The 42,276-nt window shown below is 67.4% G+C and carries 26 protein-coding genes and 3 tRNA genes; 15 read left to right on the forward strand and 14 right to left on the reverse strand.

Features of this window, described 5'->3' with window-relative positions; translation table 11 throughout:
• The coding region (locus O3669_RS07795; protein ID WP_371524279.1) for an IS3 family transposase at positions 1–674 on the forward strand (674 nt) is incomplete at its 5' end.
• Between the two features lie 568 nt (positions 675–1,242).
• Here the strand turns inward: O3669_RS07795 and O3669_RS07800 are convergent.
• The 3 genes from O3669_RS07800 to O3669_RS07810 all read right to left on the reverse strand — a co-directional run bounded on the left by O3669_RS07800 (position 1,243) and on the right by O3669_RS07810 (position 4,021).
• A complete protein-coding gene (locus O3669_RS07800) occupies positions 1,243–3,087 on the reverse strand; it encodes a cell wall protein (RefSeq protein ID WP_371524280.1) in 1,845 nt (614 codons plus the stop codon).
• Between the two features lie 755 nt (positions 3,088–3,842).
• A tRNA-Lys gene (locus tag O3669_RS07805) sits at positions 3,843–3,915 on the reverse strand.
• A gap of 33 nt (positions 3,916–3,948) precedes the next feature.
• A tRNA-Lys gene (locus O3669_RS07810) sits at positions 3,949–4,021 on the reverse strand.
• 193 nt (positions 4,022–4,214) lie between these two features.
• Between O3669_RS07810 and O3669_RS07815 the strand changes: the two genes are divergently transcribed.
• Positions 4,215–4,883: a metal-dependent transcriptional regulator gene (locus O3669_RS07815; RefSeq protein WP_371524281.1), complete on the forward strand. Its 669-nt coding sequence runs from the start codon at positions 4,215–4,217 to the stop codon at positions 4,881–4,883.
• Positions 4,884–4,991: 108 nt separating this feature from the next.
• Here the strand turns inward: O3669_RS07815 and O3669_RS07820 are convergent, their stop codons facing one another.
• The gene (locus O3669_RS07820; protein ID WP_295969551.1) at positions 4,992–5,438 is read right to left on the reverse strand and encodes an HIT family protein; all 447 of its coding nucleotides are present in this window, start codon (positions 5,436–5,438) and stop codon (positions 4,992–4,994) included.
• A 124-nt stretch (positions 5,439–5,562) separates the two neighbouring features.
• On the opposite strand from O3669_RS07820, the gene O3669_RS07825 reads away from it, so the two are divergent.
• Positions 5,563–8,493 carry a leucine--tRNA ligase gene (locus tag O3669_RS07825; protein ID WP_371524282.1) on the forward strand — a complete coding sequence of 977 codons (2,931 nt, stop codon included), beginning with the start codon at positions 5,563–5,565 and terminating at the stop codon, positions 8,491–8,493.
• A gap of 6 nt (positions 8,494–8,499) precedes the next feature.
• Entirely contained in the window at positions 8,500–9,537 is a 1,038-nt protein-coding gene (locus O3669_RS07830) for an Fpg/Nei family DNA glycosylase (protein WP_371524283.1), read from the forward strand.
• 61 nt (positions 9,538–9,598) lie between these two features.
• On the opposite strand, the gene O3669_RS07835 is transcribed toward O3669_RS07830, so the two are convergent.
• From O3669_RS07835 to O3669_RS07850, 4 genes are all read right to left on the reverse strand, one after another.
• Positions 9,599–10,090 carry a GNAT family N-acetyltransferase gene (locus tag O3669_RS07835; RefSeq protein WP_295921017.1) on the reverse strand — a complete coding sequence of 164 codons (492 nt, stop codon included), beginning with the start codon at positions 10,088–10,090 and terminating at the stop codon, positions 9,599–9,601.
• Positions 10,091–10,175: 85 nt separating this feature from the next.
• A complete protein-coding gene (gene cysE, locus O3669_RS07840; protein ID WP_371524284.1) occupies positions 10,176–10,820 on the reverse strand; it encodes a serine O-acetyltransferase in 645 nt (214 codons plus the stop codon).
• A gap of 91 nt (positions 10,821–10,911) precedes the next feature.
• Positions 10,912–11,844, reverse strand: coding sequence for a cysteine synthase A (cysK, locus tag O3669_RS07845; RefSeq protein ID WP_315281705.1), 933 nt, complete (start codon positions 11,842–11,844; stop codon positions 10,912–10,914).
• 37 nt (positions 11,845–11,881) lie between these two features.
• Positions 11,882–12,538, reverse strand: coding sequence for a YigZ family protein (locus O3669_RS07850; RefSeq protein ID WP_295921011.1), 657 nt, complete (start codon positions 12,536–12,538; stop codon positions 11,882–11,884).
• Positions 12,539–12,713: 175 nt separating this feature from the next.
• Between O3669_RS07850 and rpmF the strand changes: the two genes are divergently transcribed.
• The 6 genes from rpmF (at position 12,714) to O3669_RS07880 (ending at position 20,265) form a co-directional block, all read left to right on the forward strand.
• Complete coding sequence (gene rpmF, locus O3669_RS07855) at positions 12,714–12,884, forward strand: 50S ribosomal protein L32 (protein WP_003792889.1); 171 nt, start codon at positions 12,714–12,716, stop codon at positions 12,882–12,884.
• Between the two features lie 131 nt (positions 12,885–13,015).
• Entirely contained in the window at positions 13,016–14,287 is a 1,272-nt protein-coding gene (locus O3669_RS07860; protein ID WP_371524285.1) for a cation:proton antiporter, read from the forward strand.
• Positions 14,288–14,323: 36 nt separating this feature from the next.
• Positions 14,324–14,399 (forward strand) — tRNA-Arg (locus tag O3669_RS07865).
• 1,272 nt (positions 14,400–15,671) lie between these two features.
• Positions 15,672–16,655, forward strand: a complete 984-nt coding sequence (locus O3669_RS07870; protein ID WP_295968949.1) for a methylenetetrahydrofolate reductase — start codon at positions 15,672–15,674, stop codon at positions 16,653–16,655.
• Positions 16,656–16,733: 78 nt separating this feature from the next.
• Positions 16,734–19,055: a 5-methyltetrahydropteroyltriglutamate--homocysteine S-methyltransferase gene (gene metE, locus O3669_RS07875; RefSeq protein ID WP_371524286.1), complete on the forward strand. Its 2,322-nt coding sequence runs from the start codon at positions 16,734–16,736 to the stop codon at positions 19,053–19,055.
• Between the two features lie 778 nt (positions 19,056–19,833).
• Positions 19,834–20,265, forward strand: a complete 432-nt coding sequence (locus O3669_RS07880; RefSeq protein ID WP_295921680.1) for a winged helix-turn-helix domain-containing protein — start codon at positions 19,834–19,836, stop codon at positions 20,263–20,265.
• Positions 20,266–20,435: 170 nt separating this feature from the next.
• On the opposite strand, the gene ilvA is transcribed toward O3669_RS07880, so the two are convergent.
• Positions 20,436–21,722, reverse strand: coding sequence for a threonine ammonia-lyase IlvA (ilvA, locus tag O3669_RS07885; protein WP_295921682.1), 1,287 nt, complete (start codon positions 21,720–21,722; stop codon positions 20,436–20,438).
• A gap of 85 nt (positions 21,723–21,807) precedes the next feature.
• Between ilvA and orn the strand changes: the two genes are divergently transcribed.
• On the forward strand, positions 21,808–22,455 hold the full coding sequence (gene orn, locus O3669_RS07890) for an oligoribonuclease (RefSeq protein WP_295969099.1): 648 nt from the start codon (positions 21,808–21,810) through the stop codon (positions 22,453–22,455).
• Between the two features lie 222 nt (positions 22,456–22,677).
• A complete protein-coding gene (locus O3669_RS07895) occupies positions 22,678–23,508 on the forward strand; it encodes a single-stranded DNA-binding protein (protein WP_371524287.1) in 831 nt (276 codons plus the stop codon).
• Here O3669_RS07895 and O3669_RS07900 read toward each other — a convergent pair.
• From O3669_RS07900 to O3669_RS07920, 5 genes are read right to left on the reverse strand one after another with little or no spacing between them, the layout of a single operon-like run.
• Positions 23,505–23,969, reverse strand: a complete 465-nt coding sequence (locus O3669_RS07900) for a holo-ACP synthase (RefSeq protein WP_371524288.1) — start codon at positions 23,967–23,969, stop codon at positions 23,505–23,507. The two genes, O3669_RS07895 and O3669_RS07900, sit on opposite strands and share 4 nt — an antisense overlap.
• Positions 23,970–23,972: 3 nt before the next feature.
• Positions 23,973–33,200: a fatty acid synthase subunit beta domain-containing protein gene (locus O3669_RS07905; RefSeq protein ID WP_371524292.1), complete on the reverse strand. Its 9,228-nt coding sequence runs from the start codon at positions 33,198–33,200 to the stop codon at positions 23,973–23,975.
• Between the two features lie 44 nt (positions 33,201–33,244).
• The gene (locus O3669_RS07910) at positions 33,245–34,801 is read right to left on the reverse strand and encodes an acyl-CoA carboxylase subunit beta (RefSeq protein ID WP_314768198.1); all 1,557 of its coding nucleotides are present in this window, start codon (positions 34,799–34,801) and stop codon (positions 33,245–33,247) included.
• Positions 34,798–36,591: a biotin carboxylase N-terminal domain-containing protein gene (locus O3669_RS07915; RefSeq protein WP_314768197.1), complete on the reverse strand. Its 1,794-nt coding sequence runs from the start codon at positions 36,589–36,591 to the stop codon at positions 34,798–34,800. Before O3669_RS07915 ends, O3669_RS07910 begins: the two co-directional genes overlap by 4 nt.
• The gene (locus tag O3669_RS07920) at positions 36,578–37,462 is read right to left on the reverse strand and encodes a biotin--[acetyl-CoA-carboxylase] ligase (protein ID WP_371524289.1); all 885 of its coding nucleotides are present in this window, start codon (positions 37,460–37,462) and stop codon (positions 36,578–36,580) included. Before O3669_RS07920 ends, O3669_RS07915 begins: the two co-directional genes overlap by 14 nt.
• A gap of 318 nt (positions 37,463–37,780) precedes the next feature.
• Between O3669_RS07920 and ettA the strand changes: the two genes are divergently transcribed.
• The 3 genes from ettA (at position 37,781) to malQ (ending at position 42,241) form a co-directional block, all read left to right on the forward strand.
• Positions 37,781–39,463: an energy-dependent translational throttle protein EttA gene (ettA, locus tag O3669_RS07925; RefSeq protein WP_371524290.1), complete on the forward strand. Its 1,683-nt coding sequence runs from the start codon at positions 37,781–37,783 to the stop codon at positions 39,461–39,463.
• Positions 39,464–39,764: 301 nt separating this feature from the next.
• Entirely contained in the window at positions 39,765–40,049 is a 285-nt protein-coding gene (locus O3669_RS07930; protein ID WP_295969011.1) for a PTS transporter subunit EIIB, read from the forward strand.
• Between the two features lie 41 nt (positions 40,050–40,090).
• Positions 40,091–42,241: a 4-alpha-glucanotransferase gene (gene malQ, locus O3669_RS07935; protein ID WP_371524291.1), complete on the forward strand. Its 2,151-nt coding sequence runs from the start codon at positions 40,091–40,093 to the stop codon at positions 42,239–42,241.
• The last annotated feature ends 35 nt before the right edge of the window (positions 42,242–42,276 follow it).

Here is a 42,276-nt window from a genome sequence, read left to right on the forward strand (position 1 = left end):
TGTGCCTGCGCGCTGAGGACGGGGAGCGCATCGCCGATAAGACGGTCTTGAAGATGATGCGTGAGATGGGGCTGCGCTGCGGCATACGCCGCGAGACGAACTACCACAGGTACAACTCCTACAAGGGGGACGTGGGGCAAAGCTTCGCAAACATCATCGGCCGCGACTTCACAGCCGATGGGCCCTGGCAGAAAATGGGTACCGATGTCACCGAGTTCAAGCTCTCCTTCGGTAAGGCCTACCTCGCTCCGGTCTACGATTTTGCCAGCAAAGAGATCGTGGCCCACTCCATCTCGATGTGCCCCAACCTCGCCCAGCAACAAGAGATGCTCCAGATGCTCATGGACGCCAAACCAGCAGGGGTCGAGCCGATCTTGCACTCGGACATGGGATGGCAGTACCAGCACAAGGCCTACATCAGAACGCTCGCCGAGAACGGTTTCATCCAGAGCATGTCACGCAAAGGCAACTGCATCGACAACGGTGCCACCGAGCAGGTCTTCGGGCACCTCAAGGACGAGTTCTTTCGCGGCCAGGACTGGCAGACCTTCGAGAGCTTCAAAGCCGACCTCGACGCCTACATCACACACTGGAACACAACAAGACGCCAAGTAAAGCTCAAGGGCCTGACCCCGGCAGAATACCGGGATCAGGCCCTACGGGAAGCCGCATAACGGCTACCATTAAAAGCGTCCAAGTTTCGGGGCGCAGTTCAAAACTGAACTGCGGGGCGTCTTGTCTCGTGGCACCTCGATGCGGGGCGTGTGGCTGCGTCGTTCATCGATGCGTGGCGTCTCGGTGCGTGGCCTGTGGCTGCGTCGCTCGTCGGTGCGTGGCGTCTCGATGTGTCGCGTATTGTCGTTGCCCCTAGCTCAGGGCATCGTGCGGATCACGTTTGCCCGGTGCTCAATGGGGGGTTTTGCGACCATAGGCCCCCGACACGCCGGCGACACGCCGACAAAAGCCTCCTATGGTAGCAAAACCCCCACGATGCCTGCGGCGTGAGGGTGGCGGCACGGAAGTGAGCGCACGAGTGCAACGGGCATGTGGCGCAGGGGTTAGTTCCAGGTGTGGCGTACAGGGATGGGCGGCTCGGGGGCGTACAGGGATGGGCGGCTCGGGGTGGCGTCATTGGGCAGACGTGTGGATGTCTGAGCCCCTTTGCTGCCCAGGGTAACCCGACAGGCAGGCGGGGGTGCCGGTGATTCACCGGCACCCCCGCCTATGGCGATGAAACGCGAACTAAGAGCGTTTCTTCCGCGTTGCCGCGACGCCGATAGTGCCTGTCACGGCAGCGAGCAGCAGCACATCGCCGGTGAGAGCACCGGTCTTGGCGAGCTGTGTTGCAGGCTTAGGAGGAACCGAGGGCGTAGGCGTCGTTGGCGTAGGCATAGGCGTTGTCGGCGTAGGCGTAGGCGTTGTCGGCGTCGTTGGCGTAGGCGTTGTCGGCGTTGGCGTTGGCGTAGGCGTAGGCGTTGTCGGCGTTGGCGTTGGCGTAGGCGTTGTCGGCGTAGGCGTCGGCGTTGTTGGCGTAGGCGTCGGACCCGGCTTGAAGGACAGTCGTGTCACGTAGGGATGCGACTCGCTGGTCGTGTACTTCAGGGGGTGCTTCATGAGCGGAGCTTCATCCCACCCGGCAGAAGGGCCGATCGCGGGGGGCCTCCATCCGGCGCTCAGACGCATGTCCGAAGGAGGGCAAGCAGGTGACGGCGGATCAAATAGTGTCCCAAGAACAGGGCGAGGTTCGGCCGGTTCGACAGTATCGTCGTCGCCCATAGTCGGAGGGCATGCGGGTGACGGCCACCCGGGCTTGACCATGGCACCGAGTTGTTTCTCGACATTAACAGAGATGATTCCCTGCGTGTGGTGATCGATCTGGTAGTCCGTATCGGCAGTTGCGGATTCAGTGAAGGCAATCTTCTGAATGGTGATCACCGCTTCGCCGTGAAGCGCAGCCATCGCGTCCTTGAGGTCTTCGATGGTGGTGATCTGACCGGGGTTATCGACGTCAACGGTAACCGTTGCGGTATGTCCGTTAACTTCCACTGTCTTCGCTGAGAAGCCCTGGGGAAGCCCAGTCACCGAGATGGCCGAGGGGTCGGAAAACTTCAGCTGCGCAGGAAGAGTGATCTGGGTTGTGAAACCCACGTGAACCTTCTTCAGGTCAAAATCGTCGAATGCGTTGGGCGTCTTCTCGTATTTCTGGAGGAGATCCGCAATGCGTCCACCTTGAAGGTCGTCCAAGTGGACGACGTTCTCGATGGTCAGAAGCGAGTTCTTACTCTCGGCGTGGATCTCTTCCTTCTGAGTTGGGGGATTCTCATCGGTACCGATCTTAAAATCGGTACCGATTATCGGGTCATCACCGTTGACCGGAAGGGAGCCGAAAACATTCTTGTACTTGTAAATTCCGGTCAAGCCATCCTCAGACAACTCCCGAGTGGAGAATTCGTAGTCGGGAATTCCTGCGGCTTGGAAGAAGTTGGGCCCGGTTTTCGGGGGCTGTAAGTCGTGGCCGTCCTCTTCATCAACCCAGCGCGTTGTCCTGGTCGGTGCGGACGTGAAGCAATCGCTAGGCGACTGTGCGACTGCCAGGGTCTTCGTGTCGAAGTTAAAGACCTGAGCGGGAGTGGTCGGAGATGCGAAGAAGTTGAACGTACCTGTCGCGGTAATCTGTTCGCTGGCCAGTTGAGTCGCTTCCGCAGGGTCAGTTGTGCCAACGGCATAGGGGACCTGGACCTTGATCGTGTGCTGGCCGGGGTTGGCTTTCTCCGCATCGTAGATATCGAGCAGCTGCTGCCAGCTCAGATCCTTGAGCTGGATGTTCGCAGTGACCTGTGTGCGCTCAGCGTTGGGGGAGAACGACGTGTAGGCGAGCATTGACGAGGTAGATTTCGCGCGAGACGTCCCCAACGTGACCGCCTCAGGGACACTCACGGTCAGTGTGATATCGGCGTTGTCGTTGCTGCCGGAGTCATGAGGGGAGAGCCCCTGTGCAGCCGCAGCGCGGATTTCTGCCTCGTGGCCTGCCAGAAGCGTAGTGACCGGAATGTCCAGCACGACGGTACCGTGATAGGTCGTGATCACAGGGGTCGTATTGCACACCGTCGTGCTTGTTGATGAGACGTATTGTGAGAGGGTGAAGGGCTCGGCATCGGCTTGTGCGCTGCGTGGCGCAAACATTGATACCGTACCTGCAGCGACAAGAGCCAAACCAGCACCCGTCGCCAGAACTCTCCGGCTTTTCCTCATGATGTTCCCCAGTCGTAGGTGTGCGTACTAAACGCTATGAGCCATGATTGTTCAGTATACACATTGTTGACGACGTGCATCGTCTATTGCGGGCTGAGCTCTGGATTGGGTGCTCTATCAGGCGCGGGCACGTAGCATGCAGGTGATTCCCATGTGCTTCGCTGTGCACTCAAGGCCGTCGCTGCGACCGCTCGTGAAATATGGCTGACTTACGGGTGTTGTGCGCGTACTGGGCGAGTTTTGTGTCGCATGTGGTGCCAATGCCTGGCTAGGCAATGGAAAGGCATGCCACGAGCCGCCCGATCGGAGGCCGATGCGAGGCCTGCGGGGCCTGGCCGGGCTTCGAGCCGACGCGCCGAGCGAAGCTCGCGGCGCGGGCGGCGAGCGGGCGGGCAGGTCTTGCGGCGGCCGGAGATCTGGCGGGGCAGCGGCGGCGGCCGGAGATCTGGCGGGGCAGCGGCGGTGGTCGCAGATCTGGCGGGGCTGTGGCAGGCCGCAGATCTGGCGGGGCTACGGTCAACACTGGAAAACAAAGGGGAAGTGGGGCACGGATACGAAAAACCGGCGACCTGTCGGCCACCGGCTTTCTGTGCGTCATGGGGGACTTGAACCCTCAACCCGCTGATTAAGAGTCAGCTGCTCTGCCAATTGAGCTAATGACGCGGGAACTCTCACCGGCCGGAGCCGGGAAAGCTGTGCGTCATGGGGGACTTGAACCCTCAACCCGCTGATTAAGAGTCAGCTGCTCTGCCAATTGAGCTAATGACGCGGGGGTTTTGCAACCGAGAGATAAATATACACATCTTCGGGTGTGCGGACAAGTCAATGTTGCCCTCAGTGTCCTATCTCGCATCCGTGTGGCATGGGGTACTGGGAGGCGGCGTTCGGATGCGGTGCGCGGAACCGGGCGCTCGCGCGGCGGGGCTTTGCCTACAATGGAGGCCCGGACGAAAGGGGATGCTGTGTCGGAGGCATCGAGCGAATACTCAACGGTCGTCGAGGACATTCTCAAGCTCGTGTGGAGCGCTGAGGAGGCCGGGCGTGACGGTGTCAAGCCCAAAGACATCGGCGAGCACATGGGCGTGGTGCCGTCGACGACGACGGAGAATGTTCAGCGCCTTGTTCGCCAGGGGTTGGTCACTCACGAGCGTTACGGGCGTGTGCGCCTGACCGGCCAGGGGCGTGCCGTCGCCCTCGGTATGGTGCGTCGGCATCGGCTGCTGGAGACCTACCTCCACGAGGCCCTGGGTTTCTCCTGGGATGAGGTGCACGAGGAAGCTGAAATCCTCGAGCATGCCGTGTCCGAGCGGCTATTGAACCGCCTCGACAAGGTCCTGGGCTACCCGACGCGCGATCCGCATGGGGATCCGATCCCGCGCGCGGACGGCTCGAGCGACGAGGTTCTCGGCGCGCCCCTCGATACGCTCGCGGTGGGGGATGGGGGCGTGGTGGATCGGCTGCCCGATCGTGACCCGCAGGCCCTGCGCGCATGGGAGGAGGCTGGTCTTGTGCCCGGTGCTCGCGTTGTCATCCTCGCCAGCGGACCGAGCTCGATGACGGTTTCCCTCGATGACGGAGAGATGGTGCAGCTCGACGCGGCCCTGGCCTCGGGCATCATCGTGCGCGCCTGAGCCACCCTATCGACGAGGCCCGGGCGCGCATCAGACCACCTGACCGAGGTGGTCGGGCGGGCTGGGAGCGCCCTCGCGGGGTGCGCAGAAAGAGAGGAGCGGAGTCGGTTAGGAGAGCGCCGCGGATCCCATCGACGGGGGTACGTGGGCGCCGTGGCCGGCGGCGAGGAGGGCCTCGCGCAGCGTGGTGATCGCGTTATCGAGTTCCTCGTCGGTCGCCGGAGCGGCCTTCGACAGGAGGATGTCGGTCTCGTCGCGCAGGGGGATGACGTGCAGGTGGGTGTGGGGCACCTCGAAGCCGGCAATGGCCAGGCCAGCGCGCGGCACGCCGAAGGCCGCCTTCTGGGCGACGCCGATGGCACGCGCGACCTTCATCAGGTGCGCGGCCACGTCCGAAGGGGCGTCGGTCCACGCCTCGTAGGGGCAGCGCGGGACGACGAGGACGTGCCCGGGGGAAGTGGGCTCGATCGTTGCGAAGGCGACGCACAGGTCGTCGGCCCACACGAAGCGGCCGGACCACTCGCCGGAGATGATCTTTTCGAAGACGGTACTCATGCGACTATTGTCACCTATTTGCGCGCGCTTCGGTAGATGAGCGTATCCGGCGGGGTGGGCGGGCGTGAACTACCCTGGTGGGGAGTATTGTTACGTGACCCATCGTTAAGCGAGGAACGCACAGATGAGCGAAAATCCGCAGAGTGCCCCGGCCCAGCGCTACACCGCTGAGCTCGCCGGTCAGATCGAAACGAAGTGGCAGGACCGTTGGGAGGAGCTGGGCACGTTCCACGCGGACAACCCCACGGGTGACCTGGCAGGCCCGCTGGCATCCCGCAACCCCTTCTTCATCCTCGACATGTTCCCCTACCCCTCGGGTAAGGGCCTGCACGTGGGTCACCCGCTGGGTTACATCGCGACCGACACGCTGGCGCGCTACCGCCGCATGAAGGGTGACAACGTCCTGTACACGATGGGCTACGACGCCTTCGGCTTGCCCGCCGAGCAGTACGCCGTCCAGACCGGCCAGCACCCGGCCATCACGACGAACCAGAACATCGCGAACATGCGCCGCCAGCTGCGCCGCATGGGCCTGTCCCACGATTCGCGCCGCTCCTTTGCCACGACGGATATTGAGTACGTGCACTGGACGCAGTGGATCTTCCTGCAGGTCTTCAACTCCTGGTTTGATCCGCAGGCCACGGCCCCCGACGGCTCGCAGGGCGCTGCCCGCCCGATCAGCGAGCTGATCGCCAAGCTCGAGTCCGGCGAGATTCGCCCCGAGGACGGCTCCGATTACAACTCGCTCGACCGCGCCGCCCAGGCGAAGGTCGTCGACTCCTACCGCCTCGCCTACGTCTCCGAGGCCCCCGTCAACTGGTGCCCCGGCCTGGGCACGGTCCTGGCCAACGAAGAGGTCACCGCGGACGGCCGCTCAGAGCGCGGCAACTTCCCGGTCTTCAAGCGCAACCTGCGCCAGTGGATGATGCGCATCACCGCTTACGGCAAGCGCCTGGCCGACGACCTCGACACGATCAACTGGCCCGAGAAGGTGCGCACCATGCAGCGCAACTGGATCGGCCGCTCCGAGGGTGCCACCGTGCGCTTCGACGTGCCCGGAGCGCGCGAGGTCGGCGCCTCCCTCGACTCCCTGGACGTCTACACGACGCGCCCCGACACGCTGTTCGGCGCGACCTTCATGGTCGTGGCCCCCGAGCACCCGATCCTCGGTGGGACCGCCGGCGGCGACGCCGGCGACGAGGCAGCCCTGACCCTGCCCGCGTCCTGGCCTAAGGGCACGAAGGACGCGTGGACGGGCGGTGCCGCCACCCCGAAGGAGGCCGTTGCCGCCTACCGCGCCCAGGCCTCGGCCAAGTCGGAAGCCGAGCGTGCCGACGAGGAACGCACCAAGACCGGCGTGTTCACCGGCCTGCTGGGCATCGACCCCGTCAACGGCCGCGAGGTCCCGATCTTCGTCGCCGACTACGTCCTGTGGGGCTACGGCACCGGCGCCATCATGGCCGTGCCCGCCCACGACGACCGCGACTGGGCGTTCGCCCGCGCCTACGACCTTGACGTCGTGCGTACGATTGGCCCCGCCGACGACCCCTACGGCCCCGACCTCGAGGTCGGCGCGTACACGGGTGACGGCGTGGCCGTCGACTCCGCGAACGAGGAGATCGACCTGAACGGCCTGGCCAAGGACGAGGCCAAGGCCGCGATGACCGCCTGGCTCGAGGCCAAGGGCCTGGGCAAGCGCACCATCACCTACCGCCTGCGCGACTGGCTCTTCAGCCGCCAGCGCTACTGGGGTGAGCCCTTCCCGATCGTGTGGGACGAGGACGGCGTCGCCCACGCCCTGCCCGAGGACATGCTCCCCGTCGAGCTGCCCGAGGTCAGCGACTACAGCCCGCGCACCTTCGACGCGGAGGACGCCGACTCCTTGCCCGAGGCCCCGCTGGGCCGCGCCGAGGAATGGGTCAACGTCACCCTTGACCTGGGCGACGGCCCCAAGAAGTACCGCCGCGAGACCAACACGATGCCTCAGTGGGCGGGCTCGTGCTGGTACGAGATGCGCTACACCGACCCGACGAACTCCGAGCGTTTCGCCGGCGAGGAGAACCTGGCCTACTGGATGGGCCCGCGCGAGGGCAAGGTCAGCGGCGGCACCGACATGTACGTCGGCGGCGTCGAGCACGCGGTCCTGCACCTGCTCTACGCCCGCTTCTGGCAGAAGGTCCTCTTCGATCTGGGTCACGTGCCGGATGCCGAGCCCTACCACACGCTCTTCAACCAGGGCTACGTCCAGGCATACGCCTACACCGACGAGCGCGGCCAGTACGTGCCCGCCGACGAGGTCGAGGGCGACGAGACGACCGGCTTCACCTACCAGGGCGAGCCTGTCAAGCGCGAGTACGGCAAGATGGGCAAGTCCCTGAAGAACATTGTTACGCCCGACGAGATGTACGACGCCTACGGCGCCGACGTCTTCCGCGTGTACGAGATGAGTATGGGCCCCCTCGACCTGTCGCGCCCGTGGGAGACGCGCGCGGTCGTCGGCTCCCAGCGTTTCCTGCAGCGCCTGTGGCGTAACGCCATCGACGAGGAGACCGGCGAGCTCACGGTCACTGACGAGCCTGCGGATGAGAAGACGCGTCGCCTCGTGGCCCGCACGATCGCCGAGGTCACCGATGAGTACGAGAACCTGCGCATCAACACCGCGATCTCCAAGCTCATCGTCCTCAACAACCACCTGACGAGCCTGGACGCCGTGCCGCGCGACGCCATCGAGGCCCTGATCCTCATGCTCGCCCCGGTTGCCCCGCACCTGTGCGAAGAGCTGTGGGCGCGCCTGGGTCACGAGGCCTCCCTGGCCCGCGAGCCCTTCCCGGTCGTCGAGGATTCCTCGCTGCTGGTCGAGGACACGGTCACGGCGATCGTCCAGGTCAACGGCAAGGTCAAGGCCCGCATCGAGGTCGCACCCTCCATCTCCGAGGAAGACCTGATCGCCGCGGCCCTGGAGCAGGCGCCGATCGTCAAGGCACTGGATGGCTCCGATCCGCTCAAGGTCATCGCGCGTGCGCCCAAGCTGGTCAACGTCGTCGTCAAGAAGTGAGGTCGCATGCCTGAAGGCGATGCAGTCCGTCGCCTAGCCGGTACCCTCGACGAGCTTTTCGTCGGGGGTATCGTCTCGGCGTCGTCCCCGCAGGGACGCTTCGCGTCCTCCGCCGCCCTCCTGGATGGGTGGGTCATGCAGCGGGTGCGCGTGCACGGCAAACACATGTTCATCGGTTTCGTCCCGCCCACCCCGGGCGAGACGTACGAGGCCGGGGTGTCCCTCCTCGAGGGCGCCGCGGCCGGCAGCGGGGAGCCGATCCTCGGTGAGGACGCCCCCTGGCCCGACCGCTGGGTGCACATCCACCTGGGCCTGTACGGCTGGTGGCGATTCAACGGCGACGAGACCGTCGTCGACGAGGGCCACGGGGTCGCCCACCGCATCCCCAACGTCGCCAAGGGGGAGTGGAACGGTCACTCCGAGACCCGCTGGGGCGAGGGCTTCGGCGAGGCCAAGGCGGGGGAATGGGAGCCTCCCGAGCCCGTGGGGGCAGTGCGCCTGCGCCTGTTCAACGACCACGCCGTCGCCGACCTGGTGGGCCCCAACCGCTGCGACCTCATCACCGATGAGGAACGCATCACAGCGGAGGCGAAGCTGGGGCCCGACCCCCTGGACGCCGGGGCACGCTCCGACGCCGAGGCCATGGAGCGTTTCGCTCAGGTTGCCCACTCCAAGAAGCGCGCGATCGGCGAGATCGTCATGGACCAGTCGATCATCGCGGGCGTGGGAAACATCTACCGGGCCGACGCCCTGTTCCTCGCGGGCATCTCACCGCACCGTAAGGGTGCCAACATCTCCCTCAAGCGCCTGCGGGAGCTGTGGGTCCTCATCTGCGACCTCATGAACCGCGGCCTGGCCGCCGGGCGCCTGGACACCATGGACCCGGACGAGGCCCCCAACCCTCCGATCGAGGGGGACGAGGAGGCCTCGCGCTGGTACGTGTACCACCGCACCGACCGGCCGTGCCTGCGTTGCAGCACGCCGATCCGCGAGGCGCTCATGCAGAACCGACGCCTGTTCTGGTGTCCGTCCTGCCAGCGTTGAGCGCGCGACAAACCGCGAGGGGAGCGCGAGCCTTCGGGCTTGCGCTCCCGGCGCATTGGGCCTAGGCGATCTCCTCGAAACCGAGCATCGAGTACAACTCGCGGGCACCGCCGTGGCGCGCATCCAGGCGCAGGGCCAGGGTGTCGAAACCCCAGTTCGTGCACCTGGTGGCCACCTCCGAGACGAGCGCGGTCGCGATGCCCCGTCTGCGGTAGTCCGGCGCGACGATCAGGTCCACGACGAATGGACCGTCGGGCGCGTCGTCCCAGGGGGATTCGCGCACCACGAGGATCGCGCCGATGAGGGTGCCGCCGTCCCAGGCCCCCACGAAGGAGTCTTCGGTAGTAGCGCCAAAAGCACCTTCGAAGGTGAGACGGAGTTCCTCGGACGTTTCCAGGAGCGCCTCGGGCGTGACAGCGTCGTCGTACGCCTCGAGGGTGAGCACCGCGAGAGCGGGGATGTCGAATGTTGTGAGCGTGGCGATCTCAATACCCTGGGGCCGATTCGCCGCTGACAACGCGTCCAGTGGGGCATGTAGAGTTCGAGCTTCCATAAACCAACTATAGGTGAGGGCGCTCACTTTGTCACGGCGCCTGAATGGATTCTCAGAGACTGAGTCTGACGAGGGTAAACACCCCTCAGATGTAGAGGGCGGGCTCCTCGAAGAAGTAGGCGGGATCGACGATCAGATCGCGGTCGCGCGTGTCCTTTTCGGGCTTGGGCAGCAGGCGTGCGGGCACGCCGATCGCGACGTTACCGCAGGGCACGTCCTTGACGACGACGGCGTTTGCGCCGATCTTGACACCGGTGCCGATGTTGATGGGGCCGAGCACCTTCGCGCCCGCGCCAATCATGACGTGATCGCCGACAGTGGGGTGGCGCTTGCCCGGCGTCATGGCGACGCCGCCCAGGGTGACGCCGTGGAAGATGACGACGTCGTTGCCGACCTCGGCCGTCTGGCCGATGACGACGCCCGTCGCGTGGTCGATGAAGACGCGGCGGCCGATCGTGGCCTCGGGGTGAATGTCCACGCCGGTGACCGCGCGGGCCGCCGAGGACAGGGCGCGTGCGGGGGTGCGTGCGCCTCGGCTCCACAGGGCGTGAGAGACGCGGTGGGCCCACAGGGCGTGCACGCCCGGGTACGTCAGTGCGATCTCCAGGGCGGAGGTGGCCGCGGGGTCGCGGCGCTGCGCCGTCACGAGGTCCTCGTGGAAGAGTCCGAGCGCCTTGGTGGGCAGGGCGCGCGACAGGGTCTTCGACAGGGCGCGTACGGTGAGCTTCACGAGTTCCTCCTGGATGGTCGACTCAGACGGAAACGCACAGGTGGCCCCGGATATTCCGCCGGGGCCACCTTAGCGCGTTGAGCGTGAAAGATCAGTCCTCGAGGCCCGCGAAAAGCGCGGTCGAGAGGTAACGCTCACCCGTGTCGGGCAGCAGCGTGACAATCTTCTTGCCGGCCAGCTCGGGACGGGCCGCGACCACGGCCGTTCCGGCCAGGGCTGCGCCCGAGGAGATGCCCACGAGCAGGCCTTCCTCGGCGGCGGCGCGGCGCGCGAACTCGAGCGCGGTCGCGGTCTCGACGGAGACAACCTCGTCGACGATGTCGGCGTCGAAGGTGTCGGGCACGAAGTTGGGCATCAGGCCCTGGATGCCGTGCGGGGCAGGGGACCCACCCGTGAGCAGCGGGGACTCGGCGGGCTGAACGGCGACGATGTGTACGTTCGGGTTCTTATCCTTCAGGACTCGCGCGACGCCCGAGATGGTGCCACCGGTGCCCACGCCGGCGACGAATACGTCGACCTGGCCCTCGGTGTCCGCCCAGATCTCCTCGCCCGTGTGGGCGATGTGGGCGGCCGGGTTGGCGGGGTTGGTGAACTGGGAGGCGATGATCGCGCCGGGACGCTCGGAGGCGATACGCTCGGCCTCTGCGACGGCGGCGGAGACACCGCCCTTCGGGTCGGTCAGGACCAGCTCGGCGCCGAAGGCGCGCACGATCGCGCGACGCTCGACAGACATCGAGGCGGGCATGACGATGACGACCTTGTAGCCGCGAGCCGCGCCCACCATCGACAGGGCGATACCCGTGTTACCCGAGGTGGCCTCGACAATCGTGCCGCCGGGAGCGAGAGCGCCCGAGGCCTCCGCCGCGTCGATGATCGAGCGGGCGATGCGGTCCTTGACCGAGGAGGCGGGGTTGAAGGCCTCGACCTTCGCGACCACGTCGACGCCGTCGCCGGCGACGTGGTTAATACGAACGAGGGGAGTGTTGCCGATCAGATCGGCGACGGTGGAGGCGATGCGAGCCATGAGTGGTCCTTCCAGGAGCAGTAGTACCCCTGAATTGTCAGCCCGCGTTCGGCGCCTCGTCTAGTTCAACACGACGCGTTTCCACGTAGCGAAACTTTGCAACACCCGACGAGGCCTGGGCCAGGCAGGCGTCGATCGACTCTCGGGCGGTGGGGTCGATTGCGACGCGCACGGTCACATCCGTGCCCCAGATCGTGTCCAGGATCGTCGCGCCGCGCCCACGTAGCTCAGCCTCGATACGCCCCGCGTCGCCAGGAGATAGGCTCGTCTCCAAAACGTCGCGCCCCACGAGGTAGGCGATGGGCGCGCGGGCGACGGCCTCGGACACGGAAGTGGAGTAGGCCCGCACGAGGCCGCCCCCACCCAGGAGGATTCCACCGAAGTAGCGGGTGACGACCGCCGTCGCGTTCCACGTGTCAGAAGCGCGCAGCGCCTCCAGCATTGGGGTGCCCGCCGTCCCCGAGGGCTCCCCGTCGTCCGACGAATGCTGCAGGGGCGCTGCATCCGGCGGATCAATCAGATACGCCGAGCAATTGTGGCGCGCCTGCGGATGCTCCGACTTCACCGCGTCGATGAGCTCGCGGGCCTCCTCAGGGCTATCCGTCCTGGCCAGCGTCGTAATAAAGCGCGAACGCTTAATCTCGATCTCGTGGGTCAGGAGCGTACCTGCGGCGAGCGTGCGAAGAACGGACATGAGCCCAGTTTAGGCGAGCTGGCGCCCCTCGGTCTGTAACCAGAATCGCAGGCACGCATGCTCACGCGATAAGCCACATGCGCAAGGTCCGTGGTAGTCTAGTCGGGTTGTCGCCGTGCGCCCGCGTGGCGCACCGATCAGAATAGTCGTCGAGAAAGAAGAGGAGCGGTAAGACATGGCAGTTCCCAAGCGCAAGATGTCCCGTGCGAACACCCGCACCCGCCGGTCTACCTGGAAGGCTGATCTTACCGAGCTGAACACCGTCAAGGTCGCCGGCCGTGAGATCCGCGTGCCCCGCCGCCTGGCCAAGGCATACAAGAACGGCCTCCTGGACGTCGAGGGCTGACCTCGCATCCGCGCACGGGCCCGGGACTTGTCGTCCCGGGCCTTTGTCATGCCCGCACTTCCTGAATCCGCGCCCTCGGCCCCATCGGTCGTTCGCGCGCGCCTGATTCCAGTACCCGAAAAGGAACGCACATGAGCTTGCCACTGTCCCTGCCCGCCGCGAGCGGGGGAGTAGGCCACGGCCTCGTCGCCGCGTCGAGCACGAGCGACACCGAGGGAGCCATCGTCTCCCTCTTCCTGATCGCCGCCGCTGCGGCCGTCGCACCCCTGCTGTCCTCGCTCACGCGCAAGCGCGTGCCCGACGTCGTCTGGCTGCTGATCCTTGGCGTCATCATCGGGCCGAATGGTGCGGGCCTCGCATCCCTCACTGAGCCGATCTCCTTGTTCCGCGAGGTCGGCATGGGCATGCTCTTCCTCATCGCGGGCACCGAGATCAATGTCGAAGAGGTGCATGGGCGGGCGGGCAGGCTCTCGCTGCTGACGTGGCTGGCGTGCTTCGGCATCGGCCTGGCCGTCTCCTGGGCGGCGGTCGCCGCATCTGGAACGACCGGGGTTGCCGCCGCGACGTACATTGCGCTGGCCATCGCGTTGACGTCGACGGCGATGGGTACCCTGCTGCCCATCCTCATGGAGGCCGGCGTCATGGGCACCACGATCGGCAAGGCCGTCCTCGTCCACGGAGCCGTCGGCGAGCTCGCGCCCATCATCGCCATGTCGCTGCTGCTGTCCGCCCGCAGCCCGTGGGCCTCCGCGATTATTCTGCTCGTTTTCGCAGTAGCGTCGGTCGTCGCCGTCGCCATCCCGACGCGATTCATCCTCAAGCATCCGGCGATCGGCCGAACGATCCTGCACGGGGCGCAGACCTCGCAAAAGACGCTCATGCGCGTCGTCATGCTGGTCCTCACCGGCCTCATGGCGCTGTCCGCGGTCATGGAACTGGACATGGTGCTCGGTGCGTTCGCGGCCGGCATCATCGTGCGCGCGCTGGCACCCGGCAACTTCACGATGGTCGAAGGCGAGCTGCGAACCCTCGGATTCTCCTTCCTCATCCCGCTGTTCTTCGTCACCTCGGGCATGAACATCTCGCTCAGCGCCGTCGCGGGCTACCCCTTCCTGCTCGTCGCCTTCGTCGGCGCGATCCTCGTGGTGCGCGGCGTGCCCATCGTCCTCATGGAACGCTTCCACGGATCGATCGAGCGCGTCGGCTGGATGGACGCGACGCGCATCGGCCTGTACGGCGCGACCGGCCTGCCCATCATCGTCGCCGTCACTGAGCTCGGCGTCACGACGGGTGTCTTGCCCTCGTGGCTCGCCTCCCTGCTTGTCGTCGCCGGCGCGATGTCCGTGCTGCTCTTCCCACTGCTGGCCTTACTGATGGGCCGCGCCGTTGGAAAGCACGCCTAAGGTCCGCTAGTCTTACAGGCGGCGCACCCGCGCCACGCCTCCGTAGCTCAATGGATAGAGCAAGGGCCTTCTAATCCCGAGGTTGCAGGTTCGAGTCCTGTCGGAGGCGCCAGCTTGTGATGCGGGTGCTCGCCACGAATCGTTGTTGTTGGTCGTTATGTGGCCGCCCGAACCGGGGAAGCGTGGCATAATGGGGGGAGCCGAACAGTTGCAGCTGTTCGACTCCCCGGTTTCCGGGATGGTCTTAGCTACCCATCAGGGTGCTCAGCAGGAATGCAATCGCCCAGATCAGCTGCGGCAGTGTCGTGATCACTGCTACAGCGATCTGGGCTTTCTGCTTCCTGTCAAGGCCTCGCCGCCGTCGAGGCTGACGATGGTCTTTAGCCATTGCCCAGTCACCTCCTCTCAACGGAACCGCTCCCCGGCAGGAATACAGGTGTCCCGGGGTGGCGCCGTGGAGGCAGCCCTATCGTCCCACTGGGCACAGTCATTTCCAGTAGAGGCGTGAGGTCGCGCGATAGAGACATATGCGTGCAAAGGGCATAGTGCAAACAACGACGGTGACTGCTACTGGACTACGCCAATCGACGCTGTCCGAGAGCGTGGGGCGGGGGATCGTATCGGGTGTGGAGACGTCGTTGTTGCTCATGACGGGAGTATCGATGCGGGCATACTCATCTGAGTGCCGCGCGGCGCGGTGTTGAACATGTCCTGGACGTGTCCCGGTTCATGGTTTGACCGTACTCCTACATAAAGGAAACGCTAACAGTTGGTTCCCCGCGTTTGGAACCTGTACAATTCGTTTGGCAGACAGGGTTGGACCGCATCGCATCTCCTTGAGGACGCGACGAGCGCCTCCTGATCGGCGGGAGCCCAAGAATGAATAGCCTTCGTGGCGGCTCACCAATGATCGGTCTACAGCACGCACCCCGCTTCGGCGGGGTTTCGTGTATCGCCGTGCCTTCGTTGACATCCCTCGCGACATGTGGGGTGGAGAGGTCTGGGTTTTTGATTGCTTGTCGTGAGAGGGTTCTGAGTAGTCCTGGCCGTGGCCGGGGCTGGACTTGCCGCTTGGGAGAACCCGTCGCCGGGGGAGCGTGAGCGAACCAACTAGTGGCAGGAGTCCATCTCGGGTCACGTGAGATCGCGCTGTCACAAACTCCCGTTACGTGGACCGCCCCTGCGTGACCTGCGCGAAGGTGGAGATACTGGGGTCATGAACGCACGAACGAACATCACCCGTCGCATGTGCGGGTCTATTCGTGCCCGAATGTGCAGCTGACGCAGACGACCGCCACTCACTAGGCCAGGATCCGCCGCCAGCATCAGACACCGCGCATGAGCGCCCAGGCGGGGAGAAAGCCGCAACACCGAGAGTCCCACTGTGCCATTCTCTGACGCCGACTACGCCCATCCTTGTACCCACGACCACGAGCCCACGCTCCTATCCTTCGAGGTCATGCCCCCGCGCAAGCCCTCCCTGGAAGCCCCCTTCTGGGATACGGTCGATCGCCTCCTCCAGGTTCGCCCGGACTTCATGTCCGTGACCTATGGGGCGGGCGGCAAGGACCGTCACAATGCCCGCTCAACGGTCCAGCGCCTCGTGCGTGACACCCCGATTCAGCCGATCGCCCACCTGACCTGCGTGGGCAACTCGACGGCCGAGGTCGTCTCGACCGTGCACGACTACCTGGAGTCGGGCGTGCGCACCTTCCTGGCACTGCGCGGAGACCCGCCGGTGGGACAGGAGGACTGGGAGCCCGGACCCGGCGGCGTCGGAAGCGCCACCGAACTGATCCACCTGATCCGCACCGTCGAAAAGCGCCGCTGCGATGCTCACCCGGGCGAGGCCCTGCGCTCGGCCTTCAAACCCCTGACGATTGCGGTCGCCGCGTTCCCCGCCGGCAACCCTGCCGCGGGCACGACGCCTCAGCAGGAAGTCGAACGCCTCCTCGTCAAGCAGGCCGCTGGCGCGTCCTTCGCGATCACGCAGCTCTTCTGGGACGCCGAAGTCTACGCCTCCTTTGTCGAGCGTGCCCGCCGCGTCGGCGTCACCATCCCGATCGTGCCCGGCCTGCTGCCGGCCACCGACCCGGCGCGCCTGCGCCGCGTCCAGGACCTCACCGGCATCGAGGTCCCCGAATACCTGCTGACCACGCTGGCCGACTACCCTCACCAGGACGCGCGCGACGAATTCGGCGCTGTGTTCGGCTCGCGCCTCATCCACTCCGTATTGGATGCGGGTGCCCCCGGCGTCCACCTCTACACCTTCAACAGGGCCAAGCCCGTCTTGGACATCCTGGCCCTCATGGGAGTGACGCCCGACCCCCAGTGGTCCCCGGCCTCGCACCCCTTCACGCAACACTGAATCCCCACGAACCACCCCGCGGCCGGGTGCGGGCAACGCCCGCGTACGCCGCACGAGTAGCACACCAAGGAGAACACCATGTCCGCTGCCCCCGCGCAGTTCCCCACCGCCACGATCCTGGCCTATCCGCGTATCGGCCGCCAGCGTCAGCTCAAGCGCGCCCTCGAAGCGCGCTGGGCCGGGCGCACCACCGACGCCGAACTGCTTGACGCAGCAGCCGACCTGCGCAAGGAGAACCTGGCGCGCCTGGTCGAGCTGGGCCTGGACGCATCCGACGCGTCCTTGGCCGACGCGCCCTCCCTGTACGATCATGTTCTGGACGCCACGATCCTCCTGGGTGCCATCCCGCCGCGCTTCGCAGGCCGCGAGGGCCTCGACCTCTACTTTGCGCTCGCCCGCGGCGACGACAAGGTCGGCCCCGAAGAGATGACGAAGTGGTTCGACACAAACTACCACTACCTCGTCCCCGAGATCGGCCCCGACACTCCGCTGCGTTTCGCCGACGACACGGTTGTGCGCCGCTTCACCGACGCCCGCGAGTGGGGCTACGTGACCCGACCCGTCCTCGTCGGCCCCGTCACCTACCTGGCGCTGGCCAAGGCCGACCCGGCCACCCCCGACTTTGATCCGCTTACCCGCATCGACGAGGCCGTGGCCGCGTACGAGGAGGCGCTGGCCGCCCTGCACGCCGCGGGTGCCCCGTGGGTTCAGCTCGATGAGCCGGCCCTGACCTCGGACAATCTCTCGCGCACCCGCGTCGAGCTGGGCGAGCTGGCTGCCCGCGTCTACGAGCGCCTGGCCGCCGCCACCGAGCGTCCCCAGATCCTGCTCACCACCCCCTACGGCGATGCCTCCCACGCGGTGGGCGCCCTCGCCAAGACCGGCGTCGAGGCCCTGCACGTCGACACGCTGCGCGGCTCCCTGCCCGAAGGCGCGGACCTGTCCGGCGTCACCCTCGTCGTCGGCGCGGTCGATGGCCGCTACATCTGGCGCGCCGACCTGGCGCAGCTGCGCGAGACCCTGAAGGCCGCGCAGGGCCTGGGCGCCGCCCGCGTCACCGTCGCCACCTCGAACTCTCTCCAGCACGTGCCTCATGACACCGCGTTGGAGACCTGGGACGACGCGACCCTCAACGAGAACCTGCACGCCTGGCTCGCTTTCGCCGACCAGAAGGTCGTCGAGGTCGTCACTCTGGCCCGCGGCCTGGACGAGGGCTGGGAAGCCATCGACGCCGAGGTTACCGAGGCCACCCGTGTCCTCGAGCAGCGCGCCGCCGCCCCCGGCGTCGTGCGCCCCGAGGTCCGCAGCCGCACCGCGGCCCTGACCGAGGCCGACCGCACCCGCGAGCCCTACCCGGAGCGTGAGGCCGCCCAGACGCAGCGCCTGCACCTGCCCCCGCTGCCCACCACGACGATCGGCTCGTTCCCGCAGACCACCGAGATCCGCAAGGCCCGCGCCGCCAACGCCCGCGGCGAACTGTCCGACGCGGACTACGAGGCTCGCATGCGCGAGGAGATCGCCTCGGTCATCACCCTCCAGGAGGAGCTGGGCCTGGACATGCTCGTCCACGGCGAGGCCGAGCGTAACGACATGGTTCAGTACTTCGCCGAGCTGCTCGACGGCTTCGCGGCCACGCGCAACGGCTGGGTGCAGTCCTACGGCTCGCGCTGCACGCGCCCGTCCGTCCTGTGGGGCGACGTTTCGCGTCCCGCGCCCATGACCGTCGGCTGGACCAGCTACGCCCAGTCCCTGTCCGACAAGCCCGTCAAGGGAATGCTCACCGGCCCCGTCACGATCATCGCGTGGTCCTTCCCGCGCAACGACCTGCCGCTCGGCGAGATTGCCGACCAGATCGGCCTGGCGCTGCGCGACGAGGTCTCCGACCTTGAGGCCGCCGGCATCGCCGCCATCCAGGTCGACGAGCCCGCCCTGCGTGAGCTCCTGCCCCTGGACGCCGACCGCCACGCCGACTACCTGGACTGGTCCGTGGGATCCTTCCGCCTGGCCACCTCCTCGGTGCGTCCCGACACCCAGATCCACACGCACCTGTGCTACTCCGAATTCGGCCAGATCATCGACGCCATCAAGGGCCTCGACGCGGACGTCACCTCGATCGAGGCGGCGCGCTCCAAGATGGAGGTCGTCCCTGAGCTCGCCGAGGCCGGCTTCGACCACGGCATCGGCCCCGGCGTGTGGGACATCCACGCCCCCCGCGTCCCCAGCACCGAGGAGCTCGCCGAGCTCATCGGCCTGGCAGCCGACGCTGTCCCGGTCTCGCGCCTGTGGGTCAATCCCGACTGTGGCCTGAAGACCCGCGGCTACGAGGAAACGAAGGCGTCGCTGGACAACCTTGTCTCCGCTACTCGGCAAGTGCGTTCCCAGCGCGGCCTGGAGGGCTGAGAAGTCCTCGAGGCACTAGGGCAGGGGCGGGACCGCATGGTCCCGCCCCTTTCCGTATCCGCTGGCAGCGTGCGCTCCGCGAGGAGTCACAAAGAAAGGACACCTTATGGACCCGCTAGCCGCTGGCCTCGGGGCGCTGCAAGGGGAACGAGGCTGTAGTGGGCTGCGCGTGCAGGTGCGTGCTTCTCGGTGCGTGCATGCTGGCTGTGCCCATGCCAGCCCACGCCTTCTGCTGTTTGCTTGCTGTGCTCGTGGCCTCGGCCCCTCTATTCTATTGGTGGCCGTCACCCGTTCATGCGCAGCTGGGCTCGACCGCTGCCTGTTGCGCATCTGCGTGCAGCTGGGCCCGACGAGTGGCTGCATTAACCCCTTCATGCGCAGCTGGACCCCATGGGTGGCAGTGTGGGCGTGGTTGCCCATGCTCCACCTGTCGGGTTAACGTGCGCATCGAAGGGCCCAGGTACCCACCCGTCGGGTCCGAATGAACCCCTGCAACGCGACGAGCACTCTCACCCGCACGCGAGAAGGCGGTCAGTGTCCGGCGCGCGGACACTGCTGTTACACAATCTCACCTAGTGAACGTCCTGTTGCCGTCTCAGGCGGCCTCCGACAGACTTAAGGCATGACGACCTTCGCGAACCCCATGTGCTGCCCCTCCGGCGGCATGATGTCGCGAATGTGTATGTGATTGACGCCCCAGATACCCCTGTCAATCATCGCCGCAGTGATATACCCACGCCGATAGTGGGAGTGCGGCCCCGAAGAATCGGATACACCCATGGCTCTCGTCAACACCCCCTCCCGTCACCTGCGCGCCGCCGACGACCGTCCCACCTCCTACGAGGAATTCCTTGACGTCCTGGCCGGCCTGCGCCTGAGCTCCTCGCGCATCGACATTGACATCGACCGCGGGCTCGTCACCCTGGATGGCCGCGACGCTGGTCTGTCCGCTAAAGAACACGACCTCCTGGCCCACCTGGCCGCCAACGCCGACCGCGCCGTCACCCGCGAAGAACTCTTCGCCTCGGTGTGGGCCGACGCCGAGCTGGGCTCCGAATCGCGCACCGTGGACGCCCACATTCGCCGCCTGCGCAAGAAGCTTGAAATCTTGCCCGATCTGATCTCGACGGTTCGCGGCGAGGGCTACCGCTTCAACTCCACGCCCGCCGTTCGCGTGCGCCTCACCCGCCCCGTCGCGCTGGCCGCCTGATCACCCAGCGGCGGCCCCACCGAGCCCCGCCACCGCGCACCGTCGGCGCTCCCAGGTGCGGCGGTGCCCATGCTCGCCCAGCACCTTCCCGCAGCCGCAAGGGGAGAGGGGCCACGGCCTCGTCCAGTGGACGACACCGAGCCCCTCAGCCAGCGACGAGTGTGGCGCGATCAGATCACGAGACGCGTCAGCTCCGAATCCAGCGGCAGCTCCTCCACGTGCAGCGGGGAGGAATCCATCCGACGACGCAGCCCGTCGATATCATCCGGGTTCGACAGATCAATGCCCACCAGGGCCGGGCCCAGCTCGCGGTTGTTCTTCTTCGTGTACTCGAAGTGCACGATATCGTCCGCATCGCCCAGCACGTCCTCCAGGAACATGCGCAGCATGCCCGGCTGCTGCGGGAAGGTCACGAGGAAGTAGTGGCGCAGGCCCTCGTGGCGCAGCGAGCGCTCCATGACCTCCGCGTAGCGCGTCAGGTCGTTGTTGCCACCCGACACGACGCACACGATCGCGCCGCCGCTGCGACCCAGCAGCGCCTTACGATCCGCCGGATCCGTCAGGTACACGTGCGCGGCCGTCGAAGCGAGCGCGCCCGCAGGCTCCGCGATCACGCCGTCGGACTGATACAGCTCCAGCATCTCTGTGCACACCGCGCCCTCGGGCACGACCAACACGCAGTCGACGAACTGCGAAGCGATATGGAAGGGCAGCGAGCCCGCGCGGCCCACGGCGGTACCGTCCACGAAGGGATCGACCTTGGCCAGCGACATCGGCTGCCCCGCCTCCAGGGCCGCGTGCATGGACGCGGCACCCGCGGGTTCCACGCCGATGATCTTTACCTCGGGGCGATTGGCGCGCAGCCACGTCGCGATGCCGGCCACGAGGCCGCCGCCGCCCACGGGAATCAGCACGGCCGCCGTATCCTCGGGCATCTGCTCCTCGAGTTCCACGCCGATCGTTCCTTGGCCGGCGATCGTGAACGGATCGTCGTAGGGGTGCACGTACGTGCGGCCCGTCGCGCGCGCCGCCTCCTGAGCCAGCGCGTTCGCCCGGTCGAACGTGCCATCGACGATGACCTGCTCGACCCACTTGCCGCCGATCGTCGCGATGCGGCGACGCTTCTGGCGCGGCGTGTTCGAGGGCAGGTAAATCGTGCCACGCACGCCCAGGTGGGCGCAGGCGTAGGCCAGGCCCTGGGCGTGATTACCGGCCGACGCGCACACGACGCCGCGCTCGCGCTCGGCGGGGGACAGGAGCGACATGCGCGCATACGCGCCGCGCACCTTGAAGGAGCGGCATTTTTGCTGGTCCTCACGCTTGAGTAAAATATTGACGCCGGCCTCGGCGGACAGGCGCTCGGAGCGCTCCAGGTTCGTGCGAACGGCCACCCCCTCCAGGGCGGTCGCCGCTTGACGGATGTCCTGTGGCGTGGTCACGTGAGAACTAGCGGGCATGAAAACTCCTTCCAATACCCTTCTAGTGTAGTAGTGGCCACCGCCCGCGCGACCCACCCAACCGTATGACGCATCGCGCACTAACATAGAGTGCGTGAAAACTCTGAAAGATCCCCTGGTCTGGATCGACTGCGAAATGACCGGCCTGGACGTCGAGCGTGACGCCCTCATCGAAGTTGCGGTCGTCGTCACCGACGGCGACCTGCGAATCGTCGATCCCGGCATGGATGTTCTCATTACCCCACCTGCGGGTGCACTAGAGAACATGAACGACTTTGTGCGCAACATGCACACCTCTTCCGGGCTGCTGGAGGACCTGGAGACATCCGCCGTCTCGATGGAGGAAGCCACCGAGCAGGTCCTGTCCTACATCAAGCGCTTCGTGCCCCAGGAGGGCAAGGCACTGCTCGCCGGCAACTCGGTGGGAACCGACAAGATGTTCCTGGAAGCCAACATGCCCTCCGTCGTCGAGCATCTGCACTACCGCCTCGTGGACGTGTCCTCCATCAAGGAGCTGGCCAAGCGCTGGTATCGTGCGGCCTTCACCGAGTCCCCCGACAAGCACGGTGGGCACCGCGCGCTGGCCGACATCCTGGAGTCCATTCAGGAGCTGGAGTACTATCGCCGCGTGCTGTTCCCGGCTGAGCCGGTCACGACGGAGCGCGCACGCGAGGTGGCTCGCGAGGTCGTTGCCCTGGGCATCCCGGCCATCGGCGCCGAGCCCGAGGCCTGACCCCTTCGCGAAAGGCGGCATCCCCGGTGGGGTGCCGCCTTTGGCGTGCCCAGCGGGGGAGTCGCCGTCCACAGGGGGGCGTTCGCGTCGGGGCCTATCCACAGGGCAGTGTTCGTGTCCTCCGCTGTCCACAGGAGTGCTTCTCGCGCTTGAAGGTCGGGGGAGTGAGGGCGTTTCCTGGGTGCATCCGGCACGTGCCGGGCACTATCGGAAAGGAATGCAATGATGCAGGACATCTCGACGACCCTCAAAGGACGCATCGGCTCTGATCCGTCGATGAAGAAAGTCAGGGGCGACACGTGCGTGACAACCTTCCGCCTCGCGATTCCCCGCTGGCGTTTCGCGACCGATGCGCGCACGGGTAACGCCTCCTACGTCGAGGACGGGGCCTACTGGTACACGATTGAGACGTGGGAGACGCTGGCCAAAAATGTCTTTGAGTGCTGCCACAAGGGCGAACCGGTCATCGTGGTCGCCCGGCCGGTGCCCAACGCGTGGGTGGATGGCAATGGGCAGATCCGCTCCTCGATTGTGTTTCGGGCCAGCGCGGTCGGCCACGACATCGCTCGGGGACGCTCCGAGTTCACGAAGAACGGCGCGCAGTCGAGTGAGGAGCCTCCCGGCGGGCACCCGGATGATCCTTTCTCGACGAGGCCGGCCCAGCCCGCGTGCGATTCACACCCGGTGGGGGTGGCGGGGTTCGACGCCCCCTCTGCCCTGGCCGAAGCTGGCGCGCAGGGTGCGCAGGGTGCGGGCTCGCAGCTGCGGTGCCCCGACGGGGATGCGACGCACGACGGCTGTGGGGATGTGGCTCGCCAGGTTGAGCCCGCGGTCGCCGCCGAGCCGTCGGATCGGCAGTGCCCGCAGATACACGACGGGGCCGAGGAACATTCCTCGGACCCGCGAGTCCAGGCGCCGTCGCGCTTTGATTATTCGGCTGTTGGTCTCTCCCGGCGCTCACCGGACGAGACCGCGCAACCGATCGTGCCCGATGGGCAGGCTCCGTCCCCGGAGACTGACGCGCCGGAGCTCGACGAATCGAACGACTGTTAGGCCGTCACGTCCACGATCGCGACCTGCGCGATGGCGCATGCCCCGTCGTGGCTGATCGACACGAGGACCTTCCACGATGAGGAAGGGCCGAGCGATTCCTCGCAGGCGGCGGCCACGCGGCCGTGCAGCGCGATCGCGGGGCGGTTCCACTCGTCGTGGATCACCTCGATCTCGCGCCAGTCGACCTCGTCGCCGCCGATGAAGGGAGGGTGTCCGAAGAGGGCGCACGACCAGGCCTTAATGAAGGCCTCCTTCGCGGCCCACGACCCGCCCGCGTGACGGGCCACGGCCTCGTCATAGCGGGCGGAACCCGGCTGCGCGCCACTCGTGGCGGCGGCGCGGGCGCGGACCCGGCGGGCCTCCCTGGGCGTGAGCACGCCTGTCAGGAAGGCCGACCCCGGCTCCCTCACCTGAGCGGCAAACTCAGGGAGGGACACCAGGTCAACGCCGAGCCCGCGCATCGCTCACTTGCCTTCCGGCAGGTGGTAGAAGCCGTCCTCGCCCAGGCGAGCGTTCGGATCCAGCAGGATCGCGGCCTCGACCTCGTGTGCGTCACCTGCGACGCCGGCAGCCGGGTCGTCGGGCAGGCGGCGGCCCTCCACCGAGGTGAACAGCGGGGCGTGGCCCAGCATGCCCATCTCGATGTGACGCTGGCCGCTGCGCAGGCGACGGTCAGAGGCGGCGCGCCATGCGTCCAGCGCCTCGCGGCCGACCTCGCGCTCCACGATCGCCTCGAAGGCGGCCGGGTTGACCAGGGCCAGGAAGCCGGAGACGTGGCCGAAGCCAAGCGACGTCGCGAAGGCCGCGCGCACCGGTCCGCGAGAGGACAGGTTGAGCGGGGAGCGCAGCCACACGAGCGGGGCGTACTTCCCCATCGCGTCGTCGACGCAGTCCAGCGCCACGTTGGCAGGGATGAGGCCCGTGCGGAACACGTCGATGATGCCACCGACCTGGAACACGCAGGCACCGCCCTTCGCGTGACCCGTGAGGGTCTTCTGCGAGATGACGAGCAGCGGGTTACCGGGCGTGCGGCCCAGCGCCATGCCGACGCGCGTGTGCAGGTCGGACTCGTTGGGGTCGTTGGCGTTTGTGGACGTGTCGTGCTTGGACACGAAGGCCACGTCGTCGATGCCCACGCCGAGCTCGGCGAGGTTGCGGGCGATGACCGAGTCGGCTCCGCCGCGCGCCACCGCGAGGGCACCCAGGCCGGGGGCCGGGATCGAGGTGTGCGCGCCGTCGCTGAAGGTCTGCGCGTGTGCCACGACAGCCAGGACCGGCAGACCCATCTCCAGGGCGATCGAGCCGCGGGTCAGCAGCACGGTGCCGCCACCCTGCGCCTCGACGAAGCCGCCGCGGCGACGGTCGTTGGCGCGCGAGACGAAGCGCGAGGAGATGCCGCGAGCGAGCAGCTCGTTCGAGTTCGCCGTCGCGTTCATCGCGCCGAAGCCCACGATGGACTCGACCTGGATGTCGTCGATGGCGCCGGCCACGACGAAGTCGGCCTTTCCGGCCTTGATCTTGTCCAGGCCCTCCTCGATGGACACAGCCGCGGTCGCGCAGGCGCCGACCGGGTTGATCATCGAGCCGTAGCCGCCCACGTAGGACTGCATGGTGTGGGCCGCGACCACGTTGGGCAGGGTCTCCTGCAGGATGTCCTGCGGGTATTCCTCGCCCAGGAAGCGGTCGACGAACAGCTTGTGCATCGAGCGCATGCCGCCGAAGCCGGTGCCCTGCGTGGAGGCGACGGTCGCCGGGTGGACGACGCGCAGCAGCTCGGCCGGGCTAAAGCCGGCGGAGACAAAGGCATCGACAGCGGAGACCAGGTTCCACGCGGCGATCGGGTCGATCGAGTCCAGCATGGAGGCCGGGATACCCCAGCGCGCCGGGTCGAAGTCCGTCGGGAACAGGCCGCCGATGCGGCGGTTGAGGGTCGCGCGACGCGGCACGCGCACCTGGGCGCCGGACTTGCGGGTCACCTGCCACTCACCGAACGCGGTCTGCTCGACCACGGTGAACTGCGGGTCGGCCTCGGCGTAGGAGCGGGCCTCGGCCTCGTCCTCGACCGTGAACGTGATGTCGCGGTCCAGGAAGACCATCGCGGACTCGGGCGTGTAGCCGTCGTGCAGCGGGCCGTCGTCGTGGAAGAAGCGCACGCCGGAGCGGGCCACGACCTCGTCGCGGTAGCGATCGAAGATCTCCGACTCGGGAACCAGCTGGTCGTCCTTGTCGTACCAGCCGCCCACCGGGGTGTCCGACCAGGTGAGCAGGCCGGTCATCCACGCCAGCTCGAGCACGCCCGCGGGGGTGAGCTCGACGCTTCCGTCGGTGTGGATACCGAGCTCGGCCTGGACGCGGGTACGAGCGCTGCCCCACGGGCCGACCTCGCCGTGACCGACGATGACGACCGTGTCGGCCAGCGACGCGGTGGTGTTGCCCCACTGCGAGGGCTCGACGTGGGGGACGGCAACCTGCGAGGGCGAGGGCAGCGCGGAGACGGTCGCGACCGGCTCGGTGGATTCGGCCTCGGGGGCGTTAATCTCCACCTGGGCGCGCAGCGCGCGCAGGTCGATGGAGGAGTCCAGGCCACCGGTCAGGTCGGCGTCCACAGGAGCGGTGGCAGCCTGAGCGCGAACCCCGGCGCTCGACAGCTTCAGCAGCTGCTCGGCCATCTCCTCGGTCGACCAGGTACGAACGCCCGCGGCCTCGACGGCGGCGACCATCGGGTCGTTGCCGCCCATGAGGCCGGTGCCGCGCACCCAACCGATACGCGGGTGAGCGATCGACACGCGCGAACCCCAGATCGGCTCGGCCGCCCAGCGGGTTGCGATGGCGTCGAAGGAGGCCTTGGCCTCGGCGTATGCGCCGTCGCCACCGAAGATGCCGCGGTTGGGGGAGCCGGGCAGCACGACGTGCAGGCGGTGGTCGGCGTGCGTGTCGGAACCGATCGCGCACAGGCCGGCGATGGAACGCTCGACGCTCCACAGCAGCAGGCGCATCTGGTTCTCCGAGACCGGGCCAGCGTCAGCCATCGTGCCGGAGACGCGCGGAGCCGCGAAGGGGTAGAACAGCGTGGGGACCAGGGCTTCCTTGGTCACCTTGACGTCGGCGCCCACGGACTTGGTCTGCTCGGTACCGATCCACTCCACGAGCGCGTCCACGTCGCGGTAGGAGGCCAGGTTCGCGGGAACCAGCCACAGCTTCGCGCCGCCCGCGGCGTGCGTGCGGTACAGCTCCTTGGCGAAGGCCAGGCGGGAGGCCGAGATCGACGAGGAGGTCGCGATGACGGTCGCGCCACCGGCGAGCAGGCCGCCCACGACCGCGCCACCGATGGAGGCGGGGGTCATGCCGGTGACCACGGCGACGTCGTTCGCGTAGGGCAGCTCCTCGGAGGAGGAGAGGGCGTCGGCAGCAATCTGCTCGAGGCGAGCGGCGCGATCCGCGTCGCCCTCGGTGCGCAGGCGGTTCGCCCAGTACGAGGCCTGGTCGGCCACGGCGCGGCCGGTGCCCACGAAGGACGCGCCCTCGGCGAGCGTGCCTTCGGCGACGTAGCGGGCGACGTCCTCACGGGCGGAGGCCCAGCGGTCGTCGAGGAGGACCGCGCGGGCGGCGTCGAAGCGAGGCTCGACCAGGTCAACCCAGCCCGAACCGAGCTCGGCGGCGACGGCGTCGATGACGCGCGCGTCGTCGTTGCTCTCTTCATCCTCGGAGGCAGGAGCGTTCAGGCCCAGGTCGGACAGGATCGTACGAGCAATCTTGGCCAGGACGCCGTCCTCGCCCGTTACGGAGGAGGCGTAAGCGTCGAGAGCGGCCGAGTCGACCACGCCGCCGCCAGCGGAACCGCCGGCGCTGGGCAGGGACACGGCGATACCTTCGCGGGCCGCGACGGCGGCCACGGCCGCGTCGATGAGGGCATCGACGCCTGCGGCGTTCGTCGGGGCGTCCATGGGCAGGGTCGCCAGGTCACCGTCGCGGGTCGAGGCGCCCTCGCGGGTGCCCAGGACGATCTCGGCGGTGACGTGCTGGGCCCAACCGGCGCCCAGCTGCCACGTGCCCGTGACGCGCTCGGAGATACGATTCGCCTTGACGCCAGCGGCGCCGAACAGCTTGCGGGTGCGCTCCTTGACGGCCTCGGCCAGGACCGGACCGAAGGGCTTGTAGCCCTTGGCGGCCTTGTCAACCGTGGCGGACAGCGTGGCCACGTCGGCCTCGCCGGCGCCGTCGATGGAGTTCAGGCCCAGCTCGGAGGACATGTCCATGAGCAGCTGGTTGCGACGCGAGGACACGCCGTTGGTCAGCGATTCGGTCGTGTCGGTTGCGCCGACCTCGTCGATGCGGATCTTGGCGGACAGGGCCAGCAGGGCCACAATCGCGGAGGACGCCGTGAAGGGCAGGTCCGCGACGTCGGCACCCGAAGGACCGCCGGTCGGAGCTGCGGGGGCGGGAGCCGGAGCTGTCTCGGCCGCAGGAGCCGCGGGGGCGGGGGCGGGAGTAGCCTCGGCGGCGGGGGCTGCCGGGGTGATCTCCTCGTCCTCATCGTCCTCGATCACGGCGACGTCGGTCGCGTAGACGCGGGGCTCGTCGCGCTGGACGTTGAACACGTCGACGCGGGAGAGTGCGAACTCGGGGGCGAGCAGGGTGCGGGAAGCCAGGTTGGCCAGGGTCGGGGCGGCACCCAGGCCGACCTCGATGACCTGGTCGACGCCCAGGCCGGCAACGCCGGGGGCAGCCTCTTGCGTCGAGAGCAGCACGCGCTGCGTCTCGATCCAACGCACCGGGGAAGCGAACTGCCAGCACAGCAGCTCGATGAGCAGCGTGCGGGTGAGAACGCCCGGGTTGGCCAGCGCCGCGTCCCACGCACCCTCTGCCTCGAGCAGCTCGCGCACCGTGTCGGAGGGAACCACGTCGAGGATGGACTGGACGAACTCGCGGGTCAGCTCGAAGGGACGCGCCACCAGGTTGGGGATGTAGCGGCCGACGAGCTTGGCGGGGTCGATCTCGGCGGGGATACGCTCGTCGAGCTTCGTGCGGAAGTCCGCCACGCCGCCGCGCAGGACGGTGGAGTGGAAGGGCACGTCGATGCCGGGAACGTACATGAAGGGACGCTTGCCGCCGCGCTCGGCGGCGCGCTTGGTGGCGTCCTCCTCGAGGGCCTTCAGGCCCGCGACCGTGCCGGCGACCGCGTACTGCTGGCCCGCCAGGTTGAAGTTCACGATCTGGAGGAACTCACCCGACGCCTCAGCGATCGAGGCGACGTACTCCACGACGTGGGCATCGTCGACGCCGAACTGGTTCGGGCGCAGCGCACCCATGCGGTAGTTCGAACGGCCCTTCTCGTCGCGGGGCACGAGCGAGTGCATCGTGGAGCCGCGCTGGAAGACCAGGTCGAGGACGATTTCGAGCGGGAAGACCTCGGCGTATGCCGCCAGAGCGTCGTACTCGCCCAGCGAGTGACCGGCGAAGGCAGCACCCGGAACCAGGACGCCCTCTTCGCGCATGCGGGCCGTCTGGCCAATCGCCAGGGTCGCGAGCGCGACCTGCGTGAACTGCGTGAGGTTCAAGACGCCCTCGGGGTGACGGTAGGTCACACCGCGCGCCACGATCTCGGTCGGGTTGTCGCGCACGATCGCCAGGATGGAGAAGCCCATCGCGGAGCGGGTGTGCGCGTCGGCGCGGCGCCAGACCTCGTCCACGGCCTTGGACTTGGTGCGCTCGTCCAGGCCCATGCCGGCGCTCTGGATGCCCTGGCCGGGGTAGACGTAGGCGACCTTCGGGGCGAAGGTGTAGGCCGATGCACGAGAGACGACCTGCTTGTTGATGCGGCAGGTGACCTCGAGGGACAGGCCGCCACCGACGACGCGACCCACGCGCTCGACGGTGATCTCAACCTCGTCGTTCAGGTCGACGGTGCCGTACATGTAGTACGTCCAGCCGGCGATCTGAGCACCGCCCTGACCGGCGACGACGGCCTCGGCCGCGTGCTGAGCGGTGGCCGACAGCCACATGCCGTGCACGAGGGGAGCGTCCATGCCCGCGACCTTGGCGGCCGCGTAGGAGGTGTGGATCGGGTTGTAGTCGCCCGACACGATCGCGAACGGCGTCATGTCGTCGGGGGCCTTGACGCTCACGCGGCGCAGCACCGAGCGGGGAGTGTCCACGACCTCGACCGAAGCACCGCCGAAGGGCGCAGCCTCGGAGGGGGCGCGGTTGCCGGTGGCGCGGCCGCGGATCGCGAAGCGCTCCTGCGTGGAGCCGACGTGCTCGCCGTTGGCCTTCAGGTCCAAGGCGACCGTGACGATACGGCCGGAGGAGGACTCGTCGACGGCGGCCACGTGGCTGGTCACGTCGATCGTCGTGATGCCGCGCTCGAGCATCTGCTCGGGCGTGTACTCCAGCGTGATCGAGTGGTCCAGGTGGACGGCGTTGAGCAGGCCCTCAATGACCGGGTAGTCGTTGTGGATGGCCGACCCCAGGGCCGCGTAGATTGCGGGCCAGGCGGGGCCGAGCAGGGCGTCGGGCGCCCAGGCGGCCAGCTCGTAGGAGGCGGGCAGGGCCGCGCCCGTGGCCTCCGCGTGGTCGAAGCCCAGGGTGGGTGCCAGCGTGAAGGAGTAGTGGGCCTCACCGAAGACGGACTTGGTGGAGGGAACCATCACGGGCAGCGCGTCCACGGTGTCGCCCGCGACGGACACGGAGGTCACGCCGGCGGTGGCCGCGAGCATCGCGTACATGTGCTGGGGCAGCTTGGCCTCGTCGACGACGGGCACCGCGCCGTCTTCGCCCGACAGGACGAGGGGGAAGACCAGCTCGCGCACCGCGTGCTTCTCGGCGCCGCGCGGGTCGTCATCCCAGGCGGTGTCCAGGTGGATGACCATGTCCACGCCGGACTCGGTCGGGTTCAGGGACACGCGCTCGGTGTCGAGGATCGCGGCCGGGTTGGTCATGAGGTGACCGGTCCACGAGATGAAGGGGACCTTACGCAGCCATTCCTCGCGGGTGGCGGAGGCGCTGCCGTTGCCCAGGCGTGCGGCGACGGGGGTCGCCACCGCGCCGGAGGCGGCGAGGCGCTCGGCTGCGGCGGCCTCGAATCGACCCAGCAGGGAGGCGACGGGCTCGTCGACGCGGTCGATGCCGGCCACGGAGACGGGGCCGGGGATGATACGCACCTGGTCGGCGGTGTAGCGCTCGTCCTGGGCCTGCCACAGGCAGTCCTGGCCCCACCAGCGGATGAGGTCGTCGTCCAGGATCGGGACGAAGGGCATCGGCTTGGGGTAGGAGCGGCACAGGGCAGGGAACCAGGCGGCGTCGATGGGGGTGACGTGCGTGGTTGCGGCGTTCGGGTAGGCGGCCATGAGGCGGTCGGCGGCGGCGTGGGCGTCAGCGACGTCCTCGACGGTCGGGAAGAGGGTCTCGACCTCGCCGTGATCCACGGGGGCCAGGCGCGCCTCGACGCGCTGGAGCAGGTCGTGGTAGCGGATCTGCCACGTGGGATCGACCCACGGGAAGGACAGGTCGGCGAAGCGACGCACCCAGGCCTCGTAGGTCATCTCTTCGAGGTCGCCGAAGTAGGGCTTGGCGGTGTGGGAGAGGATCTCGACGATCTCGTCCTTGCGGGCGCGCACCTGGGCGCCGTCCGAGCCGATCTCGGCGATGATGCGGGCGGCGGCGGCCGCCGCGTTGGAGACCTCGTGCATGTCGGCGCGCAGGTGGGACAGGCCCGACGTCATGCCGCCGCGGGTCACGCCCTCGCCGACCCAACCTCCGAGCTCGTCGTCGTCGGGAACGCCGGGGGTGGCCACGAGCAGTTCCTTGACGGCCTTGGTGGTGTGTGCTTCCTTCGTCGTCATCGCGGCGGTGCCCACGAGGACGCCGTCCACGGGCATCGGCGGGCGGCCGTAACGGGCCGACCAGTCACCGGTCAGGAAGTCGGCGGCGCGCTCGGGCGTGCCGATGCCGCCGCCCACGGTCAGGACGATGTTGGACTGGGCGCGCAGCTGGGCGTAGGTGGCCAGCAGCAGGTCTGAGAGGTTCTCCCAGGAGTGGTGGCCGCCGGAGTGGCCGTCCTCGACCTGGACGATGACCTTAACCGGGTCGGCTTCGCGGGCGATGGCAATGACCTTGCGGATCTGGTCGACCGTGCCGGGCTTGAAGGCCACGTAGGGGAAGCCGTCGGCGCGCAGCTGCTCGATGAGGGCGAGGGCCTCGTCCTGCTCGGGGATGCCAGCGGAGACGACGACGCCGTCGATGGGGGCGCCGGACGCGCGCGAGCGCGACACGATGCGGGCCTGGCCGAACTGGAGGTTCCACAGGTAGCGGTCCAGGAACATGGAGTTGAACTGGGCGGTGTGGCCGGGGCGCAGCTGGGCGCGCAGGCCCGCCAGGTTCTCGGTGTAGACCTCTTCGGTGACCTGACCGCCGCCCGCCATCTCGGCCCAGAAGCCGGCGTTGGCTGCGGCCGCGACGATCGAGGGGTCAACGGTCGTGGGGGTCATGCCGGCCAGCAGCACGGGGGAGCGGCCGGTCAGGCGCGAGAAGGCCGTGTCGACGACGGTCTTGCCGCCGGGCAGGGTCACGAGGCCGGGGCGCAGGTTGGACCAGTCGGTGCCGGGCTCGGGGGCCCAGCCGGGGGTCGCGGCCTTGTCGCGGTCAGCGGAGGTGCCGGCGGCGACGACGCCGACGCCGGTGCCCTCGACGAGGGCGCGGGTCATGCGCACGGTGGTCGCGCCCGGACCCATGTCGACGATCCAGGTGGCGCCGGAGTCGGCGGCCGCACCGATCTGATCGGGCCAGTTAACAGGGGTGGTCAGCACGGCGGAGCCCAGCGAGTGGGCCAGCTCGGCGTCGATGCCACACTCGGCAGCCCACTCGTCCACGAGGGTGAGGGCGTCGGCGAGCATAGGGGAGTGGAAGGGCACGTAGACCGGGAGGTACTCGCACACGGGGGACAGCGGGCGACCGCCGCGCTCGTGGGCGTCGTGCGCGGCCTTGTCCCGGGCGGCGGCGCGCTCAATGGCGGCGACCAGGGAGGCCAGGTCGTTCGGCGCGCCCGAGACGACGTGCGTGTCGGTGTCGTTGCGCAGAGCAATCGAGAGCGGGTGCGAGGTCGACGGCAGGGAGTCCACGATGCGGGTCAGCAGTGCGTCGGACACGCCGCGCACGGAGACCATGTAGGTCGCGTCCCCACTGTGCGGGGCGCGCGCACGGCGCGTCACGCGGGCAGCGGCCGCGCCGATCAGACGAGCGAGCGCGAACACGGACGCGGCCCGGGCCTCGTCCCCATCGATCCACGCGCGGGCGATCTCCACGCCGAGCACGCCCTGCGAGTGACCCTCAAACGCGGTGGGCTGATTCGCCACGATATTCAGGCCAGCGCGCGTCAGGTCGATGAGCGCGCCCAGCTGAGCGGCCACGATACCCGGAACCGACAGGGCGGCTTCGTCGGGACCGGCAACCTCGCGGGTCACGGCCACCTCACCGTCGGGAGCGGGCAGCGTGAAGGGAAGAACCGACACGGACTGCGTGGCCAGCGAACGGCGCACGGGGGAGAGCACCTTGTCCGAGGCCTCGATGACGCCCGCGACAATCGCCGCGATCTCCGGGTCGTGGGCAATCTCGTCGAGCGCAGCGCGCCACGGGGTCGCCTGACCGGCAAAGGTCAGCGCGTAGGGGGTCTCATTGAGAGAGGACACAAACGACATGTTCATACTTTCGATCGGGGACAATACTTCTCAAACGACACCGGTCACAGGGGACCGTTGTCGTGACGCTTCACATGGGGGGCACGCTGGTCCTTGGAGGCCAGCAGGTGCAGGGAATCGATGATGGTCTGGCGAGTATCGGCGGGAGCGATGATGCCGTCGAGCTGACCCGAGGCCACGGAGACCTCCGGGTTGACGGTCTCGTCTTCGTAGCGGGCAACCAGCTCGGCCTTCGTCTCATCGAAGGTGCCGGCCTCGCGGGCGGCTGCCAGCTCACGTCGATACATGATCGAGGCCGCGCCCTCGGCGCCCATGACCGCGATCTGCGCGTCCGGCCAGGCAAACGCGAGGTCCGCGCCAATCGACTTCGAGCCCATGACGATGTACGCGCCGCCGTAGGCCTTACGCAAAATGACGGTCACCATCGGAACGGTCGCGTTCGCGTAGGCAACAATCACCTTCGCGCCGCGGCGGATAATGCCTGCCTGCTCCTGTTCGGTGCCCGGACGGTAACCGGGAACGTCCACGAAGGTCACGATCGGCAGGCCGAACGCATCGCAGAAACGCACGAAACGCGCCGCCTTCTCCGAGGCATCCACGTCCAGCGTGCCCGCATCGTTGATCGGCTGGTTCGCCACGATGCCCACGGACTGGCCGTCGACGCACGCGAAACCGATTGTCACGTTGGGAGCAAACAGGTCCTGAATCTCCACGTATTCGCCGTGGTCCACGAGCGAACGCACCACGTCGCGCACGTCGTAGGGCTGGCGCACCGAGGTGGGCACCAGGTCCGCGACCGCGCGAGCCGCGGCCTCGTCCTCGGGATTGGGAACGTAGTCGTACTTGGGGGGATCCACCTCGCACGAGGAGGGCAGGTAGTCCAGCAGCGAGCGCACGTAGTCGATCGCCTCTTCCTCCGTGTCGGCCATGTGGTGGGCGACGCCGGACTGGAAGTTGTGGATCGCCGCGCCACCGAGCTCATCGAGCGTCACCTTCTCGCCCGTTGTCGCCGCGACGACGTCCGGGCCCGTCACGAACATGTGCGAGTTCTCGCGTGTCATGACGATGAAGTCGGTCAGAGCCGGCTGATAGACGGCGCCGCCCGCGCAGGGGCCAAGGATGATCGAAATCTGGGGGACCAGACCCGAGGCCTCGCACGTCTTCTTGAAGATACGGCCGTACTGAGCAAGCGCGACGACGCCCTCCTGGATGCGGGCACCGCCCGAATCCTGAATGCCGACAATCGGAATGCGCATCCGAATACCCCGGTCGATCAGGTCGACGATCTTGTCGCCCTCGACCTTGCCGAGGGTCCCACCCAGCACCGAGAAATCCTGCGCGTACGCGGCGACCATGCGGCCCTGAACGCGGCCGTACCCGGCGGCCACGGCCGAACCGACACGACCAGCGCGCACCGACCCGCCGATGAACTGGCCGACCTCGTGCCACACGCCGTCGTCAAAGAACAGAGCGAGCCGCTCGCGAGCCGTCAGCTTCTGCTTGGCGTGTTGGCGTTGGGCGGCCTTTTCCTCCGCGGCCTTGGCAATCGCTTCCTGGGCCTGAATGAACCCTTCGCGCGTGAACCGGTTGGGGGTTGTCATTGCGCCTCCTTGTCAGTGGCGATGTGGGCGATGCGAGTACCGGCGGTCACGGTGTCACCCTGCTTGATGGACAGGGAGGTGACGGTGCCCGCGCGGGGAGCGAGCAGCGGCTTTTCCATCTTCATGGCCTCGAGGACGGCCACGAGCTGGCCTTCCTCGACCTGGTCGCCCTCGGACACGGCCAGGGCGACGACGATGGCCTGCATGGGCGCGACGATGTCGCCGGGGGCGCCCTGGTGGGGACCGGCCTGGGAGGTCGAGGCGCCCGCGCGGCGCGGCGTGGAGCGCAGCGGCTGGGGCGGACGCGGGGCGGCGGCAGCCGGGGCATTGAACATGCCGGCGGGCAGGGTCAGGGAGACGCGGCGCCCGTCCAGCTCGATGATGTAGGTCTGGCGCGGCAGGTCGGCCGTGGAGGTAGCCTCGGCCGGAACCGCCAGGTCCGAGTAGTCGTGGCGGGGCATGAACGTCGTCTCGAACCAGCGGGTGGAGACGTTGAAGCCGCCCACGCCGCAGAAGTCCGGGTCGTTGATGATGTCCTGGTAGACGGGCACCGGCGTGGCCACGCCCTGGACCGAGAACTCGGCCAGCGCGCGGCGGGAGCGGGCCAGGGCCTGCTCGCGGTCGGCACCGGTGACGATGATCTTGGCGATCATGGAGTCGAAGGCGGTCTGCACGGAGTCGCCCTGGTCGATGCCCAGCTCCAGGCGGATGCCCGGGCCGAGCGGCCAGTGGACCTCGTCGAGGCGCCCTGCCGTGGGGGTCAGATCCTTGGAGGGGTCCTCGGAGGTCACGCGGAACTCGAAGGAGTGGCCGCGAGGCTCGGGCGGGGTGGTCAGAGCCAGACCCTGGGCGATGCGGATCTGCTCGCGCACCAGGTCAATGCCCGTGACCTCTTCGGAGACGGGGTGCTCGACCTGGAGGCGCGGGTTGACCTCGAGGAACCAGATGTTGCCGTCCGGCTCCAGGAGGAATTCGACGGTGCCCACGCCGACGTAGTCCACGTGTTCGAACAGCGCGCGGGAGGCATTCACGAGCGTCTCGTGCGCGCCCTCGGGCAGGAAGGGAGCGGGGGCCTCCTCGACCAGCTTCTGGTTGCGGCGCTGCACCGAGCAGTCGCGCGTGGAGATCACGTGGAAGTTACCCAGGGAGTCGCGCGCGGACTGGGTTTCGACGTGGCGTGCGACCTCGACGAAACGCTCCACGAAGTGGGCGCCCAGGTCGGCGGCGTCGGTGTGGCGGGCGAAGAACAGGTCCAGGTCGGCTGCCGAGCGGATGATGCTGATGCCGCGTCCGCCGCCGCCGTCGGCGCGCTTGAGCACCACGGGGTAGCCAGCCGACGCGATGAAGTCCTCGACCTCGGCGCGCGAGGTCACCGGCTCGGAGACGCCGGGAACTGGGGAGACGCCACAGGCCTCAGCAATGCGACGCGCGTTGATCTTGTCGCCCAGCGCATCGATAACGGAGGAGGCGGGACCGAGCCACGCGATGCCGGCATCCTCGACGGCTCGCGCGAACTCGGAGTTCTCGGACAGGAAGCCGTAGCCGGGGTGGATGGCGTCGGCGCCGGTCTCAAGAGCAATCGCCAGGATCTTGTCGCCGTTGAGGTAGGTCGACGCGGCGTCGTCTCCGCCCAGGGAGAGTGCCTCATCGGCCTCGTGCGTGTGGGGCGCGGCCATATCCTGATCGGCGTAGACCGCGATCGTGGAAATGCCCATGTCGGTGGCCGTGCGGCACACGCGTAGGGCGATTTCGCCACGGTTGGCGACGAGGATTCGGTTAATTGTTCGCACGCTTCTCCTTGGTGTCGTGAACGGGTGTCAGAGGAATACCTGTGGTCAGGACGTCTCCGGCGTCGATTCTGTGGCTGTGCCCATCGTCGGTGCGCAGCAGCAGCGCCCCCGTGGGGGCCAGTCCGAGCGCAAGCCCTTCGAGGGCGGGCGTCCCGGACGCGTCTGTGGGGCTGGCCAACGCGATGCGCGTGCCGATGAGCGGCAGGGCGGCCTCGGCCTCGGCGAGCAGGCCGGCGCTGATGGCGTCTCCGTGGCGCACCAGGGAGCTGATGCGCTGGTCCAGGCCGGCCAGGATCTGCCCGAGGAGCTCATGGGCGACGCCCGTGGGGTCCTCTCCGGCGCGCTGGTCGCCTTCCGCCGCTAGGGAGGTGGCCTGCGCGGTGGGCAGGATGGCGCGCTCCTGGCCGATGTTGACGCCGTAGCCGAGGATCGCCGCGGTCGTGAAGGGGGACGAGGCCGGGGCGAGCTGGGCGAGGATCCCGCAGATTTTGCGCGCCCCGTCGACGAGGACGTCGTTGGGCCATTTGAGGGACACCGCGTGGCCGAGGGGTTCCAGGCGGGTTGCCAGGGCCTCGCGAACCGACAGGGCACAGGCGTGGACGATCCATCCCAGCGCGTCGGCGGGCAGAGAGACGGGCAGGGAGACGATTGTCGAGGCCAGGAGGGCCTGTCCGGGCGGGGTGACCCAGCTGCGGCCCAGGCGCCCCCGCCCCGCACTTTGACGGTCAGCGATGATCGTCGTGAGGTGTGGGGTGGGGATGGTGGTGTCGGCGAGGAGGCTGGCTGCGACGTCGAGTGTGGAGGGCGTGTTGTCCACGTAGTAGACGGGGGCGCGCACGGCGTCGATCGACATGCGTGTAGGGGCTTGCATACGCGCTCCTTCCCGTGGGTGGCCATGTTTGACAGGGGCGATCACGCGCCCCGGTACTTAAAAGTTTGTCTTAAAAGTCGTAGAGATGCACGTAGTTTTTAAAAAATTGGAGTAGTTTTCGGCAAATCACTACGGAGGCGTAACCAAGCGCGATGCCCGTGACTGCGCGGAAGGCGCGAAATTCCCCCGTTTTGTCCCTGAGATGAGGATCACCGATGCCTGCGGTGCCCGGGGCGCCGGCCCGGGCGCTGCGGGGTCGCTACCATAGAGGGGAACCCGCGCGCGCGTGCGCGCCCCGAACCACCCGAACGGAGTAACGTGGCGGAGTTTATTTATCAGATGATCAAGGCTCGCAAGGCCATCGGTGACAAGGTCATCCTCGACGATGTCACCATGGCGTTCTTCCCGGGCGCCAAGATCGGCATGGTCGGCCCCAACGGTGCCGGTAAGTCCTCGATCCTGAAGATCATGGCCGGACTCGATGAGCCTTCCAACGGCGAGGCTCGTCTGACCCCCGGCTACTCGGTCGGCATCCTTATGCAGGAGCCCGTCCTCGATGAGACGAAGACCGTCATCGAGAACGTGCGCCTGGGCGCCGCCGACATTTTCGGCAAGCTCGCCCGCTTCAACGAGATCTCCGAAGAGATGGCGAACCCGGACGCCGACTTCGATGCCCTCATGGATGAAATGGGCAAGCTGCAGACCGAAATCGATGCCGCCAATGCCTGGGATATCGACTCCCAGCTCGACCAGGCGATGGATGCCCTGCGCTGCCCCCCGCCGGACCAGCCGGTCTCCGTCCTGTCGGGTGGTGAGCGTCGCCGCGTCGCGCTGTGCAAGCTCCTCATCGAGGCGCCTGATCTGCTCCTGCTCGATGAGCCCACGAACCACCTGGACGCCGAATCCGTCCTGTGGCTCGAGAAGCACCTGGCCTCCTACCCGGGCGCCGTCATCGCCGTCACTCACGACCGCTACTTCCTTGATCACGTCGCCGGCTGGATCGCCGAGGTTGACCGCGGTCACCTCTACCCCTACGAGGGTAACTACTCGACCTACTTGGAGACCAAGGAGAAGCGTCTTCAGGTCCAGGGCCAGAAGGATGCCAAGCTGGCCAAGCGCCTGAAGGAAGAACTTGAGTGGGTTCGCTCCAACGCCAAGGGCCGCCAGGCCAAGTCGAAGGCCCGTCTGGCTCGCTACGAGGAGATGGCCGCCGAGGCTGAGCGCACTCGCAAGCTCGATTTCGAGGAGATCCAGATTCCGCCGGGCCCCCGTCTGGGCAGCGTCGTCATCGAGGCGAAGAACCTGCAGAAGGGCTTTGGGGATCGTTCCCTTATTAACGGCCTGTCGTTCTCGCTGCCGCGTAACGGCATCGTCGGCGTCATCGGCCCCAACGGCGTCGGTAAGACCACGCTCTTCAAGACGATCGTGGGCCTGGAGCCCCTCGACGGCGGCGACCTGACGATCGGCGAGACCGTCAAGATCAGCTACGTCGACCAGTCTCGCGCCGGCATCGATCCTGACAAGACGCTGTGGCAGGTTGTGTCCGACGGTCTGGACTTTATCCAGGTCGGCAATGTCGAGATGCCCTCGCGCGCCTACGTGTCGGCCTTCGGCTTCAAGGGGCCGGATCAGCAAAAGCCAGCGGGCGTCCTCTCCGGTGGTGAGCGTAACCGCCTGAACCTGGCCCTGACCCTCAAGCAGGGCGGCAACCTGCTCCTGCTGGACGAGCCGACCAACGACCTGGACGTCGAGACGCTGAGCTCCCTGGAGAATGCCCTCCTGGCTTTCCCCGGCTGCGCCGTCGTCGTCACGCACGACCGTTGGTTCCTGGATCGCGTCGCCACCCACATCCTCGCGTGGGAGGGGACCGAGGAGCATCCCGACAAGTGGTACTGGTTCGAGGGCAACTTTGAGGCCTACGAGAAGAACAAGGTCGAGCGCCTGGGCGAGGCCGCCGCGAATCCGCATCGCGTCACTCATCGCAAGCTGACGCGCGACTGATGCTGCAAGCGAGGTGAGGGGGAGGGCCGTGGGGTCCTCCCCCTCACGTCGTATTGTGACGAGGCCGTGGCGTACTTGCTCCTGCGCCTTCGTCACGGGTCGGAAGTTCCGCTGGTTTTAGGTGTTAACTGTGCGCCGACAATCCAACTGCCCATGAATAATGAGTGTTCGTTGGAATTGTGGAGCGCTGACGGCTTCAGAGGCGTCGTGGCCGTGTAGTGGACACCACTTGCCTTTTGCGCAGGTCACATTTAGTATGTGACTCGAATCGCATAATAGTAGCGGCGTGAAAGGGGCTCCGATGACGATTGCGAAAGCGCTCATCGACGCGCTGGGTGGACACCTCAATATTGTTGAGATCGAACCCTGCACAATGCGTATCCGTGTTCAGGTAAAGACTCAGCGGGCGGTCGACGAAGCTGCACTGCGCGTCGATGGTGTCTTGGCGGTCGTCCGTTCCGGCGACGTCGTGCAGATTGTGTGTGGGGCAACGTCCGACGATATTGCCCAGGCAATGATTGCCTCCCTCGAATCCGTGGCCCATGACACGCCTGTGGAGGCTCTGTCACAGCGGGCTCACGCCTAGAATTTAAACATCTCCAGCCCACAACGTAGAGAGCTTGATCCGTGGATATTCATTCCCCCGCATCCGACAATATCGACCAGCTGCGCCGTATCGCCGATGCTAACGGCGTCGCAACCGGCTTTTGGGACTGGTACGGGAACTGGGTGGGTGTCGGCGCCCCAACCCTTCTCAAGGTTCTCGGCGCCCTCGGCCTTCCCCTCAACGAATCGTCCACGGTGGGAGACGTCGACCATGCGATGCAACTGACCGAGGAGCGCGAGTGGCGTCGGACCCTGCCTCCGACGATTGTTGCCCGCGAGGGCGGCGGCTACCTCTTCCCCGTGCACGTGCCCGACGGCTCGTGGGTCAACGTCCAGTGGGTTCTCGAAGACGGGCGCAAGGGGCAGTGCGAGCAGATTGATCGCTACGTGCCCCCGCGCATGATCGACGGCCAGCTCGTGGGGCGCGCGACTTTCGACGTTCCGCACTGGGTTCCGCTTGGTTGGCATCGCCTCGTCGCCACCGTCGAAGGTGGGCGCGTGGAGTCGGCGACCCTCATCGTCGTCCCGAACACGCTGTCGTTGCCGATCCTGGAGTCGTCGCGCCGCGCGTGGGGCGTCAATGCCCAGCTTTACTCGACGCGCTCGGCATCCTCCTGGGGCATCGGCGATGCTACAGACCTTGCCGATCTGGCCGCCGTCTGCGCGGACAAGGGCGCGGACTTCCTGCTCATCAATCCGGTGCACGCCTCGCAGCCCGTTTCTCCGCTGGAGACGTCCCCGTACCTGCCGGTGTCGCGGCGGTGGCTCAACCAGATCTACATTCGCCCCGAGTCCATCGAGGAATACGCGGCGCTGCCGCAGTCCGCGCGCGAGGCTATCGAGCAGCTGAGTGAGGAGACGCGCCAGTTCGCAAGCCGCGAGGATCTCATCGACCGTGATCGTGCGTGGGAGGCCAAGCGCAAGGCGCTTGAGATCATCTTCGCCGTGCCGCGCTCTTACCACCGCCAGTCCCAGTTCGATCACTTCGTCGAAGAAGGCGGCTCCGAGCTATCCAACTACGCGCTGTGGTGCGCGCTCGTTGAGCGCGAGGGGACGATCGAGCTGCCCGAGGACCTGGAGCGCTCGACGTCTCCGCGCGTCGAGCTTGAGCGCCTCGAATTAGCTGACCGCGTGAACTTCTACGAGTGGTGCCAGTGGATCGCCTCTGAGCAGCTCGCTCACGCCCAGCAGGTGGCGCGTGAGGTCGGCATGGAGATCGGCATCATGGCCGACCTGGCCGTTGGCGTGCACGGTCATGGCTCCGAGAAGTGGAGCCGTCCCGAGCTCTTCGCCACGGGCATGACCGTGGGCGCCCCGCCGGACGTCTACTCCCAGCAGGGCCAGAACTGGTCCCAGCCGCCGTGGTCGCCGCGTTCCCTCGCGGAGAGTGGCTACACACCGCTGCGCGACATGGTTCGTGCCGCCCTGGCCAACGCGGGTGCCGTGCGCATTGACCACATCCTGGGCATGTTCCGCCTGTGGTGGATCCCGGAGGGCCGTGCGGCCACCGAGGGTACCTACGTGTACTACGACCACGAGGCCATGATGGGCGTCATCCTGCTGGAGGCCCAGCGCGCCGGTGCGGTCGTCATCGGTGAGGACCTGGGCGTCGTGGAGCCCTGGGTGCGCGACTACCTGCGTGATCGCGGCGTTCTGGGCACCTCGGTCGTGTGGTTCGAGAAGGAGGGCGGCGGCTGGCCGCTGCGTCCCGAGCACTACCGTGACCGTGCGCTGGCTGCGGTCAATATCCACGACCTGCCGCCCACGCTGGGTTACATCCGTGGCATACAGACGACGCTGCGCAACGAGCTCGGCCTGCTGACCGACGATATCGAGACCGTGCGCGCGGGCGACCGCCAGGAGTTGGAGAGGGTTGCGGCGCGCCTGCACGAGTACGGCTGCCTCGACGGCGCGGAGCCGTCCGAACGTGAGATGGTTGAGGGCCTGTACCGCTACGTCGGCAAGGTTCCTTCCAAGCTCATTGTCGCCTCGCTGGTCGACGCGGTGGGTGACGTGCGCCCGCAGAACATGCCCGGTACCGGAGCGGACCAGTACCCCAACTGGTGCGTGCCCCTGTGCGACTCTGACGGCGAGGAGGTCTTCATCGAGGATCTGCCCAGCAACGAGCGCCTGACGTCGCTGTTCGGCCTGCTGACGGCGGCGGTGCGCTGAGAGCTCACAAGAGACGGTGAAACCCCGCGGCCGAT

Origin of the sequence: Pauljensenia sp. 20925_1_34, assembly GCF_041432775.1 — a bacterium.
Taxonomy (GTDB): Bacteria; Actinomycetota; Actinomycetes; order Actinomycetales; family Actinomycetaceae; genus Pauljensenia.

Bases quoted from the DNA above. Each gene is read 5' to 3' on its own strand.
- O3669_RS07880 (WP_295921680.1), top strand. From the start codon at position 19,834: ATGGCTCTCGTCAACACCCCCTCCCGTCACCTGCGCGCCGCCGACGAC.
- cysK (WP_315281705.1), bottom strand. From the start codon at position 11,844: ATGGCTCGCATCGCCTCCACCGTCGCCGATCTGATCGGCAACACTCCC.
- O3669_RS07920 (WP_371524289.1), bottom strand. From the start codon at position 37,462: ATGCAAGCCCCTACACGCATGTCGATCGACGCCGTGCGCGCCCCCGTC.
- O3669_RS07905 (WP_371524292.1), bottom strand. From the start codon at position 33,200: ATGTCGTTTGTGTCCTCTCTCAATGAGACCCCCTACGCGCTGACCTTT.
- O3669_RS07850 (WP_295921011.1), bottom strand. From the start codon at position 12,538: ATGTCCGTTCTTCGCACGCTCGCCGCAGGTACGCTCCTGACCCACGAG.
- O3669_RS07910 (WP_314768198.1), bottom strand. From the start codon at position 34,801: ATGACAACCCCCAACCGGTTCACGCGCGAAGGGTTCATTCAGGCCCAG.
- O3669_RS07830 (WP_371524283.1), top strand. From the start codon at position 8,500: ATGCCTGAAGGCGATGCAGTCCGTCGCCTAGCCGGTACCCTCGACGAG.
- O3669_RS07825 (WP_371524282.1), top strand. From the start codon at position 5,563: ATGAGCGAAAATCCGCAGAGTGCCCCGGCCCAGCGCTACACCGCTGAG.
- O3669_RS07860 (WP_371524285.1), top strand. From the start codon at position 13,016: ATGAGCTTGCCACTGTCCCTGCCCGCCGCGAGCGGGGGAGTAGGCCAC.
- rpmF (WP_003792889.1), top strand. From the start codon at position 12,714: ATGGCAGTTCCCAAGCGCAAGATGTCCCGTGCGAACACCCGCACCCGC.
- O3669_RS07895 (WP_371524287.1), top strand. From the start codon at position 22,678: ATGATGCAGGACATCTCGACGACCCTCAAAGGACGCATCGGCTCTGAT.
- O3669_RS07820 (WP_295969551.1), bottom strand. From the start codon at position 5,438: ATGAGTACCGTCTTCGAAAAGATCATCTCCGGCGAGTGGTCCGGCCGC.
- ilvA (WP_295921682.1), bottom strand. From the start codon at position 21,722: ATGCCCGCTAGTTCTCACGTGACCACGCCACAGGACATCCGTCAAGCG.
- O3669_RS07900 (WP_371524288.1), bottom strand. From the start codon at position 23,969: ATGCGCGGGCTCGGCGTTGACCTGGTGTCCCTCCCTGAGTTTGCCGCT.
- O3669_RS07835 (WP_295921017.1), bottom strand. From the start codon at position 10,090: ATGGAAGCTCGAACTCTACATGCCCCACTGGACGCGTTGTCAGCGGCG.
- metE (WP_371524286.1), top strand. From the start codon at position 16,734: ATGTCCGCTGCCCCCGCGCAGTTCCCCACCGCCACGATCCTGGCCTAT.
- O3669_RS07930 (WP_295969011.1), top strand. From the start codon at position 39,765: ATGACGATTGCGAAAGCGCTCATCGACGCGCTGGGTGGACACCTCAAT.